The 55,124-nt window shown below is 63.8% G+C and carries 49 protein-coding genes and 1 riboswitch; of the genes, 35 read left to right on the top strand and 14 right to left on the bottom strand.

What is annotated here, in order from left to right; translation table 11 throughout:
* Window positions 1-184: 184 nt before the first annotated feature.
* From ABNU97_RS03380 to ABNU97_RS03355, 6 genes are all read left to right on the top strand, one after another.
* Window positions 185-796, top strand: coding sequence for a MotA/TolQ/ExbB proton channel family protein (locus ABNU97_RS03380; RefSeq protein WP_348765343.1), 612 nt, complete (start codon window positions 185-187; stop codon window positions 794-796).
* A complete protein-coding gene (locus ABNU97_RS03375; RefSeq protein ID WP_348765342.1) occupies window positions 793-1,203 on the top strand; it encodes a biopolymer transporter ExbD in 411 nt (136 codons plus the stop codon). The genes ABNU97_RS03380 and ABNU97_RS03375 overlap by 4 nt, the downstream gene beginning before the upstream one ends.
* 58 nt (window positions 1,204-1,261) lie before the next feature.
* Entirely contained in the window at window positions 1,262-3,025 is a 1,764-nt protein-coding gene (gene msbA, locus ABNU97_RS03370; RefSeq protein WP_348765341.1) for a lipid A export permease/ATP-binding protein MsbA, read from the top strand.
* Window positions 3,026-3,086: 61 nt separating this feature from the next.
* Window positions 3,087-4,073: a tetraacyldisaccharide 4'-kinase gene (gene lpxK / locus ABNU97_RS03365; protein ID WP_348765340.1), complete on the top strand. Its 987-nt coding sequence runs from the start codon at window positions 3,087-3,089 to the stop codon at window positions 4,071-4,073.
* A 27-nt stretch (window positions 4,074-4,100) separates the two neighbouring features.
* Window positions 4,101-4,871 carry a 3-deoxy-manno-octulosonate cytidylyltransferase gene (gene kdsB / locus ABNU97_RS03360; protein ID WP_348765339.1) on the top strand — a complete coding sequence of 257 codons (771 nt, stop codon included), beginning with the start codon at window positions 4,101-4,103 and terminating at the stop codon, window positions 4,869-4,871.
* Window positions 4,864-5,364, top strand: a complete 501-nt coding sequence (locus tag ABNU97_RS03355; RefSeq protein ID WP_348765338.1) for a low molecular weight protein-tyrosine-phosphatase — start codon at window positions 4,864-4,866, stop codon at window positions 5,362-5,364. Before kdsB ends, ABNU97_RS03355 begins: the two co-directional genes overlap by 8 nt.
* Window positions 5,365-5,482: 118 nt before the next feature.
* Here the strand turns inward: ABNU97_RS03355 and rne are convergent, their stop codons facing one another.
* Window positions 5,483-9,115: a ribonuclease E gene (gene rne / locus ABNU97_RS03350; protein WP_348765337.1), complete on the bottom strand. Its 3,633-nt coding sequence runs from the start codon at window positions 9,113-9,115 to the stop codon at window positions 5,483-5,485.
* A 373-nt stretch (window positions 9,116-9,488) separates the two neighbouring features.
* Here rne and ABNU97_RS03345 point away from each other — a divergent pair, with 373 nt between their 5' ends.
* The gene (locus tag ABNU97_RS03345) at window positions 9,489-10,376 is read left to right on the top strand and encodes an RluA family pseudouridine synthase (protein WP_348765336.1); all 888 of its coding nucleotides are present in this window, start codon (window positions 9,489-9,491) and stop codon (window positions 10,374-10,376) included.
* Entirely contained in the window at window positions 10,373-11,035 is a 663-nt protein-coding gene (locus ABNU97_RS03340; protein WP_348765335.1) for an HAD-IA family hydrolase, read from the top strand. Before ABNU97_RS03345 ends, ABNU97_RS03340 begins: the two co-directional genes overlap by 4 nt.
* Before the next feature lie 236 nt (window positions 11,036-11,271).
* Here the strand turns inward: ABNU97_RS03340 and ABNU97_RS03335 are convergent, their stop codons facing one another.
* Window positions 11,272-11,865, bottom strand: a complete 594-nt coding sequence (locus tag ABNU97_RS03335; RefSeq protein ID WP_348765334.1) for a nucleoside triphosphate pyrophosphatase — start codon at window positions 11,863-11,865, stop codon at window positions 11,272-11,274.
* A 145-nt stretch (window positions 11,866-12,010) separates the two neighbouring features.
* On the opposite strand from ABNU97_RS03335, the gene ABNU97_RS03330 reads away from it, so the two are divergent.
* From ABNU97_RS03330 to clpA, 5 genes are all read left to right on the top strand, one after another.
* Window positions 12,011-12,550: a YceD family protein gene (locus ABNU97_RS03330; RefSeq protein WP_348765333.1), complete on the top strand. Its 540-nt coding sequence runs from the start codon at window positions 12,011-12,013 to the stop codon at window positions 12,548-12,550.
* A 34-nt stretch (window positions 12,551-12,584) separates the two neighbouring features.
* Window positions 12,585-12,770 (top strand): 50S ribosomal protein L32, encoded by a 186-nt coding sequence (rpmF, locus tag ABNU97_RS03325; RefSeq protein ID WP_293625172.1) that lies wholly within the window; start codon window positions 12,585-12,587, stop codon window positions 12,768-12,770.
* A gap of 42 nt (window positions 12,771-12,812) precedes the next feature.
* Window positions 12,813-13,823 carry a phosphate acyltransferase PlsX gene (gene plsX / locus ABNU97_RS03320; protein WP_348765332.1) on the top strand — a complete coding sequence of 337 codons (1,011 nt, stop codon included), beginning with the start codon at window positions 12,813-12,815 and terminating at the stop codon, window positions 13,821-13,823.
* 178 nt (window positions 13,824-14,001) lie between these two features.
* A complete protein-coding gene (gene clpS, locus ABNU97_RS03315; RefSeq protein ID WP_348765331.1) occupies window positions 14,002-14,334 on the top strand; it encodes an ATP-dependent Clp protease adapter ClpS in 333 nt (110 codons plus the stop codon).
* 61 nt (window positions 14,335-14,395) lie between these two features.
* Complete coding sequence (gene clpA, locus ABNU97_RS03310; RefSeq protein ID WP_348765330.1) at window positions 14,396-16,657, top strand: ATP-dependent Clp protease ATP-binding subunit ClpA; 2,262 nt, start codon at window positions 14,396-14,398, stop codon at window positions 16,655-16,657.
* A 416-nt stretch (window positions 16,658-17,073) separates the two neighbouring features.
* Here the strand turns inward: clpA and ABNU97_RS03305 are convergent, their stop codons facing one another.
* The 4 genes from ABNU97_RS03305 to ABNU97_RS03290 form a co-directional block, all read right to left on the bottom strand.
* Window positions 17,074-20,172 (bottom strand): error-prone DNA polymerase, encoded by a 3,099-nt coding sequence (locus ABNU97_RS03305; protein ID WP_348765329.1) that lies wholly within the window; start codon window positions 20,170-20,172, stop codon window positions 17,074-17,076.
* Entirely contained in the window at window positions 20,169-21,599 is a 1,431-nt protein-coding gene (locus tag ABNU97_RS03300; protein ID WP_348765328.1) for a DNA polymerase Y family protein, read from the bottom strand. Before ABNU97_RS03300 ends, ABNU97_RS03305 begins: the two co-directional genes overlap by 4 nt.
* Window positions 21,559-22,353 carry a translesion DNA synthesis-associated protein ImuA gene (gene imuA, locus ABNU97_RS03295; RefSeq protein ID WP_348765327.1) on the bottom strand — a complete coding sequence of 265 codons (795 nt, stop codon included), beginning with the start codon at window positions 22,351-22,353 and terminating at the stop codon, window positions 21,559-21,561. The genes ABNU97_RS03300 and imuA overlap by 41 nt, the downstream gene beginning before the upstream one ends.
* Before the next feature lie 231 nt (window positions 22,354-22,584).
* Window positions 22,585-23,013, bottom strand: coding sequence for an META domain-containing protein (locus ABNU97_RS03290; RefSeq protein ID WP_348765326.1), 429 nt, complete (start codon window positions 23,011-23,013; stop codon window positions 22,585-22,587).
* A gap of 107 nt (window positions 23,014-23,120) precedes the next feature.
* Between ABNU97_RS03290 and ABNU97_RS03285 the strand changes: the two genes are divergently transcribed.
* From ABNU97_RS03285 to ABNU97_RS03240, 10 genes are all read left to right on the top strand, one after another.
* Complete coding sequence (locus ABNU97_RS03285) at window positions 23,121-24,497, top strand: MATE family efflux transporter (RefSeq protein ID WP_348765325.1); 1,377 nt, start codon at window positions 23,121-23,123, stop codon at window positions 24,495-24,497.
* 187 nt (window positions 24,498-24,684) lie between these two features.
* Window positions 24,685-24,972, top strand: coding sequence for a hypothetical protein (locus ABNU97_RS03280; RefSeq protein WP_348765324.1), 288 nt, complete (start codon window positions 24,685-24,687; stop codon window positions 24,970-24,972).
* A 191-nt stretch (window positions 24,973-25,163) separates the two neighbouring features.
* Window positions 25,164-25,511 (top strand): hypothetical protein, encoded by a 348-nt coding sequence (locus tag ABNU97_RS03275; protein ID WP_348765323.1) that lies wholly within the window; start codon window positions 25,164-25,166, stop codon window positions 25,509-25,511.
* A 183-nt stretch (window positions 25,512-25,694) separates the two neighbouring features.
* Window positions 25,695-26,423 (top strand): hypothetical protein, encoded by a 729-nt coding sequence (locus ABNU97_RS03270; RefSeq protein WP_348765322.1) that lies wholly within the window; start codon window positions 25,695-25,697, stop codon window positions 26,421-26,423.
* A gap of 60 nt (window positions 26,424-26,483) precedes the next feature.
* On the top strand, window positions 26,484-27,068 hold the full coding sequence (locus tag ABNU97_RS03265) for a VTT domain-containing protein (RefSeq protein WP_348765321.1): 585 nt from the start codon (window positions 26,484-26,486) through the stop codon (window positions 27,066-27,068).
* Between the two features lie 192 nt (window positions 27,069-27,260).
* A complete protein-coding gene (locus ABNU97_RS03260) occupies window positions 27,261-27,827 on the top strand; it encodes a LemA family protein (RefSeq protein WP_348765345.1) in 567 nt (188 codons plus the stop codon).
* A complete protein-coding gene (locus tag ABNU97_RS03255; RefSeq protein ID WP_348765320.1) occupies window positions 27,827-28,600 on the top strand; it encodes a TPM domain-containing protein in 774 nt (257 codons plus the stop codon). Before ABNU97_RS03260 ends, ABNU97_RS03255 begins: the two co-directional genes overlap by 1 nt.
* A 6-nt stretch (window positions 28,601-28,606) precedes the next feature.
* Window positions 28,607-29,224: a TPM domain-containing protein gene (locus tag ABNU97_RS03250; RefSeq protein ID WP_348765319.1), complete on the top strand. Its 618-nt coding sequence runs from the start codon at window positions 28,607-28,609 to the stop codon at window positions 29,222-29,224.
* A gap of 82 nt (window positions 29,225-29,306) precedes the next feature.
* Window positions 29,307-29,801 (top strand): 5-(carboxyamino)imidazole ribonucleotide mutase, encoded by a 495-nt coding sequence (gene purE / locus ABNU97_RS03245; RefSeq protein WP_348765318.1) that lies wholly within the window; start codon window positions 29,307-29,309, stop codon window positions 29,799-29,801.
* A complete protein-coding gene (locus ABNU97_RS03240; protein ID WP_348765317.1) occupies window positions 29,798-30,940 on the top strand; it encodes a 5-(carboxyamino)imidazole ribonucleotide synthase in 1,143 nt (380 codons plus the stop codon). Before purE ends, ABNU97_RS03240 begins: the two co-directional genes overlap by 4 nt.
* Before the next feature lie 49 nt (window positions 30,941-30,989).
* Here ABNU97_RS03240 and ABNU97_RS03235 read toward each other — a convergent pair whose 3' ends face one another.
* On the bottom strand, window positions 30,990-31,853 hold the full coding sequence (locus ABNU97_RS03235) for an N-acetylmuramoyl-L-alanine amidase (RefSeq protein WP_348765316.1): 864 nt from the start codon (window positions 31,851-31,853) through the stop codon (window positions 30,990-30,992).
* Window positions 31,850-32,254 carry a hotdog domain-containing protein gene (locus ABNU97_RS03230; protein WP_348765315.1) on the bottom strand — a complete coding sequence of 135 codons (405 nt, stop codon included), beginning with the start codon at window positions 32,252-32,254 and terminating at the stop codon, window positions 31,850-31,852. The genes ABNU97_RS03235 and ABNU97_RS03230 overlap by 4 nt, the downstream gene beginning before the upstream one ends.
* Window positions 32,255-32,352: 98 nt before the next feature.
* Between ABNU97_RS03230 and hrpA the strand changes: the two genes are divergently transcribed.
* On the top strand, window positions 32,353-36,273 hold the full coding sequence (hrpA, locus tag ABNU97_RS03225) for an ATP-dependent RNA helicase HrpA (protein WP_348765314.1): 3,921 nt from the start codon (window positions 32,353-32,355) through the stop codon (window positions 36,271-36,273).
* 5 nt (window positions 36,274-36,278) lie between these two features.
* On the opposite strand, the gene ABNU97_RS03220 is transcribed toward hrpA, so the two are convergent.
* Window positions 36,279-36,752 carry a YdcF family protein gene (locus tag ABNU97_RS03220; RefSeq protein ID WP_348765313.1) on the bottom strand — a complete coding sequence of 158 codons (474 nt, stop codon included), beginning with the start codon at window positions 36,750-36,752 and terminating at the stop codon, window positions 36,279-36,281.
* Between the two features lie 226 nt (window positions 36,753-36,978).
* On the opposite strand from ABNU97_RS03220, the gene ABNU97_RS03215 reads away from it, so the two are divergent.
* Window positions 36,979-37,485, top strand: coding sequence for an invasion associated locus B family protein (locus tag ABNU97_RS03215; protein ID WP_348765312.1), 507 nt, complete (start codon window positions 36,979-36,981; stop codon window positions 37,483-37,485).
* A gap of 97 nt (window positions 37,486-37,582) precedes the next feature.
* Window positions 37,583-38,185: a hypothetical protein gene (locus ABNU97_RS03210; RefSeq protein WP_348765311.1), complete on the top strand. Its 603-nt coding sequence runs from the start codon at window positions 37,583-37,585 to the stop codon at window positions 38,183-38,185.
* Between the two features lie 16 nt (window positions 38,186-38,201).
* Here the strand turns inward: ABNU97_RS03210 and ABNU97_RS03205 are convergent, their stop codons facing one another.
* Complete coding sequence (locus tag ABNU97_RS03205) at window positions 38,202-38,795, bottom strand: ACP phosphodiesterase (RefSeq protein WP_348765310.1); 594 nt, start codon at window positions 38,793-38,795, stop codon at window positions 38,202-38,204.
* A gap of 131 nt (window positions 38,796-38,926) precedes the next feature.
* Here ABNU97_RS03205 and ABNU97_RS03200 point away from each other — a divergent pair, with 131 nt between their 5' ends.
* Window positions 38,927-40,054, top strand: coding sequence for an aminotransferase class V-fold PLP-dependent enzyme (locus ABNU97_RS03200; protein ID WP_348765309.1), 1,128 nt, complete (start codon window positions 38,927-38,929; stop codon window positions 40,052-40,054).
* 91 nt (window positions 40,055-40,145) lie between these two features.
* Here the strand turns inward: ABNU97_RS03200 and ABNU97_RS03195 are convergent, their stop codons facing one another.
* On the bottom strand, window positions 40,146-40,772 hold the full coding sequence (locus ABNU97_RS03195; RefSeq protein WP_348765308.1) for a carbonic anhydrase: 627 nt from the start codon (window positions 40,770-40,772) through the stop codon (window positions 40,146-40,148).
* Window positions 40,773-41,280: 508 nt separating this feature from the next.
* Between ABNU97_RS03195 and ABNU97_RS03190 the strand changes: the two genes are divergently transcribed.
* The 7 genes from ABNU97_RS03190 (at window position 41,281) to eat (ending at window position 50,675) form a co-directional block, all read left to right on the top strand.
* Window positions 41,281-42,312 (top strand): GGDEF domain-containing protein, encoded by a 1,032-nt coding sequence (locus ABNU97_RS03190; RefSeq protein ID WP_348765307.1) that lies wholly within the window; start codon window positions 41,281-41,283, stop codon window positions 42,310-42,312.
* Between the two features lie 473 nt (window positions 42,313-42,785).
* A riboswitch (glycine riboswitch) is annotated at window positions 42,786-42,877 on the top strand.
* Window positions 42,878-43,036: 159 nt separating this feature from the next.
* Window positions 43,037-44,299: a D-amino acid dehydrogenase gene (locus ABNU97_RS03185; RefSeq protein ID WP_348765306.1), complete on the top strand. Its 1,263-nt coding sequence runs from the start codon at window positions 43,037-43,039 to the stop codon at window positions 44,297-44,299.
* A 72-nt stretch (window positions 44,300-44,371) separates the two neighbouring features.
* Complete coding sequence (locus tag ABNU97_RS03180; protein ID WP_348765305.1) at window positions 44,372-46,186, top strand: DEAD/DEAH box helicase; 1,815 nt, start codon at window positions 44,372-44,374, stop codon at window positions 46,184-46,186.
* 75 nt (window positions 46,187-46,261) lie between these two features.
* Window positions 46,262-46,549 carry a hypothetical protein gene (locus ABNU97_RS03175; RefSeq protein WP_348765304.1) on the top strand — a complete coding sequence of 96 codons (288 nt, stop codon included), beginning with the start codon at window positions 46,262-46,264 and terminating at the stop codon, window positions 46,547-46,549.
* Window positions 46,550-46,965: 416 nt separating this feature from the next.
* Window positions 46,966-48,372, top strand: coding sequence for an ethanolamine ammonia-lyase subunit EutB (locus ABNU97_RS03170; RefSeq protein ID WP_348765303.1), 1,407 nt, complete (start codon window positions 46,966-46,968; stop codon window positions 48,370-48,372).
* Window positions 48,369-49,232 carry an ethanolamine ammonia-lyase subunit EutC gene (gene eutC / locus ABNU97_RS03165; protein WP_348765302.1) on the top strand — a complete coding sequence of 288 codons (864 nt, stop codon included), beginning with the start codon at window positions 48,369-48,371 and terminating at the stop codon, window positions 49,230-49,232. The genes ABNU97_RS03170 and eutC overlap by 4 nt, the downstream gene beginning before the upstream one ends.
* Window positions 49,233-49,256: 24 nt before the next feature.
* A complete protein-coding gene (gene eat, locus ABNU97_RS03160; RefSeq protein ID WP_348765301.1) occupies window positions 49,257-50,675 on the top strand; it encodes an ethanolamine permease in 1,419 nt (472 codons plus the stop codon).
* 26 nt (window positions 50,676-50,701) lie between these two features.
* Here eat and ABNU97_RS03155 read toward each other — a convergent pair whose 3' ends face one another.
* Window positions 50,702-51,157, bottom strand: a complete 456-nt coding sequence (locus ABNU97_RS03155) for a YaiI/YqxD family protein (RefSeq protein WP_348765344.1) — start codon at window positions 51,155-51,157, stop codon at window positions 50,702-50,704.
* A 268-nt stretch (window positions 51,158-51,425) separates the two neighbouring features.
* Window positions 51,426-51,632, bottom strand: coding sequence for a cold shock domain-containing protein (locus ABNU97_RS03150; RefSeq protein ID WP_348765300.1), 207 nt, complete (start codon window positions 51,630-51,632; stop codon window positions 51,426-51,428).
* Window positions 51,633-52,034: 402 nt separating this feature from the next.
* Between ABNU97_RS03150 and ABNU97_RS03145 the strand changes: the two genes are divergently transcribed.
* Window positions 52,035-52,817 (top strand): PilZ domain-containing protein, encoded by a 783-nt coding sequence (locus ABNU97_RS03145; RefSeq protein ID WP_348765299.1) that lies wholly within the window; start codon window positions 52,035-52,037, stop codon window positions 52,815-52,817.
* Between the two features lie 190 nt (window positions 52,818-53,007).
* Here ABNU97_RS03145 and acnA read toward each other — a convergent pair.
* A partial coding sequence (acnA, locus tag ABNU97_RS03140; RefSeq protein ID WP_348765298.1) for an aconitate hydratase AcnA occupies window positions 53,008-55,124 on the bottom strand: 2,117 nt, incomplete at its 5' end.

Raw genomic sequence — 55,124 nt, 5'->3', positions numbered from 1 at the left:
CCCTGCCAATAAGGCAGGCGCTGCGCTCGGACGCCTTGCCGCACCGTCTGTGAGGAATCGACCGCGACCCGCGAGAGGGTGTGTAGAGCTTCCCTCGCGCCAGGCCCGCCCGCCGGCACATGGGTGGCCCGCAACGACTGGGGCGCTTATCATGCCGCCTTGCCTGATATCGAAGGAACAAGGCATGGCAGAAATGCTTGCGGCCGGTGGTTGGCTGATGCTGCCGATCGCGATCTGCTCGGTGCTCGGCCTCGCCATCGTGATCGAGCGGGCCTGGGCGCTGCGTACCCAGCGCGTGGCGCCGCCCCAGCTGCTCGACCAGCGGTCGCGACTGGCGCGTGCGAGCGCGTTGTCGAACGCGGAGCGGCAGTCGCTGGAGGCGAACAGTCCCCTGGGGCATGTGTGGGCCGCGGTGGTCGCAACACGCGGAGAGAGTATCGATATCCGCCGCGAGCGCATCGAGGAAGCGGGTCGTCAGGTCGGCCACGACATGGCGCGCTACCTGAACACCCTGGGCACCATCGCAGCGATCACGCCGCTGCTCGGCCTGCTCGGCACGGTCGCGGGCATGATCCAGATCTTTGCCACCATGACCGAAGCCGGCCTGGGCGACGCCCAGGCTCTGGCCGGCGGCATTGGCCAGGCGCTGGTAACCACCGCGGCCGGGCTGTGCGTGGCGATTCCCGCGCTCGTGGCCTATCGCTATTTCAACGGCCTGGTCGAGAAACGCGGGCTGTTGCTTGAACAATGGGCGGTGTGCCTGATTGAAGACCAGCGCGATGCGCCTTCGTCATGAAGTTCGTGCGCCGTGCGAGCGATCAGGAACCGTCGGTGAACCTCACGCCGCTGATCGACGTGGTGTTTCTGCTGCTGATCTTTTTCATGGTGTCGAGCCGCTTCGTCGACGAAAAGGATTTGCCCCTCGAGCTGCCGGCGGCGGCGAGCGCGCAGGCACTGGCCGCGACCGAAGCCGTGATCGTCGATATCGACGCCGAGGGCGCGTACCGCATCAACGGTCGGGACACTCAGGCCGGCGAGCTGGTCGCTTCGCTGATTGCGCTGCATGCACAATATCCGCAGCGAGCGCTGCGCGTACGTGCGGACGGCGCGGCCAGCCATGCGGCGGTCGTACGCGCCATGGACGCAGCCTCGCAGGCCGCATTCGAACGCGTCGAAATTGCGACTCGTAACGATAAACGATGACAATATGGCCCGGCGCCGGTGGCGTCGGGTTTTTCACTTTCACGTATAGGCCCTCATCTTGGCGCGACAGCAATTCGAAACAAGCATGCCGATCGGCGAGATTTACCCGCGTTTGCTGCGCTATACGTGGCGGCACAAGAAGTGGCTCGGGATCGCCGCCGTCGGCATGGCCGGTTATGCGGCCGCGGATACGGCGTTGATCTATATCCTCAAGCCGCTGCTCGACGGCAGTATCGTCGATCGCGATCCGTGGATGATCCGCTGGATTCCGGCGTTCATGCTGGTGCTGTTCCTGTTTCGCGGGGCCTTCGGCTTTTGTTCGAGCTATGGCATGTCCTGGGTGGCCAACCGCGTCATCTACAACGTGCGCAGCGATATCTTCGCGCAGTTTCTGCGCCTGCCGTCCAGCTTCTTCGACGCCAACTCGACTGGCAAGACCACCGCGAAACTGACCTTCTACACCGGCCAGATCTCGGGCGCTGCCACCAGCGCGATCACTATCATGATCCAGGACACGCTGCGGATCGTGGGCTTCACCTTCCTGATGTTCTGGATCAACTGGTCGCTGGCGCTGATTACGTTGGTCATCGGGCCGCTGATCGCCATCATCATCAGCCATGTGTCGAAGCGGTTTCGCCGCTATAGCGTCAGTATCCAGCAGTCGATGAGCGACATCACCCACGTCAGCGAAGAAGTGCTGACCGGCCAGCGCGTGGTCAAGGTCTTCGGCGGTGAAGAGCGCGAAACCCGGAGCTTCGACCGTATTAACGAGCGCAACCGCCGCATGTCGATGCGCAAGGCCACGACCAGCGCAGCCAGCGTACCGGTGATCCAGCTGATCGCGGCCTTTGCGGTGGCGTTCGTGGTATCGGTGGCGGTACGCGATACCGGTGGTGGCATCATGTCGCCGGGCGATCTGGCCGCTTTCTTCGGCGCGATGATGGCCATGATGGGCCCCATCAAACGGCTCACCAGCGTCAACGCCACCATTCAGGCCGGCATGGCGGCGGCCGGCGCCATTTTCGAGCTTATCGATGAGCCGGGCGAGAACGATCAGGGCACCCTGACGATCGAGCGGGCGAGTGGGCATATCGAAGTCAGCAACCTCTGGTTTCGCTATCCGCGTACCGAAACCGATGTGCTTCGAGAGATCAGCTTCGAGGTGAAGCCGGGGCAGACGGTCGCGTTCGTGGGTCGTTCCGGCAGCGGTAAGTCCACGCTGTTGTCGCTGCTGCCGCGCTTCTATGAATACGGCCAGGGCCATATCAAGCTGGACGGCCACGATCTGACCGAATATCGCCTGCGCGATCTGCGCCAGCAGATCAGCCTGGTCGATCAGAACGTCATTCTTTTCAACGATACCGTGGCCGGCAATATCGCCTACGGTGTGCTCGGCAATGCCGACCGCGAGGCGGTGATGGATGCCGCCCGGCGTGCCTATGCGGACGAGTTCATCCAGTCGCTGCCCAACGGCTACGACACCCTCGTGGGCCAGAACGGCATCATGCTTTCGGGCGGTCAGCGCCAGCGTATCGCCATCGCGCGGGCACTGCTCAAGGACTCGCCGATCCTGATTCTGGACGAAGCGACCTCGGCGCTGGATACCGAATCCGAAAAGGCCATCCAGAAAGGGCTGGACGTGCTCATGCGGGATCGTACGACGCTGGTCATCGCCCATCGTCTGTCGACGATCCAGGATGCCGATCTGATCGTGGTGATGCATGACGGCGCCCTGGTAGAAAAGGGCACCCATAGCGAACTGATGCAGATCGGCGGGCATTATCGCGGTCTGCACGATATCCAGTTCGCGCGGCCCGATTGAGCCTGTGCGCGGTTCGCGACACATGATTGCGTGCCCGGCACGCCGGAGCTAGCGCGATCTCATGCGCGCGGCGTTGGAACGCAGCTGGTATGGCCAAGGGCGGGGCTGGATGCTTCTGCGTCCGCTGGCCGCGTTATTCGCCGGCGTGGTCTGGATACGGCGGCGACTCTACCGCCTCGGCTGGCTGCGCAGTGAGGCCGTCGGCGTGCCGGTGCTGGTGGTCGGCAATATCACCGTCGGCGGCAGCGGCAAGACACCGCTCACGCTGGCCCTGATTGAAAAGCTGCAGCAACGCGGCCTGCGGGTGGGGGTCGTCTCGCGGGGTTACCGCGGTCAGGCTGAGGCTTATCCACTCGACGTCGGGCCCGAGAGTGACGCGCGTGAAGTCGGTGACGAACCCTTGATGATGGCGCTGCAATCCGGCGCCCGCGTGGTGGTGGACCCGCGCCGTCCGCGCGGCGCCCGACGGCTCGTGGGGCTGGGCGTGGATGTGGTGATCGCCGACGACGGCCTGCAGCACTACGCGCTGCGACGCGACGCCGAGATTGCCGTGACCGACGCACGCCGCGGCCTGGGCAACGGGGCTTTACTGCCTGCCGGCCCGCTGCGAGAGCCGCGGTCACGCTTGGACACGGTGGATCTATCACTCGTGCATGGAGCGGACGCGGATTTCTGGCTCGTACCCGGTGCGGCGATGTCGATCGACGGGCAGGGCAGAAGCCGTGAGCTGGCCCAGTTTGTCGGCATGCCCGTTCATGCCATCGCCGGCATTGGCGATCCACATCGTTTTTTCGACATGCTGCGTGGGCTAGGGCTGGACGTGATCGAACACCCGATGCCGGACCATTATCGTTATCGGGCACAGGATCTCGACTTTACGGACGACTGGCCACTGCTGATGACCGGCAAGGACGCAGTCAAGTGTCGCGGCTTTGCAAACACCGCGCGCTGCTGGCAGGTGCCGGTACGCGTGGCGTTCAGCGCGGGTTGCGACGCCCGTATCGACGCCTTGCTCGACCGCCTGCTGGGCACCTGCCGGGCCGCCTGAGCCAATCGCAACGCAAAAAGGAGCGCCATGGACTTCGTCGTTATCATCCCTGCACGGTTGGCCAGCACGCGTCTGCCCAACAAAGTGCTGCACGCCATCGCGGGCGAGCCGATGCTGGCGCATGTCTGCCGCGCGGCGCGTGCCAGCGGTGCGACAGAGGTGATCGTGGCTACCGACAGCGAGGCTGTGGCCGAAGCTGCGCGCGTGGCCGGCGTGACTGCGTGCATGACGCGTGCAGATCATAGTTGTGGCACCGACCGTATTGCCGAAGTGGCCGCCCAGCGCGGCTGGGCAGACGATACGATCGTGGTCAATGTACAGGCCGACGAGCCGCTTATGCCGCCGGCGCTGATCGACCAGGTCGCCACAGCCCTGGACAGCGATACCGAGGCCGCCATGGCCACGGCCTGCACGCCGATTCGCGATGCCGACGCCTTCAACAACCCCAATATCGTCAAGGTAGTCGCAACGCCTGCGGGGCGGGCATTGTATTTCAGCCGGGCGCCGATCCCCTTTCATCGCGACAGCAGCAATACCGAGTTCGAAGCGTGCGCATTTCGCCATCTCGGCATCTATGCCTATCACGCCGGCGCGCTGAAACGGTTTTCGGCCGCGCCGCCCGGCGCCCTGGAGCGGATCGAGTCGCTGGAGCAGCTGCGTGCCTTCGAATTGAACCTGCCGATCGCTCTGGTCGAGGCGCGTACCGTGCCGGGGCCGGGCGTCGATACGCCCGACGACATCGCGCTGGTCGAGGCGCTGATGGCGGGCGGGCATTCTGCGGAGAGAGATAATGACTGAAGCGACTGTTCGCGTGATGTTCGTGTGCCTGGGCAATATCTGTCGTTCGCCCACCGCGCATGGCTTGTTTCGGCACAGGGTGAACGAGGCCGGCCTGGCCGATCGTATCGAGATTGCTTCGTCGGGCACCGGCGACTGGCATATCGGCAAACCGCCGGATCGGCGCGCGGCCCATGCGGCACGTGGCCGCCAGATCGATATCGACGACCTGCGGGCCCAGCAGGTCACCGCCGAGGATTTGCGGTATTTCGACTATGTTCTGGCCATGGACGCGGATAACCTGGCCTCGCTGCAGGCGCTGTATCAGACCACGGAAGGCGCGCGCGCCGAGCCGTCGCTGTTCATGCGCTACAGCAGCGCCTACCGGGACCAGAGCGTGCCGGACCCGTATTTCGGCGGCGAGCGTGGCTTCGAGCTGGTGCTGGATATGATCGAAGACGCCTCGACCGGCCTGCTTGAAGATATCCGCCAACGCTGGCCAGACCTCGAGTAGCCATCCCGGCTGGTCCGTTCGCACGCGGTCCGAATACCCATACGCCGCAGGGCGCTGTACACAAAAAAGGCCCGACCCCATCACGGGGCCGGGCCTTTTTTGCGCCTGCGTCAGTCGATCAGGACGCCGACGACTTGCTTTGCGGTTTGTCCTCGTCCGAGGTTTCCGAGCTGTCCGACGTATCGGCCCGGGTCTCGACCTGATCGAGGGCTTTCTCCGATTCGGACGGGGTTTCGTCGCTGTCGGCAACCACCTCCTCGACGCTGGCCCGCGCCTGGGCGACGGGGATGTCGTCTGTCTCGGCTGAGTCCGCCGGCTCGGCTGCTTCGGAAGGTTCTGCCGATTCGGAAACGGCTTCGGCAGTCGTTTCGCTCGCCGCTACCGACGTGTCCTCGATATCGGCCTGACGCTTCGCGTCACCGGTTTGCGTCTCGACTTGCTCGAGTTTGCCGGCCGAGCTTTCGCTATCGTCGGTTTCGGTTTCGGTTTCGGCCGCAGTCTTCGTCTTGGCTTCCGGCTCGGCGTTCGCGCTTGCTTCGCCCTCGCTGGGCGCGGCTTTCTTGGCCGGTTTGCGGCTTCGTTTGCGCTTCGGCTTGGGCGCGGGTTCTTCGTTGTCGCTCGCGGTTTGAGCCGGCTTTTCGGCGTCCGCAGTCGGTGTAGCCGGGTTGCCAACGGTCTCGTCGCTGCTTTCAGCTTCGGGCTCTTTTGCGTTTGCCGGTTCTGATGAGGCGACCGGCGTTTGCGCGGCGGCGGGCTGTTCTGTCGCGTCGGACTTGTCCGTATGCGTGTCGCCCTTGGCGTCGGCCGTCGATGCTTCGTCTGCGCGATCGCTGGCAGCCTGTTCGCGGATTTCCACCGAGCTCAGTTCGGATTCGGCCTGGGCCGGCTTGTGCTGCGATGCCGCCTTGGCATTATCGCTGGCCGTTACCGCAGACCACGGCTGGTCGTCTTCCGGCGCCGGGGCCTTCAGTGGCTTCGAGGCCTCGGTCTGTTTCTCGGCGCTGGGTTCGGCAGCCGGCGCATGCGCGCGCTCGGCGTCGGTGGCCTGGCCCGATTCCGCGTCGGCCGCATTCGTGTCCGGCTGGCCGGCCTTGTCGGCGTCGCCGCTATCCGGCTTGTCGGCGTTCAGGGATGCGTCGTCCGCCGGCACGGGGGTCGCCGGCTTGTTTTCGTCTTGCGCTGCGACCGACTGCGCTTCGTTCGAGCCGGCGTCTGACTGCGCGGCGCTATCCGAATCGGCCTGGGCGTCGCCCGAGGATTCCGACTCGTTCTGGCCGTCGTTGGCCGTCTTGTTGCGATTGCGCCCGCCGCGACGCCCGCGACCGCCACGCCGCCGCCGCCGACGTGCACCGCCGCCTTCGTTATTGGCGTCGCTGTTCGAGCTGTCGCCGCTGTCGCTGCCGTTACCGTCTGTGGCCTGAGCGGCTTGCGCGGGCTTGGTCGTATCGTCGGCGTTCGACTCGTTCGACGTCTGCGCTGCCGGCGACTTGCTATCGGCGTCGTTGTCGTCCTTGTTCTGGCCGTTACTGTGGCGGTTGCTTTGGCCCTTGCTTTGTTGGCTGCTGTCCTGGGTTGACGAGGACTTGTCCTTCCTGGACGCGTCGTCGTTCTTCGTGCCGTCGTTACGGGCATTCGCATTGTCCTGCGACGCCGCCTGCTTCTTGTCCTTCGGCTTGTTGCGATCGCCGTCGCCGCGCTTGTTGTCGCTGTCGTCTTTCTTGCCGGCGTTGTTGGTTTTGGACGCGGAATTGTCCTTATCACCGCTGTCGTTGTCGCTGCGGTTGTTGCGCCGATTGCGGCCACCGCGGCGCGAGCGCTTGTTGCCGCTGCTCTGGTTGTCCTTGCCGCTGTCGCTATCGCTCTGCCCATCGTCGTTCGAGCGGTTGCCGCGACGGGGCTTGGTCTTGCGCGCGCCTTCGCTGCTGTCGTTGTTATCGCCGGAGGTATCCGCGGTTTCGCTCGTTTTTGCCTTGGCGGTGCTGGCAGCGGCGGTGGCCGCAGCCGTGGTCTGGGGGCTGGCATCGCCGGCGAATATACGTCGCAGGGCATCCCAGAGCTGCTGCCAGGGCGTCATGCTGACGGTCGGCGCGGCCGCGGGGGCCTCGGCCGGCGCGCTCTTGCGCTCGATCACTGGTGCATCCGGCCGCGCCACGCGCTTGACCGCTGGCTCTTCCCGGGTGGTGGTGGCGGCGCCATGGTTCGGCTCCACCGGTTTTTCGATCTCCACGTGGGTATCGAGGCGGTAGCTGGTCGCGTCGTTGGCGTCTTCGGAAAGCTGGTCGCCACGCACGCGCTTGATTTCGTAGTGCGGGGTTTCCAGCGTGTGGTTCGGCACCAGCGTGACCTGGGTGCTGGAGCGTTTTTCCACGCCTGCGATATCGTCGCGTTTTTCGTTGAGCAGGAAGCTGGCCACGGCGATCGGCAGCTGCACGATCACCCGCCCGGTGGAGGGTTTCATGGCTTCTTCCTCGAGCAGGCGCAGAATCGACAGCGACAGCGATTCCACGCTGCGAATCGAGCCACGGCCGAGGCAGCGCGGGCAGGCCTGGGAGGAGTATTCCGACAGTGACGGCTTGAGCCGCTGGCGCGACATTTCGAGCAGGCCAAAGCGCGAGATGCGCCCGATCTGAACCCGCGCGCGGTCAGCCTTGGCTGCCTGCTTGAGGCGGTTCTCCACCTCGCGCTGGTTCTTGTTGCTTTCCATGTCGATGAAGTCGATCACCACCAGGCCGCCCAGATCGCGGATACGCAGCTGGCGGGCCACTTCCTCGGCGGCTTCCAGGTTGGTGTTGAAGGCCGTTTCCTCGATGCCGCCGCCCTTGGTCGCACGTGCGGAGTTGATATCGACCGAGGTCATGGCTTCGGTGTGGTCGATCACGATCGAGCCGCCGGAGGGCAGGGTGACTTCCCGCTCGAAGGCGCTCTCGATCTGGGATTCGACCTGGAAACGCGAGAACAACGGCGTTTCGTCGGTGTATTGCTTGAGCTTGCCCAGCGCATGCGGCATGACCTGCTGCATGAACTCGCGGCCGGTTTCGTAGATATCCGCCTGGTCGATGAGCACTTCGCCGATATCGTCGCGCAGGTAGTCGCGCAGCGCCCGGATGATGACGTTGGATTCCTGATAGACCAGGAACGGCGCCTTGCGCGCGTCGGCGGCTTCGTTGATCGCTTTCCAGACCTGGGCGAGATAGTCCAGATCCCACTGCAGTTCTTCGGCGCATCGGCCCACGCCGGCGGTGCGCACGATCACGCCCATGCCGTTGGGTACCTGTACCTCGTTAAGGGCTTCGCGCAGCTCGTTGCGGTCTTCGCCTTCGATCCGCCGCGACACGCCGCCCGCACGGGGGTTGTTGGGCATGAGCACCAGATAGCGCCCGGCCAGGCTCACGAAGGTGGTTAGAGCAGCGCCCTTGTTGCCGCGCTCCTCCTTTTCCACCTGAACGATGATCTCCTGACCTTCGGACAGCGCGTGCTTGATGCTGTCCTTGCCGTTACCGCCGTTCTGGTTCTTGTTGAAGTAATCCTTGGCGACTTCCTTGAGCGGCAGAAAACCGTGCCGATTACCGCCGTAATCGATGAAGGCGGCTTCGAGGCTCGGCTCGACACGCGTCACGCGGCCCTTATAGACATTGGCCTTGCGCTGTTCGCGGCTGCCGACTTCGATATCTAGATCATGGAGTTTCTGGCCATCGACGATCGCCACGCGCAGCTCTTCGGGCTGCGTGGCGTTGATCAAAATGCGTTTCATTCGAATGGGTCTCGACTGGCGCTCGACTGCCCGAAAGTGCAAGCGGCGCGCGCAAACAGGCGCCGGCCGCCGGCGTAGTCGTGGTCTCGTGGCCGGTAAGGACGGCGACGATCACACGGTGCGCAGCAACAATCAGACAGGAGCACATGAATAAATAAATGACTCTTCGCGGAAGAACACGCTGTATCCGGGGCGCATGCTAGGCTTGCCCGGCATTTTTTAAGCGTGTGACAAATGACTGTCAGTCGGCGATTGCGTGCCCGCGCGGGAAAGGCGTCGGCGGACAGATTAATCAACCCGACCTTGGGAGTGTAATCTGACTACGGCACCCGCTCAAGTTCGCTATGTCCGCGTCGATAGTAACGATGCAGGCATGCGGCTCGACAATTTCCTCTTGCGCACCTTTCGGGACGTTCCGAAATCGAAGGTCTACCGGATCATCCGCAGTGGCGAGGTGCGGGTTAACCGCGGCCGCGCCAAGCCGGGCACGCGTCTGGCCGAAGCCGACGAGATCCGCCTGCCGCCGGTACGCCAGAAAGAAAAGCCCGGCCCCGGTCGCCCGCCCGACGGCCTGATCGAGAAGACCCGCAGGGCGCTGATGCATGAGCGCGACGACATGCTGGTGTTCAACAAGCCGGCGGGCCTGGCGGTGCACGCCGGCAGCGGCCTGCGCTTTGGCCTGATCGAGGTGCTGCGGGTGGCGCGGCCGGGCGAGTACGTCGAACTGGTACATCGCCTGGACCGCCAGACCAGCGGCTGTCTGCTGGTGGCCCGTTCGCGCGCGGCGCTGGACGCCCTGCGGGCCGGCCTGAACGACGCGGCCGCGACCAAGCGCTATCTGGCGCTCGTCGATGGCCATTGGAAAGAGGGGGCGATCGAAGTGGACGTGCCGCTATCGCGCGACGTCGAGCGCAGCGGCGAACGCATGGTCACGGTTGACCCCGAGCGCGGCAAGGCGAGCGTGTCGCGCTTCGAGCCGGTCGCCTTTTATGGCGATGCCACGCTCATGTCGGTCGAGATCAAGACCGGGCGCACCCACCAGATCCGTGTGCACGCCGCCCATTGCGGCCATCCCGTGGCCGGCGACGACAAATACGGCTCGAATCGGCGTGCCGCGCTATGGCAGGAGCGGGGGCTTGGCCGCATGTTCCTGCACGCCGCGCATATCGATATGCCCTACGGACAGGATACGTTACAGCTCGACGCGCCGCTGGCCGCGGATCTGGCGCAGCTACTCGACCAGTTGGATGAACAGGAATGAAGCGATACGAACTGCTGGTATTCGACTGGGACGGCACCTTGATGGACTCCGCCGGCGAAATCGTGTCGGCCATGCAGACCGCGATTCAGGATCTGGGGCTGCCCGAGCGCTCGCCGGATCGCATGCGCGAACTGATCGGCCTCGGTCTGGACGATGTGCTGGCACGGTTGTTTCCGGATCTGGACACGCAGCGCGTACGCGCGCGCCTGCACGCCTATCGCGCGCGCTATGGAATGAAACGCAGTGCCGCGAAGCTGTTCCCGCCGGTCGTGGATGCCTTGGAGGCACTCAAGGCGCAGGGCTTCGAGATGGCGGTGGCCACCGGCAAGAGCCGGCGCGGCCTGGATGCCGCGATGCGCGACACGGGCACCGAAGGTTATTTCCGCTGGACGCGCTGTGCCGACGAATGCACGCCGAAACCGGCGCCGGACATGATCGAGAACATCCTCTTGCGGTCGGCCACGCTGCCCGAGCATGCGCTGATGATCGGTGACACCGAATACGATGTCGCCATGGCCCGGGCGGCCGGAGTGGATGCGATCGGCGTGGGCTGTGGCGTTCACGACGCCGCGCGGTTGCGTCGTGCCGGCGCGCTTGAAGTGCTCGACAGCGTCGAGACGCTGCCCGATTGGCTGGCCTGCGAACGGCGCAGCGCCTGATCGCGACGGCTCGGGAATCGCTGCATGACCTTTCGTGGCTCGCGTTCGAGTCCTCGAATGCGTTGCGACAAGGCGGGCGAGCGCGGCGCCTGTCTTATGGGCAGGTCGAACTCGGCAACGCAGTGGCGGCGTATTTGAGGCCGCCCCCTCGGGGCAGCCGGCCTTTTCATGCCGGCCGCGCGCAAAGCACGCCGGCGCGACCACGACAGGTTGGCCAGAGCTTCTCTAGCGTTTCTCTAGGGAATCTCGACGCCGGCCTCGGCGAGCAGCCGGCACAGCGCAATTAGCGGCAGTCCGACCAGCGTCGACGGATCTTTCGACTCGATCGATTCGACAAGGCTGATGCCCAGGCCTTCGGACTTGATGCTGCCCGCGGTGGCGGTGACGTCCTCGAGCTCTACATACCGCGCGATGCGGGCATCGTCGAGTTCGCGAAAACGCGTGGTCACGGTTTCGACACAGGAACGCGGTGTGTCGAATACGGGCGCGCATACACACAAACCGGTATGGAAATACACGGTCTTGCCGGATTGATGGCGCAGCTGTGCCCGTGCCTTTTCCGGAGTGCCGGGCTTGCCGAGAATATCGCCCTCCACATCGGCGACCTGGTCGGAACCGATTACGATGGCTTCGGGGCGGTCATCGAATATGCGCCGTGCCTTGCCGATAGCCAGGCGCTCGGCCAGCGCCGCCGGGGCTTCGTTGGCGCGCGCGCTTTCATCGATATCCGGCGAGATCGCTTCGAACTCGAGCCCCAGGCGAGTCAAAAGCTCGCGCCGCCAGGGCGAGCTGGAGGCAAGAATGATGGGTGCGGGGGAGGTCGGGGCCATGCGGAGTCCTTTGTCGGCGAATCTCTGGCCGCCAGAGGATAAACGATCCGTACCGCCATCTGTCGGCCTCGCGTACGGTGCATGCCAAGACTGAAACGGCGAAATGCTTTGACTTGGCGGGGTTTCGGCCCTATTATCGCGCGCCATGAGCACGCCCCGAGCGCTGGTACCTCGTGTCGATTACCGTCGGCTTGCCACACAGCAGGGGCGAATCGAAGGCCGTCTCGATCTGGATCATCTGGATCGAGTCGCGGCACAGACGATCGACGCATCGGCCGGTGCAAGCCCGGTGATGGTGGATCTCGAATTTCGGGAGGATGCGCAACGGCGTGTCCATGTCGAGGGTGATATCAGCACGACGCTTCGGCTCGAATGCCAGCGTTGTCTGAACGCTTTCGATCATCCGATGAACGTGGCCGTGTCCGGCGTCGTAGTCGGCGACGACGACGCTGCTGCAAACGTGCCGCGCGAATACGAACCGGTGCTGGCCGACGGCGACATGCTGGATGTGCATGCGCTGGTGGCCGACGAACTGCTTCTGGCGCTGCCTAGCGTAGCCCGGTGCAGCCGGCCTGAATGTACGGCGCAGTATGTCGATCACGACATGCCGCGCGGTGACGAACAATACGATGAACGACGCAACAATCCGTTCGCGGTGCTGAGTCAGCTCAAACGCGACGATTGACGATTTTCGACAACGCTGGAAGACATAGAACGCCATGGCCGTCCAAAAGAACCGCAAATCCCGTTCGAAGCGCGACAAGCGTCGCAACACGCACGCCAGCATGAATCCGCCGACGCTGTCGATCGATCAGACGACGGGCGAGACGCATCTGCGTCATCACGTCACGCGCGACGGTTTCTACCGTGGTCGTCGCGTCGTCAATACCGGCGACGACGTTTAAGCACGGATGATTCCCGGGGCTAGAAGCCCCGGGCTCCGACTTATGACGCGTATTGCAGTCGACGCCATGAGCGGCGACCACGGCGCCCCTGTGGCCGTGGAAGCCGCGATCAAGAGTTTGCAGGCTCACCCCGACCTGGAAATCATTCTGGTTGGTGACGCCGAAACCCTGCATCCACAGATCGCACGCCACAAGAAGGCAGACGTCGGCGAGCGCCTCGCTGTGCGCCATGCCAGCGAAGTGGTGGGCATGTCGGAATCACCGGCACGCTCGCTGCGCCAGAAGAAAGACTCTTCGATGCGCGTGGCGATTAACGTGGTTCAGAACGGCGACGCCGCGGCCTGCGTATCGGCGGGCAATACCGGCGCGCTGATGGCAACGGCGCGGTTCGTGCTCAAGACCCTGGCCGGTATCGACCGGCCCGCGATCATATCGCCGATCCCGTCGCGTCAGGGCCATACCCTGATGCTCGACCTGGGCGCAAACGCTGAATCGACCCCCGAACAATTGTTCCAGTTCGCGGTCATGGGCGCCGTACTTGCCGAAGCCGTGCACGGCGTCGAGGAACCGCGGGTCGGGCTGCTCAATATCGGCGCCGAAGAGATCAAGGGCAATATCCAGATCCAGCAGGCCGGCAAGCTGCTAGGAGAGAGCGAGCTCAACTATATCGGCTTCGTGGAAGGCGACGATATCTATATCGGCGACGTTGACGTCGTGGTCTGCGACGGCTTTGTCGGCAACGTTGCGCTCAAGACCAGTGAAGGCCTCGGCAAGCTCATAGCCCAGTTCCTGAGAGAGGAATTTTCGCGCAATGCGCTGACGCGTAGCGCGGCATTCTTCGCCATGCCGGTGCTCAAGGCATTTCGTCGGCGCGTGGATCCGCGCCAGTACAACGGGGCGACCTTCATCGGCCTGCAGGGTACGGTTATCAAGTCGCACGGCGATGCCGATGCGGTTGCCTTTGCCAGCGCGATCAACGTGGCCCGCATGGAAGTCGAACAGAAAGTGCCGCAGCGTATTCGTTCGCTTCTAGCGCACAACCTCGGCGAATAACCCCGCCCATTCCCGCGCCGACCCGCGCGGATGCCCTGGCTACGAGGCCTGGGAGATCGATTGCGTCCGATCGATTGATTTGCTGCCCCCGTATCCTTATATCCTGCGTATAGAAAATGGATTCGATGCCGATTGAGTCTTCATGCAAGACTCGACGGCAGGCCAAGGTAGGCACGAGATGAGTCAGTCCGACAAACCCAAGCCGACGGTGGAAGACGAAGGCGAGGCCGTTGTCGAAACCAGTCGGCCGAAAACCAAGCAGCCACCGCTCTACAAAGTGGTCATGCACAATGACGACTTCACACCGATGGAGTTCGTTGTGGAAGTGCTGATGACGTTTTTCAATCTCAACCGCGAGCAGTCGGTCCAGGTCATGCTGACCGTTCATACGCGGGGTAAGGCGGTGGCTGGTACGTTTACGGCTCAGATAGCCGAAACCAAGGTGGCCATGGTCAACGACCATGCACGCGCCCATCAGCACCCGCTGTTGTGTACTATGGAAAAAGCCTGATTTTCGCAATCTTCGAGGACAGAATCAGGCCTCAATCGAACATTAGGTTCGGGGACGCAAAATGCTGAGCCAGGAACTTCAAACCGCTCTGGATGCCGCCTTCATGGTGGCGCGACGTCAGCACCACGAGATGCTGACTGTCGAGCACCTGCTGATGTCACTGCTGGATAATCCCGGCGTGGCCGAGGTGCTGGAAGCGGTAAGCGCGGATATTCCGAGTCTGGAACGCGAACTCAAAAGCTATATCGATACGCATGTGCCGGTCGTGCCGGCCGGTGAAGATCATGAAGTCCAGCCCACGCTGGGCTTCCAGCGCGTGCTGCAGCGCGCGGTCTACCATGTCCAGTCGTCGGGCAAGAAAGAGGTGACCGCGGTCAACGTACTGATCGCGATCTTTTCCGAGCAGGAATCGCATGCGGTCTATCTGCTCGGCGAGCAGGGTGTAAGCCGACTCGACGTGGTCAACTACGTATCGCACGGTGTATCCAAGTCGGGTAGCGAAGGCGAACAGCCCGGCTCGACCTCGGAGAAAGGCGCCGAGGAGGGCGGCGAGGCCGGCAAGTCACCGCTCGAACAGTATGCGACCAACCTCAATCGCAAGGCGGCCGAAGGTGACGTAGATCCGTTGATCGGCCGTGATCACGAGATCGAGCGCGTGGTGCAAACGCTGTGCCGCCGGCGCAAGAACAACCCGCTGCTGGTGGGCGAGGCCGGCGTTGGCAAGACCGCGATCGCCGAAGGCCTGGCTCGCATGATCGTCGACGGCGAGGTGCCGGAGGTTCTCGGCAAGAGCGTGATTTATGCGCTCGATCTGGGCGCGCTGATTGCCGGTACAAAATATCGCGGCGATTTCGAAAAGCGTCTCAAGGGCGTACTGGCCGAACTGGAAAAGCAGGACGGCGCGGTGCTGTTCATCGACGAAATTCATACCATCATCGGCGCCGGTGCGGCCTCGGGTGGTGTGATGGACGCCTCGAACCTGCTCAAGCCGAAGCTCGCTTCCGGCGAGCTGCGCTGCATGGGTGCGACCACCTATCAAGAATTCCGCGGCGTATTCGAAAAGGATCGGGCGTTGGCGCGCCGTTTCCAGAAAATCGATGTGCCGGAGCCGAGCGTGGCCGATACCGTGCAGATCCTGCGCGGTCTCAAGGACCGTTTCGAGGAGCATCATCAGGTGCGCTACACGCAGCCGGCGCTGGAGGCGGCTGCGGAGCTGTCGGCCCGGCATATCAACGACCGGCACCTGCCGGACAAGGCCATCGACGTGATCGACGAGGCGGGTGCGCGTCTGCGTCTGCGGCCGTCCAGTAAGAAGCGCAAGACCGTCCAGGTGCGGGATATCGAGGATATGGTGTCGCGTATTGCGCGGATTCCGTCCAAGACGGTGTCCCGTGACGACCGCGACGTGCTCAAGACGCTCGAGCGTGATCTCAAGCTGGTGATTTTCGGCCAGGACGAAGCGGTCACCTCGCTGGCGAGCGCCATCAAGATGTCGCGCTCGGGGCTGGACAACCGGGACAAGCCGATCGGCTCGTTCCTGTTCGCCGGGCCGACCGGCGTCGGCAAGACCGAGGTCACCCGCCAGCTGGCGCTGCATCTGGGCGTGGAGCTGGTTCGCTTCGATATGTCCGAATACATGGAGCGGCATACGGTGTCGCGCCTGATTGGCGCACCGCCGGGGTATGTCGGCTATGACCAGGGCGGGCTGCTGACCGAAGCGGTCAACAAGCAGCCCCACTCGGTGGTACTGCTGGACGAAATCGAGAAAGCCCATCCGGATATCTTCAACCTGCTCTTGCAGGTGATGGACCACGGCAAGCTCACCGACAACAACGGCCGGGAAGCAGATTTCCGCAACGTCATCCTGGTGATGACGACCAACGCCGGGGCCGAAGCAATGGCCAGCCGCGGGATTGGCTTCAATCCCAGCGACAGCAGCTCGGACGGCATGGAAGCCATTCGTCGTGGCTTCACGCCGGAGTTCCGCAATCGTCTGGACTCGATCATACAGTTCCAGCCGTTGCAGGGCGAAGTCATCGAGCGGGTGGTGGACAAGTTCATCCTCCAGCTCGAAGCACAGCTGGAAGCACGCGGCGTCGGGCTCACGGTCGAAGCCGAGGCGCGCAGCTGGCTGGCCGAGCGCGGCTACGATGTGAAGATGGGCGCACGGCCGATGGCCCGTGTGATCCAGGATCACATCAAGAAACCGCTGGCCGAAGAGCTTTTGTTCGGCCGACTGGCCAACGGTGGCCAGGTGGTCGTGCGCGTGGACGACGATGCGATCGAGCTCGATATCACGTCCCGAGAAATCGCCGAAGCCTGATTCGGTCGACGATAAGCTTCAACACATGCATTCAAGGCCCGGTTTTACCGGGCCTTTTTTTTGGCAGCCACTTCGCGACGTGGCGTCCGGAATGCGTGGTCGTCCGCAAATGAACGCGAATGGAGGCAAGTAGCAGGTCAATCGCAGGGTCTTGGTTGGGAGGACTGTGCGGTGGTGGTCGACCCGCCGTGCAAGACTTTGTCCTTACCAATGCACGCCCATCAGGGACCGATTGTTTAACTTAAAACACTCGACGGGTTTGGGATGAGTTTTAAAAAACAAGTATCCTCAGTGAGTTATTGTTAATTATTAAAGTTGATACGAGTTCGAGTTTTTGCGTCAATCTGCGGAATCTGTATAACCCGCGGAGAGGGTTTTTCTGCTGTTTCGCGATAAGTCGTATAACACACGGCTGTTCAATGGAAATCTCGGGAGCGCGTGGTCAGTTTCCCGAGCCGGGCGCTGTCGTCGACGATATGTCGCGCCACGCAGTGGGTAACGGGGCCCTGGCGTTGCATGATGCCGTTGACCCGTAGCAGCCGGGCGCTGGTGACGGCCACGCGATAGCGGGCGAGCAGGTCGCGATGGATGACCACGTTCACGCAGCCGGTTTCGTCTTCGAGGGTGACGAAGGTCGTACCCTTGGCGCTGCCCGGGCGTTGGCGGATGGTGACCAGGCCGGCGACGTGCGCAGCGCGACGATCGGCCAGGGCATCGAAATCGCGGGCACAGAGCACGCCCTGGCGAGCCAGCTGCGGGCGTAACAGCGCCAACGGATGTCTGCGCAGGGTCAGGGCGGTACTGGCATAGTCGGCCACGATATCGTTGCCTTCGCGCGGCGCGGGCAGGGCCACTTCGGGTTCAGGCGCCTCGAGCCCGGCAAACAGATCGGCATGCACATGGGCGGCCGCGATCTGCCACTGCGCCTGGTGGCGATGTCCGGCCAGCCCGCGCAGGGCATCGGCCCGGGCCAGAGCGTCGCGGCAGCGCTGGCCCAGCCGGGCACGAGTGACCAGATCTGCCACCTGGGTGAACACAGCGTCGTTGCGTGCAGCGACGATGCGTTCGCCGGCTTCTTGCGACAGCCCCTTGATCAGCCTTAGACCCAGGCGCAGTGCAAAGGCTTGGGTATCGGTGCGTTCGAGCGTGCAGTCCCAGTCGGAGTGACACACATCGGCCGGGTGTACTGTCACCCCGTGACGTTTGACGTCGGCCACGATCTGGGCCGGTGCATAGAAGCCCATCGGTTGGCTGTTGATCAGGGCGGCCGCGAAGGCGGCCGGATAGTGGCATTTGATATACGACGACACATAGACGAGCAGGGCAAAACTCACGGCATGGGATTCAGGAAAGCCGTAGCTGCCGAAACCCTTGATCTGTTCGAAGATCCGATCGGCGAATTCTTCGGCATAGCCGTTGGCCCGCATGCCGCTCTTCAAGCGGTCGCGCCAGGGTTCGAGTCCGCCTTTCTTTTTCCAGGCGGCCATTGAACGACGTAGCCCGTCGGCTTCGCCGGCGCTGAAATTGGCCGCCACCATGGCGATTTTCATCACCTGTTCCTGAAAGATCGGCACACCGTGGGTGCGTTCGAGCACCCCGCGCAGGGCGTCGCTGGGGTATTCGATCTCTTCGCGCTTCTTTTCGCGGTTGAGCAGGTAGGGGTGGACCATGCCGCCCTGGATCGGGCCGGGGCGTACGATCGCCACTTCGACCACGAGATCGAAAAACCGCTGCGGGCGCAGCCGTGGCAGCATGGTCATCTGGGCCCGCGATTCGATCTGGAAAACGCCGACCGTATCGGCGGCCGAAATCATGTCGTAGGTGGGCCTGTCCTTGCCGGGAATGGTGGCCATGGTCAGCTGGCGGCCGTGATGGCGTTCGATGAGCGCGAAGCAGCGGCGCAGGCAGCTGAGCATGCCCAGTGCGAGCACGTCGATCTTCATCAGGCCGACCGCTTCCAGATCGTCCTTGTCCCATTGGATGATGGTGCGATTGGGCATGGCTGCCTTTTCCACCGGCACCAGCTCTTCCAGCGGTACTTCGGAGAGCACGAAACCGCCGACATGCTGGGATAGATGACGTGGAAACCCGATGAGCGTATCCACCAGCATGAGAATACGATCGAGATCGCCGGCATCGATATCGATACCGCGTTCGTCGAGCTGGGCGGCCAGGCTGCCGTCATCGCTGCGCCGCGACAGCGCGCCGGCCAGGGTGTCGATCTGGTCGACGCTCAGGCCCATGGCCCGGCCGACGTCGCGCATCGCGCTGCGCGGTCGGTAATGGATGACGGTGGCCGCGAGCGCGGCGCGCTGACGGCCGTAGCGGGCATAGATGTACTGAATGATCTCTTCGCGGCGTTCGTGTTCGAAGTCGACGTCGATATCCGGCGGTTCGTTGCGATCGCGCGAGATGAAGCGCTCGAAGAGCATGTCGTGGCGCAGCGGATCCACTTCGGTGATGCCCAGACAGAAACACACCACCGAATTGGCCGCCGAGCCGCGCCCCTGACAGAGAATGCCGCGTCGGTTCGCCTCTTCGACGATATCGTGGACGGTCAGAAAATAATGCGGATAGTTCTTTTCCTCGATCAGCGCTAGTTCGTGCTCGATCTGGCGACGTATCGCGGCATTCGTGCCGTCGGGCCAACGCCGCCGACAGCCGCGCTCCACCAGTGAGCGCAGATGCTCGAGCGCGGTCTGGCCCTGGGGCACCACTTCGGAGGGATAGTCGTAGCGGATTTCGCGCAGCGAAAAGCTGCAATCGGCGGCGATACGCAGGGTCGCGGCCAGCATGTTGTCGGGATAGAGAGCTGCCAGCGTCGAGCGCGGTCGCAGATAGCGTTCGCCGTTGGCGAACAATGCCCGCCCGGCGTTGTGGACGGTCGTGCCCAGGCGCAGGGCAGTGAACACGTCCTGCAGGGCACGCCGCGCCCGCCGATGCATATGGACATCGCCCACCGCGACCAGCGGCAGACCGTATCGGGCCCGCAGTTCATCGAGCCGGCGTCGGTGGGACATATCGGCGGCACGCCGATGCAGGGCCAGTGCGATATGACTCTGGCGCGGGTAGGTGGTGGCCAGCCAGGCCAGCAGATGATGCAGCGCCGGTATGGGTGGGCAGTCGTAATCGGGCAGGACCAGAATGCGGCAGTCGGCCAGGGTATCGGCCTGCAGGTCGGCCAGGCCGATACGGTAGTCGCCCTTGGCCACGCGTTGCCGGGCGTCGGTAATCAGCCGGCACAGGCGGGTATAGCCGTTGCGGTTGCGTACCAGCAGAATGACGGTCACGCCCTCGTCGAGGGTGAAACGGCTGCCCAGAATGAGATCGATAGCGCAGGCTTCGGCGGTTTGCAGGGCCCGTACCGCGCCGGCCAGGCTGCATTCGTCGGTCAGTGCGATCGCCTGATAGCCGAGTTCGGCCGCGCGGGCGACCAGTTCTTCCGGCGTGGAGGCGCCGCGCTGGAAGGAAAACCCGCTCACACAGCACAGCTCGGCATAGCCGAGCGCGCTCATCCGAACAGGCCGTGCATGTAATAGACCGGCGTGTCGCCGCTGGGGGCATGGGCCAGATCGCGATAGACCCAGAGCAGGCGTCCCTGGCCGTCGCGGGCGCGAAAATAATCGCGTCGGATGCTGTGTTCCCACCAGCCGGTTTCGATGCGCTCGGGGCCGGCGATCAGGGTCAGTTCTGCCGGCGCGCGTTCGGGCACGTCGAGCAGCCACATCGGGCGTGGGGCCGGGGTGGCGGTATGACGCGTTGCCGGCCGGTCGTGCCGGGCACTGGCCTGCTCCGGGCGGTGGTCGTCCACGTCGTGCAGCCAGCCGACTGCCTCGTGGCCCAGCCGCGCGCGCAGGCGATCGAGCACCGCCGGCCATTGTTCGATACCGGCGTGGTCGGGGTCGCGCCAGAGGCTGTCCTGGTCCTGTTCGAAACGACGCAGGCGATCGCTGGCCAGCGCGATTTCGAGCACTGGCGCGGCCAGGGTGACCCGGGCCAGTCGTTCGTTGGCGACGCGCTCCAGATGGTCTGCATCACGTGAGGGCGACGCCAGACGCAGCAGCAGGCGGGTGGGCGGCAAATCGTCGTGAATGAGCTTGAGCTGCAGCGTCTGGATGGTGGCATCCGCCCCCTGCAGAAACGCGGCCAACTCGGCGAACACGCGCCGCAGCAAGAATACCAGCCCCTGGGTCGTTTCGACCGCGCCGGTGAGTTCGTGACGGGTACCGTAGCGCTGCGGCAGGGTATAGAAGTCCAGCCCATGCGGGCGGCGCCCGCGTAGACATTCCAGCGCGTCCAGGGTCGGCTTGCCGTAGCGGCGTACCAGCGTGGAAGGCGGCAGGGCCAGCAGTTCGCCGGCAAGGCGCAGCCCGCTGGCCTTGAGCGACAGCGTGGTCTGGGCGTCGAGGTCCAGACAGGCCAGCGGCAGGCGGGCCAGACCTTGGGCACGGTGTTTGGGCGAAGGCGCACGCGCAAACGCCAGGGCGGCATGCGGGCTGTCGCCCACGCCCAGGGTATAGCGATAGCCCATGCGGTCGAGATCGGCACGTACGCGTTCGAGCAGGCGCTGGCGACCACCGAACAGGCGCAGGCTGGCGCCGATTTCGAACACCACGCGTGCGCATTCGACGCGGTCGCTGGCGCGTGCGATATGGACCTGGCTGCTGTAATGCCAGGCCCAGCCGCCCAGACGTTCGAGCGCGGCCCCTTCGCCGGCGATATGGCGTGCTAGCACGACGGCCTCGGGCACATGCATGCGTGCATCGGCCAGCAGCATGCCGCGGCGTACGCCTTGTTCGAGCGCGCAGGCGTCGGCGGCCACGACATGACGCCGGCCGCGCTGTTCGGCCACCACCAGCGTCGGGTTCGTAACCGGCGGCCGGTCGCGGGCGTCTGCGCGGCTATCGAGCGCCCAGTGGGGAAGACGAAGAGCGAGCCACATGGGGAACACGATCGGGTTGAGGAATATCGTTGCTGGCGCCTGCACGCAGCGCCGCCAGCTCGGCACGAGGGGTCTCGAATTGCCAGACGCGTTCGACGCCGGGCCGTAGTCCGGCAATACGGGCGCCGGCAGGGCCGCGGCATTTGAGTATCTCGATACGCTGGCCGCCGCCGCTGGCAGTGATCGCCAGGCGCAGGGCCGCCGGCGAGCGTTCGGCGGCAGCCCGGATATGGCGATAGACAAACACCGGACAGGCTGCCTTCTCGGCGGCCAGCTGCAGACGACGCAGGGCGGTTGTATCAAGACGGTCGGCCCAGACGACGAAACCGGCAAACGCATTCGCCCGTGCCATCTGTTCGACACACCACACTTTTTCGCTCTCGTTGCGACAGGCCACGAGCGGCACCCGGGCACAATCGATGCCGGCCTGGGTGAGCGCCGGGGCCTGCAGGGTCGGCGGCGGGGCGATGAAGGCGAGCTGGCGCTTGGGCTGTTCGCGCATGCGCCGGGCCAGGCCGTGCAACAGCAGGCTCAGCTCGCCCAGCCCTGCGTTGTTGCACAGCAGTTCGGTGACGGCGCCGATCGGATAGCCGCCGCCGGGCAGCTGGCGATCCAGCGTCGGCGAGCCCGTGGCCATGGCCGGCAGTTCGGCCTGCCGCGTGGCCCGGTGCACGCCAAAGCGTTGCCAGAAGGTTTCATGGGCGGCCAGCCGCTGGCCGTGCGGATCTACGTTGTCGATAGGCTGCTTGTTCATAACTGTATTTATATACAGTTAATACAGCAGTGACTACCCCCAGCAACGATTCATCGACGCCAACGCCCGTCAGACCGGCGCTTGGCTACCCTGGCTGCGGGTAGCGTATGCCGGCCTGACGGTGCGAGCGCGCTTTTCAGATCGCCATGGGTGCGGGTGTTTCAAGCCCGGAATCGGGCCGACGGCGCAGGTCCGTGCAGTCGATTCGATAGACAGCGTGTTCGAGACGGCTCAACGGCCGGCGCCGTCCCGTGCCAGACGGGCGACGATATGGCCCTGGGCGTCGATCAGCGCCAGGCTGTCGCCGTCGATTTCGGCGCGCTGGGTGCGTTCAAGCGCATGCGTGAAGGCCTCTTCAATGTCCATGCCCTGATTGCAGTAGCGACGGGTACTGGCCAGGGAATCAAAGCGCAGGCTGTCGTCGCTGCCGCTATAGCGGCCGTTGACCCGGTTGCAGCCGGTAAAGCCTTCGAGACGCTGATCGGCATGCAGCAACAGATAGGGCGTGCGCCGCATGGATTCGGTATCGACCGGCTGGCCGTCGAGTTGTGTCAGCTGCCATTTGGTATCGGCCAGCTGCATGAATGTCGGCGTGCCCGCACAGCCCACGAGTGCAACGACAATGAGCAGGGCCAGAACAGAAAAACGGATAGCGCGCATAAGACCTCGTGATGCAGTGTGGTATCCCGATGGTGCCTAGCCTACATCGCATGACGGCGGCATGGCGTAGAATCGCGCGGCATTCTCGCATTCGCGGATTCTTTAAGTTGAGCGATTCATCCTCCACTCGTGCCAGCAGCGGCACGCTGCGACGCCAGCTGTTCGCCCAGACCTGGCCGATGGCGATCGGCGTGATGTCGTTGTTGGGCTTTCAACTGGTCGACTCGGCGTTCGTCGCGCGTCTGGGCACCGTCCCGCTGGCCGCGCAATCATTCACGTTTCCGATCACCTTTTTGATGATCGGCGTCCAGGTCGGGCTGGGCATTGCCATCGCCGCGCTCATTTCGCGGGCGCTGGGCGCAGGCGAGCTCGAGCGTGCCCGGCGCCTGGGCAGTCTGGTGCTGTTCGGCGGGGCAGTGGTGATCGGCTTTCTTGCGATTGCGCTATGGATTTTTCACGTACCGCTGTTTCGCCAGCTCGGTGCCCAGGACGACGCACTCGAGCTCATCGGCGAGTACTGGCCGGTCCAGCTGCTGGCCAACTGGTTCGCGGCCCTGTTGTACTTCGGCTATACGCTGTTTCGCGCGCATAACAACACGCGCCTGCCGGGCCTGCTGATGGTGGCCACAAGCGGCCTGAACCTGGTGTTCGATCCGATCCTCATCTTCGGTGTTGGCGGCTGGTCGGGCCTGGGGCTGCCCGGAGCGGCCTGGGCGACCACTGCTTCGTTCACGATCGGCCTGTTGCTGCTGGGCTGGCGTCTGGCCCAGCGCGACTGGCTGAGCCTGGCCGACCTGGCGGGGGAGATGCGCCGCTCGACCGGCCCGTTTGCGGTGATCGCCGGCCCGGCCATGCTCAGTCAGCTGATGCCGGCCTTGTCGGCAATGGCGGCCACGGCGCTGATCGCTTCCCTGGGCGAGCAGGCGGTAGCGGCCTGGGGGCTGGCCAGCCGGCTGGAAACCGTATCGCTGATGCTGGTGCTGGGGCTGACCATGTCGCTGCCACCCTGGCTGGGGCATTGCTACGGGGCCGGCAACTGGCCGCGTATCCGCGCGCTGATGTCGATTGCCTTTCAGACCGTGCTGGTCTGGCAGCTGATTCTGGGCACGCTCATGGCGCTGGCCGCTCCCTGGGTGGCCGATGCGTTGTCCAGCGACGCGGGCGTACGCGACGGACTGACCTGGCTGATTCGTGCCATGCTTCCCAGCTATGCGCTGCTGGGGCTGTGCATGCTCGTAGTTTCGGCCTCCAATGCCCTGGGCTGGCCGCTGCGCGCGATGATGATCTCCTTTGCACGGCTGTTCGTTTGCTATCTGCCCTGTATTGCCCTGGGCGTATGGCTGGGCGAAAAAATGCCTTATGTCGGCCTGGGTGCGGCGCTGGGTAACGTGTTGGCGGGCAGCATGGCCTGGCTTGTCTTCCGGCAGAGCATGCGCGCGATGCCCGAACAGGCCCGGGCCCACGCAGCCGCATCGTCCTCATAGACGGCCTCGACGGCCGTATAGGCATCCGTAATCAAGATGACGTGAAAAAGGGGCGGAGAAGCTTCAAAGCGCCCTGATTTGCGGCGATCGGAAAAATGTTGCACTGCAACGATTGAAAACAGCCGAACCGGGGCAATCTTCTTCCTCAACCAATTTTTAGTTTTTCATTCATCTTTGAGGAAGACCCATGTCCACCACCCGTCGCAATCAACGCCGTAACGCATTCGTTGCCGGTATTCTGACGCTGGCCGGTTTTGCCGTGCCGGCGGTCGCCGCCGAGCAGCAGCCGAGCAGCTATCAGGACAACGTCACGCCGATGTCGGCATCGCAGAATGCGATGCTGCGCCACGGCGAAGTCGCCGATGAAGCCACGGCTTCGCCTTCGCACCAGAGCGTGCCGGCCAGCCGTAGCCAGATCGAAGTACTCGGTCTCAACCGCGTCCATCACGCGCCTGTGCGGGTGGCCAGTCACTAGACGAGAAAGAGAAAGCCCGGCCAAGGCCGGGCTTTTTTAGTTGTATCGTTTTCGTGGTCATGAAAGCCCAGCATGCTTGAAGCGGCCGATCGATTGCGCGACATTGAATAGCCCCGAGCGGTTGGGGCGAACCGGCTCGCCGAGCGGCGATACGGCATCACAACAAACCGCGCTATCCAGTAGGAGGAGAGATGTCTAACCCGATTCATACGCTGGCTCGTGTCGGCCTGGGTGTTGTACTGATGGGCTGTGCCTTCGCTCTGCCGGCGTTGGCGGCAGAACAAAGCACGACGCAGGACACAACCATGCCGGCAACCGAACACCAGGCCGAGAGCATGCGCGGCGTACCGGACGGCGCCGCCGGTACACGCACCGGCGAACAGATGCCCCAGGCCGGTGGAATGCCGGCGACCAAGGCACAGAAGGAAGAGCTCAAGGAAAACGACCACATGTCGCATGACGGGGCCGGCAAGCACAGCACGCCGGATAGGGGCGAGGGTGCCACCCAAAGCGATATGTCTGAGGGCTCGACCGATTGATCAGCCGGTTATGATCGATGTATGGATGCCCGACTCCGGTCGGGCATTTTCGTATGTGGCACTATCCGCGGCGCCCGCGGCCGCATGTTTAACGGCGTTCGGCTTTGGCGCATGCGCCCGCTCGATATCTCGTCCTGCGGGCAACCGGCGCTTTCACGATCGACTCGCCCATCCGAAAAGGCTATGAGCGCAAGCGCCCAACGTCCTGCCACCATGCACGAGCGACCCAGCGCGTTGCCGCGTCGGCACGGTACGCGCCTGCGCCACTACTGGCGTAGCCATGGCTGGGCCTGTCACGACAATATCGATATCGATCTGCTGCGCTGGGGACTGATCGAAGAGGCCGCGGACAGCGCGCTGGCCAGCTGTTTTCGGCTTACCGATGCCGGGCGCGCGGCGCTGGGCGATACGGTGGTGCACAACCGTGGTGCGCGCAGCCGCCATGCGCAGGTGGTCGACGGGGTCGCCCGCCATCTGGCCGGGCTGGGGCGGCTGGTGTTCACCGAACTGTCGGTGCATACCGTGGATTCGACCACCGACAAGGCACGCTGGGCGCCGTGCAAGCCGGACGTTTTTTCGCTCACCCGCAGCCTGCGTCCGGATCATCTGGCCCCGCAGGTGCATGAAGTCAAGGTGAAGCGCAGCGATCTGCTCGGCGAGCTGCGCTCGGCCAAGATCGAGCGCTATCGCGAACTGGCTGCCGAGGTTTACTTCGTCATCGTCGAAGGCATTGCCACGCTCGAGGAAATACCCGCCGAATACGGCGTTATCCTCTGGCGTGCCGAGCACGGTTACACCATCGCACGGGCCGCACAGCGCCATGACTACCAGCTGGAAACCCGGCACTGGATGGCGATGGCCCGGGCGCGCCCCTTCAGCGTGGACGAGGATTCGCTGCAGCTGTCTTTCTGAGCGAAAACGCATGACAAACACCTTCCCCAAGGCCGGTCGCATCACGGCGAACGACGGGCCATGAGCAGGGCACGCGCATGGGCCGATCGGCTCCTCGATTCGCCTTATGGACTGCTCTGGCTCGGGCTGTTGTCGGCCGCCGAAACCACGCTGATGCCGGTGCCCATCGAGTTGATCATGGTGCCGTACATGCTCGCCCGGCCGCAGCGGCTGTGGTCGGTGGCTGCGGTGGCGCTGGCCGGGAATATCGTCGGCTCGCTGATCGGCTATGCGGTCGGCTTTTTCCTGTTCGATACGCTCGGCCAGACCCTGCTGACATGGCTTGATGCGCAACAGGCCTACGCGCAGTTCCAGCAGACTTTTTCCGACAACGGCTTTCTGGCGATTGTAAGCATTGGCATTACGCCGGTGCCGTTTCAGGTCGCACTGCTGGCGGCCGGCATCGCCGGCTATTCGCTGCCGCTGTTCGTGGCCGCGGTGGGCCTGGCGCGCGGCCTGCGCTATTTCGGGCTGGCGCTGCTCGTGTGGCTGCTCGGCGAGCGCGCGCTGCGGCTCTGGCAACGCCATGCCCTGGCCACCGGTACGGCCCTGCTTTTGGTGATCGCGGCGTGCCTTGTCGGCATGCATCTGCTCGGCGGCGAGTGAAGCCTGACCCCCGCATGGTTGGGGATAGCGCATGCGCAATATGTCGGGCGGCCGATATTACCGCGTGCCAGAAGCGTGTCGTCCGCGCGGCGTTTGTCGTACAGTGCGCACCATAGCTGTATTGCGTTCACGGAGACCCTGTTCATGCTGGCGCTGCCCGTCATTTCCTACAAACGTTTGCCCGGTGTTCTCATGCTCGTCGCGCTGCTGGTGTCGTTGACCGGCTGCGGCGTGAACAACATTCCGACCTACGATGAACAGGTCAAGGCAGCCTGGGCGCAGGTAGAAAACCAGTACCAGCGACGCGCGGATCTCGTGCCGAACCTCGTGGAAACGGTGAAGGGCTTCGCCCAGCAGGAACGGGAAACGCTGACTGCCGTTATCGAAGCCCGTTCGAAGGCCACGTCGATCCAGGTCGACGAAGACATCCTCAACAATCCGCAGAAGCTGCAGCAGTTCCAGCAGGCCCAGGGCGAGCTCAGCAGTGCCCTGAGCCGGTTGATGGCGGTGTCCGAGCGTTATCCCGATCTGAAATCGAACCAGAACTTCCTGGCCCTGCAGTCGCAGCTGGAGGGCACGGAAAACCGTATTGCCGTGGCCCGGCGCGATTTCATTCAAGCGGTGCAGCGCTACAACACCGAGCTGCGCACCTTCCCGGGCCGGATCTGGCATTCGCTGCTGTATAGCGACATGCAGCCGCATGCCAATTTCGAGGCCACGGCCGAAAACGCGGACCAGGCGCCCCAGGTTCAGTTCTGATGCGACGCCTGCCTGCTGTCGATACGCGCGCCCGGCTGCTGCTGGCGCTTGGCCTGTGGCTATGGGTCGCGGTGGCCTGGGCGGCGCCGTCGTTTCCCGAGCTGACCGGGCGGGTGGTCGACAACGCCGACATGATCGATGCCGCTGCCGAGCAGCAGCTCACCGACATGTTGGCGGCCCACGAACAGGCCAGCGGCGAGCAGCTCGTGGTGGTGACCCTGCCGGATCTCGGCGGCGAGACGATCGACGACTACGGCTATCAGCTCGGCCGCCACTGGGGCATTGGTCAGGCCGGTGAGGACAACGGCGCGCTGTTGCTGGTCGCGAAAGACGAACGCAAGATCCGTATCGATGCGGGCTACGGCCTGGAAGGCCGGCTCACCGATGCCCAGTCGTCGGTGATCATCAACAACATCATCACCCCGGCCTTTAAACAGGGCGATTTCAGCCAGGGCATCGTCGGCGGTGCCAAGGCCATCATCCAGGTGCTGGGCGGCGATCCGCTGGCCGAGCCGGAGCGCCGCTCGCGGGGCGAATCCGGCGAGCCGTCGCTGCTGCACAGCATCGGCTTCTTCGTATTGCTGGTGGTCATTATCGCCCTGTTCGGCAGCGGCGGCGGCGGTGGCCGCGGCGGAAAACGTCGGCGCGGCATGGGCATGCCGATCCTCATGGGCGGCGGCTTTGGTGGCGGCAGCAGCGGCGGTTTCGGCGGCGGTGGTTTTTCCGGGGGCGGCGGCAGCTTCGGCGGCGGCGGCGCCTCTGGCGGTTGGTAGCGAGCAATGACCTTACTTAGTGACGACGAACGCAGGCAGGTAGCCGACGCCATTACCGCAGTCGAGCGCAATACCGACGCGGAGCTTGTGACCGTGCTCGCCGAGCGCGCCGACGATTATGCCTATATCCCACTGCTGTGGGCCGGGCTGGCGGCGCTGATTTTGCCGGGGGCACTTTTGTTCTTCACCCTGGCCCTGGATGCGCGCCTGCTGTTGTTGCTGCAATGGGGCGTATTCGTGGCGCTGGCCTTGCTGTTTCGCCTGCCGGGCGTGACCACGCGCCTGATCCCGCGCCCGATCCGGTACTGGCGGGCCGCCAACCTGGCCCGGCGTCAGTTTCTCGAACAGAATCTGCACCATACGGCGGGCGCCACCGGCATGCTGATCTTTGTCTCGGAGGCCGAGCGCTATGTCGAGATCATCGTTGATCGCGGCATTTCCGAACAGGTGCCGGACGAGCAATGGCAGGCGATTGTCGAGGCCTTCACCGCGCGCGTGCGCATCGGCGAGACGCTGACCGGGTTTACGGAATGCATCGCTGCCTGCGGCGAAAAGCTGGCCCTTGCCGTGCCGGCCACCCACGAGCGCAACGAGTTGCCCAATCATCTCGTCGTGCTCGAGTAATACTCAGGATTACGCATACGAGCCGTTTACGGCCCGAGTTGGTAGACTAGACCGCTTTTCTGCGACTCGGGCAGGGGGCGAAATGAATAACGACAAGCCGTGTGTCGGCGTGATCATGGGCAGTACGTCGGATTGGGACACCATGAAGGCGGCCCACGAGGTACTTGACGAGTTCGGCGTGGCCCATGAATGCAAGGTGGTTTCGGCGCATCGCACGCCCGACGTCATGCGCGACTACGCGCACACGGCAGAACAGCGCGGCCTGGAAGTGATCATCGCGGGCGCGGGCGGGGCCGCCCATCTGCCCGGCATGGTCGCGGCACAGACGCTGTTGCCGGTACTCGGCGTGCCGGTGAAAAGCCGTGCTCTCAACGGCCTGGATTCGCTGTTGTCGATCGTGCAGATGCCGGGCGGCGTGCCGACCGCGACCTTTGCCATCGGCACCTCCGGCGCGCGCAACGCGGCGCTGTTTGCCGTGGCCATGCTTGCCAACAGCCGCCCCGAGCTGCGCAGCGCGCTCGCAGAATTTCGCCAGAAACAGGCCGACAAGGTCGAAAACGACGAGTTGCCGCTATGAGCCGACCAATTCTTCCGGGTGCCACGGTAGGTGTGCTGGGCAGTGGCCAGCTGGGCCGCATGTTCGCGCTGGCCGCGCGCCGCATGGGCTATCGCGTGCATACCTTTTCGCCCGGCGACGACACGCCCATGGGCCAGGTGGCCGATCGCGAAGCGGTGGGCGACTACGAGGATCTGGACGCAGTCGCCGAATTCGCCAGCCGGGTCGATGTGGTGACCTTCGAGTTCGAGAACGTGCCTTTTGATGCCGCGCGCACGGCCAGCGAACACGTGCCCGTGCGCCCGCGCGGCGAAGTGCTGCATACCGCCCAGCATCGCCAGCGCGAGAAGGATTTTCTGCACGGCGCCGGCTTTCCTACCGCGCCGTTCGAACACGTGCCCGATCGCGCAACGCTGGACGCGGCGCTCGAGCGGCTGGGCACGCCGGCCGTGCTCAAGACGGCCGGTTTTGGCTATGACGGCAAGGGCCAGGCGGTGATTCATGCCCCGGAAGAGGCCGAGGCCGCCTGGCAGAGCATCGGTGCGGGCGAAGCCGTGCTGGAAGGGTTCGTCGATTTCGAACGCGAGATTTCGGTGGTGGCGGCGCGCGGCTGCGACGGCGACTTCGCCCATTACGGGGTGACCGAGAACCGCCATCGCGATCATATCCTCGATGTCTCGATTCCCGACCCGGATATCGACCCGAAGATCACCGCCAACGCGATCGAGATCGCCCACGGCGTGCTCGAAGCCCTCGACGTCGTGGGCGTGCTGTGCGTGGAGTTCTTTCTAAAACACGACGGCGAACTGGTGGTCAACGAACTTGCGCCGCGGCCGCACAACTCCGGTCATTTCAGTTTCGATGCCTGTGTAACCAGCCAGTTCGAGCAGCAGCTACGCGCGGTCTGTGCGCTGCCGCTGGGCGATACCCGGCGCCTGCGTCCCTCGGCCATGGTCAATCTGTTGGGTGATCTGTGGGACCACGGCATGCCGGACTGGCGCGCCGCGCTGGCCGATCCCGCACTCAAGCTGCATCTCTACGGCAAGTCCGAAGCACGGCCGGGGCGCAAGATGGGGCATATGACCGCCTTCGGCGACGACGGCGAAGACGCGGCCCGGCGCGTCATTGCCGCGCGCGACGCGCTGCTGGCCTCGCGCTAGGGGCGGGACGAATGGCCCAACCGCCCGGCGCGCTGCAACAGGCCGCCGATTAGCGGTATTTGTCGTTGAGCGCCCATAGCCGGGCGACGGTTTCCAGATCGGGGATACCGTCGTAGCGGTCGGGGCGAAAATGCATTTGAAACGACACCACGACCGAATGGGTGCGCTGATCGAGCACGCCGGTGGGGTCGATATCGTAGCCGTAGCGGGCCAGCGCCGACTGAATCGTGGCCATGTCGGGCATGGCATAGCGAAACCGTTCGCGATAGGCGTTGACCGTGGCCGCATCCGGCCAGGCACCGATACCGTGACGATAGAGTTGTTCCCAGGGAAAGGCCGGGCCGGGGTCGATCTTGCGCCCCGGCGAAATATCGGCATGGGCGACGACGTTTTCCGGCGCGATGTCGTAGCGGGCGATGATATCGCGGGCCAGCCGGCTCACGGCATCGATCTGGTCGCCGTCGAATCCGCGCCAGACCTTGCCACTGGGGGTATCGACCGGACCGGGATTGACGATCTCGATACCGATCGAGCTGTCGTTGAGATGGCGACGCCCGCCCCAGGCGCTGGTGCCGGCATGCCAGGCGCGCGCTGTTTCGTCGACCAGCTGATAGACCACCGGATCGCCGCCGCGCCGGGGCGGGTGGTCGCCGACCACGTAATGCGAACTCACCGAGGGCCCGGTCAGCACCTGAAGCGCCCGGGTCTCGTCGCCACCGGTATAGTGCATGACCAGAAAGCGCACGCGCTGGTTGTAGGCCTGTGCCGGCTGCGCCTGGTCGGCCCAGTAACCGTTACGCTGCTTGAGCGTGGCGGGGGTACAGCCGGCAATCGCGACCGCCAGGCCGAACAACAGCAGCAGCCGGCCCGAGGCGCGCCCGGGCCGGCAGGAATCGAGTACGGGAGCTATCATTCGTCTTCTTCGCCCTCGGCAAAGCGATCCTTGATATAGGTCACTTCGGTCTTGCCATGCGGTTTCGGGCGGCCGTCGTCGCCCATGCTCACGAACACGATTTCGTCGATACGCAGGATGCTGCGGCGGGTGATCTTGTTGCGCACTTCGCAGCGCATGGTTAGCGACGTGGTACCAAAACGGGTGGCCGCGATGCCCAGTTCGATGATGTCGCCCTGGCGTGCGCTGGACACGAAATTGATTTCGGACATGTACTTGGTGACGATATGGTGATGATCGAGCTGAATGATCGCGTAGATCGCGGCTTCTTCATCGATCCAGCGCAGCAGGCTGCCGCCGAACAGGGTGCCGTTGGGATTGAGGTCTTCGGGCTTGATCCATTTGCGCGTATGGAAATTCATGTCTTGCCGGCCGGTGCGTTGAAAAGCGCAGGCTAACCGATGCATCAGTTCGCGGCTATCCATGGTTCGCGTGGTTACCGTCGAATCGAGGAGCAACATTGACCGTAAACGCTCACACCGAGGCCGTGCTGGCCGACGTGCAAACACGCGATCGACACCGGCTCACCCGGGGCTGGCATCAGGCGCGCGATGCCGAGGCCAGAGCGCGTATGGCAGAGCGGATCGAAACGAGCGCGGCCGTGACCCATGCACGCACGCAGGCCCGTGGCGAGGTGGAACTGGCCGAGGGGCTGCCGGTGACCGCCCGCGCCGACGAAATACGCGCCGCGCTCGAACGGCATCAGGTCGTGGTGGTCTGCGGTGAAACCGGCTCCGGCAAGACCACGCAGCTGCCCAAGATTCTCATGCAGGCCGGTTTTGGCGCCCGTGGTCTGATCGGCCATACCCAGCCGCGGCGGCTGGCCGCACGCAGCGTGGGCCAGCGTATCGCCGAAGAGTTGGCCACGCCGTTTGGCGAGCTGGTCGGGTTTCAGACCCGCTTCGAGAAGAAACTCTCGGAGGCCACCCAGATCAAGCTGATGACGGACGGCATTCTGCTGGCCGAGACTGCGCGTGATCGCTTTCTCAACGCCTACGAGGCCATCGTCATCGACGAGGCCCACGAGCGCACGCTCAACGTCGATTTTCTGCTCGGCTATCTCAAGCAGCTGCTGCCAAAACGGCCCGATCTGAAGGTGGTGGTGACCTCGGCCACGATCGACCCGGACCGGTTTGCCCGTTTCTTCGACGACGCGCCGGTGATCAACGTGGAAGGGCGTGGCTATCCGGTCACCGTGCGCTATCGCCCGCCCGAGGAAAACGACGACGATCTGCCCCAGGCGGTAGAGGCCGGCATACGCGAGTTGTGGCGGCCAGGCGAGGGGACCGGCGCGGGCGATATTCTGGTCTTCCTGCCCGGCGAGCGCGATATCCGCGACTGCGAGCGCCATCTGTCCAAGGCCTTCGCAGGCGACAAGTTCAACGCCGAAATCGTGCCGCTCTATGCGCGGCTGACGCGCAGCGCCCAGAACCGTATCTTCTCGGCGAGCAACGGCCGCCGGGTGGTGTTGTCGACCAACGTCGCCGAAACCTCGTTGACCGTGCCCGGTATTCGCTACGTGATCGACAGCGGACTGGCACGTATCAGCCGTTATTCCACCTCGGCCAAGGTACAACGCCTGCCTATCGAGCCGGTGTCCCAGGCCAGCTGCAACCAGCGCGCCGGGCGCTGTGGTCGTGTCGCGCCGGGTATCTGTATCCGCCTGTTCGACGAAGACGATTACGCAAACCGGCCCGCCTTCACCGACCCGGAAATCCGGCGTACCAATCTGGCCAGCGTGCTGCTGACCATGGCCGACCTCAAGCTCGGCGAGATTGAGGACTTTCCCTTCATCGACCCGCCCGAGCGGCGCTATATCAACGACGGGCGCAACCTGCTCACCCAGCTCCAGGCGATGGACAACAAGCGCATCACCGCCCTCGGGCGCCAACTCGCGCGCCTGCCGCTGGATCCACGTATCGGGCGTATGCTCATCGCCGGCCAGGCCATGGGCGTGGCCACCGCCATGCGCATGCTGGCGGCCGGGCTGACCATTCAGGACCCGCGTGAACGCCCGCCGGCCATGCGCGAGGCCGCCGACCAGGCCCAGCGGGAATTCGCGGACGTACGCTCGGACTTCGTCAGCCTGTTGAAGCTCTGGGACGCGTTTGCCCAGGCACGGCGCGAACACAGCGGCAATCAGCTGCGAAAGTGGTGTCGCGAGCGCTTCATCAACTTCATGCGCATGCGCGAATGGGAGGATCTGGCTCGCCAGCTGCGGCGTATCGGTGCCGATCTGGGCATCAGCAACGACCCGGCCCAGGGCCGCCTCGCGGAGGTGGATTTCGTCGGGCTGCACCAGGCGCTGCTACCGGGGCTGCTCGATCACGTCGGCCAGCTCGAGGAAAAAGGCGAGTACCAGGGCACGCGCGGACGCAAGTTCCGGATATTTCCGGGCTCGGGGCTGGCCAAGAAGAACCCGAAATGGATGGTGGCCGGCGAGCTCATCGAAACCAGTCGTCTGTTCGCGCATACCGTGGCCGGCGTCGATCCGAAATGGATCGAAAAGGCCGCAGACCATCTCGTGACGCGGGAACACTACGAGCCGCACTGGGAAAAACGCCGCGGCCAGGTGGCTGCCCGCGAGCGGGTGAAGCTGTTCGGGCTCACGCTCGCCGACGGGCGCAAGGTGGATTTCGGCCGCATGGACCCGGTCGTGGCCCGCGAGATCTTCATCCGCGATGGCCTGGTGGCCTTTGCCGTGGTCGATTCGCGCGGCCGGGTGCCGGAGTTTCTGCAATACAACCAGCTCATCGTCGAGGATATCGCGGCCCAGGAAGCCCGTTTTAGACGGCGCGATCTGCTCGTTGACGAAACCACCCAGGCGCGCTTCTACGACGAACGCCTGCCCGCCGACGTGCGCGACCAGAAAACGCTGCAGAAATGGCTCAAGCAGAACGACGACAGCGTGCTGCGCTTCGATGAGGACCAGCTGCTGCGCCATGCCGGGGTCGACCTGCCGGCCGATGCCTATCCCGAAAGCATGCGCCTGGGCGATCTGCCGGTGGCCCTCGACTATGCCTTCGAGCCGGGGACCGAAAAAGACGGCGTGACCGCGCGCGTGCCGCTGGCCGCGCTCAAGCAGATGCCGCCCGAGCGTGCGGAGTGGCTTGTACCGGGTCTGCTGGAAGAGAAATACCGCGAATACCTCAAGGCCTTGCCCAAACGCCTGCGTCGGGCGGTGGTGCCGGTGCCGGACTTCGCCCGCGCCGCCGCCGAGCGCGCCGAGTTCGGCCAGGGCGATCCGCTGGATGCGCTGCGTGAGGCCATTCATGCGATGACCGGGCTGCACATCCCGGCCGACGCCTGGGACGACTTCACCCCGAGTCCGCATCTCAAGCTGCGCTTCGAGATCGTCGACGACGACGGCGAGGTCGTGGCCACCGGTCGCGATCTGGAAAAACTCAGCCGTGACTTGGGCGATCGCGCCCGCGCCGCGGTGGCCCAGGCCAGCGATGACGCACTGCGTGAAACCGGCCTGACCGCCTGGCCCGAACAGGATCTGGCCGACAGCGTCGAACTCAAACACGCCGGCGTGCGCGTACAGGCCATGCCGACGCTGGTTGATCGCGGTGATTCGGTGGACCTCGAACTGCTCGACGACCCCCAGGCCGCGGCCGTCCAGCATCGCCACGGTGTGATTCGGCTCGCGCGTTTGGCCGTGGCCAAGCAGTGCCGGCTGATCAAGCGCGACCTACCCCAGTTCAAGAGCTTTGCGGTCATGCGCTTCGTCGACGCGCCGACGAGCGCGCTGGCCGATCGCGAACGCCAGCGCGTGCTCGCCCTCGATAGCGAACCGCTGCTGCTGGCCGACCTGGTGAACGCGCTGATCGATACGCATATCGATACGCCGGTTCGCGACGCGGAGACGTTCGAGGCCTGTGTCGCCACGCTGCGCGCGAACCTGATGGCCGATGCGGTGACGCTGTGGGACGATCTCAAACCGGCGCTGACCCGCCTGGCGGCCGTCAACAAACGGCTGTCCAAGAATATCGGCCTCGACTGGATGGCCGCTATCGACGACATCCGCGACCAGCTCGCGCACCTGGTCTATGCCGGTTTTATCGGCGAGCACGGCTATTCGCATAGCCTGGCGCGCAATCTGGATCGCTACCTAGCCGCCATCGAACAACGCCTGGACAAGCTCGCCCGAGACGGCGCGGCGGCGGACAAGCAGCGCATGCGCGAAATCCTGCCGTACTGGCAGGCCTACAAGCAGCGTGCGGAACGCGCGCGCGCCAAGTCGCAGGACGTCCAGCCGCTGCGCGACTTGCGCTGGATGATCGAAGAGTACCGGGTACAGGTGTTCGCCCAGCCCCTGGGCACGGCCATGAAGGTGTCGGCCAAACGCTTGGACGCGGCGCTGGCCGAATTGCGCTAGCGGGTTTACCACCAGGCGGCGCGGCCGAGCAGCTGGTAGGCGAACAGCTTCATCGCTTCGCTGCGTCGGCGCTGGGCGGTCAGCGGCACCGGTGCGGGCGCGGAGCAGATCTCGGGCTGGCGACATTGGGCACGGGCGGTAAGATAGGCACGGTAGCTGTGATGCTGGTCGGTGACGATTACCAGTCGCGCGGCCTCGCGCACGCCCGGCAGCGCGCAGCTGTTGGCCAGGTTTTCATAGGTCGAGCGCGCCGCGCGTTCCACGATCACATCCTTCTGTGCCACGCCCAGGCGCACCGCCTCCCGGGCGAGCCGTACCGCCGAGTCGCCGCCGTGGCCGGCGCCGGAGAACACGATCCGGTCGACCTGCTTGGCCTCGTAGAGGCCGACCGCGCGTTTGGTGCGGCGATAGTCGGGCCCGCCGCTGAGCACGATCGCGGTCGTGTCCCCGTGTTGGGTCGCGGCACAGGGGGCCGGCACCGTGCCGATCCAGACATAGTCCAGCGTCGCCCGGGCGACGAGTGTTAGCAGCAGCGCCGCGATCAGGGTCAGGCCGATTTGTCCGGCACGGGGAATGGCGATAGCGGGTCCTCCTGTTCAAATATCGCCACGCTTGCGGCTCGATTGGCGCCGAACGTGTAGGTATGCCACGGCTGTCGTATTGTCTAGTAAAGTATGGGTAAATACATACTTCGGGCCACTCGTTATGTCTTCACGTCTTGCTCTGCCGTTGCGCGCTGTCCTGCTGATGGTTGCGATGCTTTGTGTATCCACCGCTGCCTTTGCCCAGGATGGCGGCAAGGTCGAAAGCTTCCAGGATTGGGAGGTGCGCTGTCCGGAGCAGGGCGACGGGGCCTGTGAGATGACCCAGCTGGTCAACAGCCCGGATAACGGCAAGCCGATCCTGCGCGTAGTCATGGGTTATCCGCCGGAAGTCGATAGCGCGGCCATGGTATTCATCCTGCCGCTGGGTACGCGGCTGGCGCCGGGCGTGCAGTTCCAGGTCGATGGCGATCAGCCGCGCCGGTTTCCCTTTCAGATCTGCCTGGAACAGGGCTGTCGTGCCGATTTTCCGGTGGACGATGCGCTGCGCAACAAGCTGCGTAGCGGTAGCCGGGCCACGGTCAGCCTGATCGGCCCGCGTGGCGATCGCATCGATCTGAAGGTGTCGCTGCAGGGCTTTACCAACGCGGACAACCGTATTCGCAAGTAGCGCGCGCCGGCGCACGCGATGTATGCGCCATCGGCCGGGCACGTCGCCGGGCCGACGGTGAGCAGGGCTGGCAGGAAAAAACAACAAAGGTAACGATATGGCCGAGGCACCCAAACCCAGCCCCGAGTTGCGAACGGAATATTCCTACGAGGATTTCGGCCGCGATTTCTTCGAACACGCGGTCACCGTCGAACGGGTCGAACAGGCGTTGGCCAATCTCACCGGCAATGCCGTGGACTTCGGCCCGCGCCAGGTCGGGCCGGCAGGGTTGGCGACCATCCAGGCCGAGGGCAGTATCCGCGAGCCGTCGGTTCTGCGCCGCGAGGGCGAGTTGATCGAGTTCGACCTGACGATTCCAATCGACCTCGACCTGACCGTGCGCCTGGCCGCCCACGACCATCGCTTCGAAACCCGGCTGCGCGCGCAGCTGAAGCTCACGGCGCGGGCGAAGCAGCCGCTGCATATCTTCATCGACATACCGGCGCCGACCGAGAACGATATCGATGTGGAGGTGAATGCCCAGGGGCTGCGGGCTTCGGTACTCGACGTGGTGGCCGATATCGAAGGCGAGCTCAAGCGCCATGTCGCGAAGTACGTCGGCAAACAGATCGAGAAACCCGAGATTCGGCGCATGCGCGATATCGACGTACGGCGACGCCTGGAAAACGACGCGCCGGACCAGTCGACCGAGGGCGGGTAAGCCGCGAATATCCGGATCATTGCCCCGGAGGGTGGGCCGCCCGGTCGAAACGCCCGACCACGGCAGCCAGGTCCTCGATGAGCTGGGTGAGCTCGTCGGCAAAGGCCTGTTGTTCTGCCTGAATGGCCGGCAGTGCGTCCGCCACCGGGTTGTCGCGCCGGAGGCGGCCCGATACCGAGTCGAGCGCGCGCTGTATGCCCTTCGGATGACGATAGCCCGCCAGAACGCTCCCTAGCCCGCGCAGGCGCATCCGGCTGAAGGGCGCGTTGGAGGGCCACTCAGCCATGACGCGCTGCTGTGCCCGGCGGGCAAAGCTCTCGAGCGAGTCGGGATGGAAATCGCCCCAGTGCCGCGCCAGGGCGTAGTCGAGGCCGATATCAACGAGAATACCTGCATAACGCCGCTGCGGTGGGTGGAAGCGATTACGCAGGCGTCGGTGCCCGTCGTGGGCGTCGCTGTGGCCGTCGATCGCGCGGTGCAGGCGAATGCCATGGCGTACGCGGGGCAGGAAACGATCGTCCAGGCGACCCTTGATCTCGTCGCCGAGAATCTGGCCGGCGAACGACGTATCGCTGCGTTCTGCAAGCAGTAGGTGGGCCAGCAGGTTCATGACCAATATCCGTTTCGCATGGACCACAGCATAAGCCCCCTAAGCGTTCCGGTTTCAAGCGCCTGCTTGTCGGGGGTGGTTTTATGCCAAAGTAGCGGGCTCAAGGCCGAAACAACAACAGGATGTGCGCCATGACGCAGGCAGAAACAGCCGTGGATCCCGATGGTTTGTTGGAATATTCGGTGGTCTATACCGACCGCGCGCTCAATCATATGTCGGCGCGCTTCAAGCATGTGCTGACCGAGGTTTCGGGCGTGCTCAAGCAGGTCTACAACGCCCACTCGGCGGTGGTCGTGCCGGGTAGCGGCACCTTTGGCATGGAAGCCGTGGCCCGCCAGTTCGCCGGCGATGCGCATTGCCTGGTCATCCGCAACGGCTGGTTCAGCTATCGCTGGACACAGATCATGGACATGGGCGACATCCCGGCTTCGACCACCGTGCTGTGTGCACGGCGACAGCACGAAGGGGCCCAGGCACCGTTTGTGCCGGCACCTATCGCCGAGGTGGTAGAACGCATCGAGACAGAGCGTCCGGCGGTGGTGTTCGCACCCCATGTGGAGACGTCGGCCGGCATGCTGCTGCCCGACGACTATCTAAGCGCGGTGGCCGCGGCGGTACATGCCGTCGACGGTCTGTTCGTGCTCGACTGTATTGCATCGGGCACGCACTGGGTGGATATGCAGGCCTGCGGTATCGATGTGCTCATCAGCGCGCCGCAAAAAGGCTGGAGTGCCTCGCCGTGCTGCGCGATGGTGATGCTCAGCGAACGCGCGCGCCAGCGTATCGAGGCCACCACGAGCAGCAGCTATGCCTGCGACCTGCGCAAGTGGCTGCAGATCATGGAAACCTACGAAGACGGGGGCCATGCCTATCATGCCACCATGCCCACCGACGGTTTGACCCGGCTGCTGGCGATGATGGGCGAAACCCGTACGCTGGGTTTCGAGCACGCCCGTGAACGCCAGCTCGAGCTGGGCGGCAAGATACGCGAAGCACTCGAAGCCCGTGGTTTCGCCAGTGTGGCCGCACCCGGCTTCCAGGCTTCGGGTGTGGTGGTCAGCTATACGCAAGACGCAGATATCCAATCCGGCAAGCGCTTCGTCGAAGCCGGCGTACAAATCGCTGCGGGCGTGCCGCTGATGTGCGGCGAGGGCGACGATTTCCGGTCGTTTCGTGTCGGCCTGTTCGGTCTGGACAAGCTCTACGACGTAAACGCCTGTGCCGGGCGTTTCGTGGCCGCGCTCGATCAGCTGGGCTGACGCGCCACCGCGGCGAAAGCCGCAAATGGGCATGAACGCGTGATCGAGGCCCCGGGCGTTTTACTATCGCCCGGGGCCGGGCGATACCGGGCTATCCGTCGACCACGTCGTCGAGGAACGTCACCTTGCCGGTTTCGATCGCGTATTCGGCGCCGACGATCTTGAGCTGACCTTGTGTTAGCAGCTGCTCCAGGATGTCCGAACCGTGCCGCAGGCGTTTGACCGAGCGGGCAACGTTGGCGCGTACGGCCGCGTGGATGAGCGCATGGCGATCTCCGGCGAGATCCCCCTTGAGCAGTTTTTCCACGGACGGGCGCACGCGATCCACGATCGAACGCAGGTTGCGCGACTGGTTTTCGTTCGGCTGCTGGAGTTCGTCGAGCGTGGCCGTGACCGCACCGCATTGCGTGTGCCCGAGCACAACGACCAGCGGGGTGCCGAACTGCGCGGCCGCGAATTCGATGCTACCAATCTGGGACGGCGCAACGACGTTACCCGCCACGCGAATCACGAACAGATCGCCCAGGCCCTGGTTGAACACGATTTCCGCAGGCACGCGTGCATCGGAACACCCCAGGATTATCGCGAGCGGTTTTTGTTCGGCAACCAGTTCAGCCGGGCGGGCATGCTTGCTCAAGGTTTCGGCAGTCTCGATGTTATCGACGAACTGGCGGTTACCGAGCTTCAAACGTTCCAGTGCTTCATCAGCGGTAATCATGGGTTCGCGTCGTCCTTTGTAGTCGATGGCGCGGGCTAGAGCTGCCAAAGTTACACGATGCGTAAGAGCGTGGCACGAATGTTATCAGTGCGCGAAGGCAACAACACCGACACAGCGCAGGATGCGCGATGCGCATACCTTCAATCGCCAGGGGTCACGGGCGCTACAACAGGCAGGTGTCGGAAAACGCGGGGTTTTCGCCGGGTCGCGCCGCGCGCCCTTTGATACTGCGGTGCGCATTGCGGATATGCTCCGGCTTGGGGGAGGCTCGGCGCCCGGCCTGGGTCATCGACATAGCCTGGTTTTCGATTTATAACGAGAACGCTGAAGCGGTCCGGATGCGTCGTAAAAAAATCAGTGCGAGGGATAAGGTGCGGCGTCTTGCGTAAAGCCTGGCAGGCGCGGCGCGGGCGATCCCTCCACGACAAGACATGAGAGACGGGGTCTAAATGGGGGTGGTTTTCGCGGTTGCGGCGTGCGGGTACATTCGGCTGCCGCAGCACCGCCAATGAAAAACCTTTTTCTCAAACGCGATCGGCCCGCAGAGGTACGCCCCTACCAGCGCACCGTATTCACCGCGCTGCTGTGGTTTACCTGCTCGGCCGTGCTCGGCTATGCCGGCCTTCATTTCTACCTCGGCTACCGCTGGCTTGCGGTGGCCGAACTGTGCCTGGTCGCGTACGCCGCGCTCCTGCTTTATGTGGTGCATGAAACAGAGCGGGCACCCGTCACCAACGTTCTGTTCGTGGTCCCGTTCTTTATCGTCATGATGCTGTCGTTATGGACAGGGGCAACCGGCGTTACCGTGTTCATATGGGTCTTTCTCGTGCCTTTGCTGTCGCATCTTCTGTTGGGACGATGGCAGGGGTTGTGGGTAGCACTACTGTTCATAGGCTGTGCGGGCGCGATCTTTGTGTACAAGCACGGTATCTGGGGCGGCTGGATCGGGTATCTGAGTGTCGTCAACGTGGTGCTTTGCACGGGCTCCATTCTCGGCTTTTCGTATATCTACGAAGCCAGCCGGGAAAAGACCGAGCACGAACTGCGTGCGCTCGCGCTTGCCGACCCGCTGACGGGGCTCGCCAACCGGTCGCGTTTTCGCGAAGTCTTCGCGCGCGAACGCCAGCGCTATCTGCGCCAGAAAATTCCGCTCGCGATGCTGGTCGTCGATCTCGATCATTTCAAACGCGTGAACGACGACTATGGTCACGATGCCGGCGACATGGCGCTGTGCTTCGTTGCTGAACTGCTGGCCTCGCGCATTCGCCAGACCGACGTCGCCGGCCGGCTGGGCGGCGAGGAGTTCGGGATTCTCTTGTCCGATGTGGATCTGGAACATGCGCGCCGGATCGCCGTCGACCTGCGCGATCTCGTTCGCGACCGGCCGTTCCGCTACCGCGGTAAGGATATTCCGATGTCGGTAAGCATCGGTATCGCCGAACTGGGGCGCGACGGCATGGATTTCAGAACGCTTTTCTCCAAAGCCGATCGTCGTCTGTACCAGGCCAAGGCCGAAGGGCGTAATCGCGTTGTCGGTTGATGTCGATACTTCGCACGGCCCCCATGACGCTTCGGCCTGTTCGTAACCGTCCGGCTGATAACAGGCATACGTGAAACCAGGCACGCCGCGTCCAACGCCTGCGAAGTCATGGAAAATGAAAGACGGGCAGCTGCCTAAGAAGATACGTGCCGACGGCTACGACGCCCTGACCCTTTAACGACGAGATGAGGCCTGCCGGGGTTTTCCAGTCGATGCCCGGCGCTGGTCGTGCCTGGCCCGGCGCCGTCACGGACACCAGACAGGCCAGGGTCGTGCGTACGGATGGATATATCCTGTATGGCGCATCGTCACTCGGTACAGAGCGCGGCGCGATGCCTTGCGCGGTGGCGTTCGGGGAGTGTTGGCATGGGGATTGCTCGTGGTATCTTGCCAAGTAAGCACGCCCGATCTTGAACATCGTCGCGGGCGACGTCATGTCCAGGCCAAAAGCCAACCGACAGGTCTAGAACATCAACGCGATAGCGGGAGAGATCGGCGCACGGCGCCGGCGCCGAAGGAGCAACCGCCCCGGAAACTCTCAGGCACCAAGGACCGTTATCGCGGCCATATCCGAAGAGTCGCGCGGCCGCTGGGCCGGCGTGCACCGAAGGAGCAAGCACACGGTGACAATGCCGTGGGTGAATCTCTCAGGTCCAAGTGACGGAAGGGGCGGCACCTGCACGAGTGCAGGGCATCCACGCACGACACCACCGGATAAAGGCATATGAACCATATAGCAATCATCGGCGGCGGAATCACCGGGGTCACCACGGCCTACGCTCTGGTCCGCCGCGGCTATACCGTGACCCTTTTCGACCGCAATCGCTATGCGGCGATGGAAACCTCGTTCGCCAACGGCGGCCAGCTGTCGGCCTCGAACGCCGAGGTCTGGAATCACTGGCCAATGGTCTTCAAGGGCATGAAATGGATGTTTCGCAGCGACGCACCCTTGTTGGTCAACCCGAAACCTTCCTGGCACAAGCTCTCATGGTTTCTGGAATTCATTGGCGCCATTCCACAGTACGGGCGCAATACCACCGAAACCGCACGAATGGCGATCGAGGCGCGTGAGTTTCTATTCTCCTGGGCGGAGCGTGAAAACATCGATTTCGACGTCAAGCGAAAAGGCATCCTGCATATCTATCGTAATCGGGCCGGCTATCGGCACGCCGAGAAAGTCTCGAAGCTGCTGGCGGCAGGCGGGCTCGAGCGGCAGCCGGTCACACCCGACGAGATGCGTGCAATCGAGCCCGCGCTGGCCGGCGAGTATTACGGCGGCTTCTTCACGGAAAGCGATTCCAGCGGCGATATTCACAAGTTCACCCAGGGGCTGGCCCGGGCCGCGCAGGCGCAGGGCGTGCAGTTTCGTTACAACAACACCGTAGAAAGCCTCAAGACCGACGGTCGCAGGGTGACGATAGCGGCCTGTGACAACGACACGCCCGAAGACCGGGTGACGCTCGATTTCGACGGGGTGGTGGTCTGTGCCGGCACCGGCAGCCGCGAGATCGCCTCGCAGCTGGGCGACCGGGTCAACGTTTATCCGGTGAAGGGTTATTCGATTACCGTGAATCTGGAAGACGAGGCATCGAAACAGGGCGCGCCCGAGGTGAGCCTGCTCGATGACGAAACCAAGCTCGTTTGTGCGCGTCTGGGCGACGACCGCTTTCGTGTGGCCGGCACCGCCGAGTTCAACGGATTCAACCGCGATATTCGCGCCGACCGTATTGCGCCACTGGTCGAGTGGGTGAAACAGTGCTTTCCCGACGTCAAGACCCGTCAGGTGGTGCCCTGGGCCGGGCTACGCCCGATGATGCCGAACATGATGCCGCGGGTCGGGGCCGGGCGCGCACCGAACGTGTTCTACAACACCGGGCACGGCCACCTGGGCTGGACGCTGTCAGCGCTCACCGCCGATTCGATTGCGGCGATCGTCGATGACGCGGCAACCGAAAAACAGGGACCGACGACGGTGAATAACGGGTAGAATAGTTGCCCGCGCCGTTCTGGCGCAGTGTTTCTTCGGGCGCGCGTCCGCGCCCGTGCCTTCAGGCTATGCATGTCCGTCCCTACCGAAAATGAATCCCCGCAGATCGCCTTCAGCGATCTGGCTTTATCCGATGCCGTGATGGCAGCGCTGGCCGATGTCGGCTACGAAACGCCGTCGCCGATCCAGGCCGCGACCATTCCGCCCTTGCTCGAAGGCAAGGACGTGCTGGGCCAGGCCCAGACGGGTACCGGCAAGACCGCGGCCTTTGCGCTGCCCATTCTTTCCGGCCTGCCGGAACGTGGCAAAGGTGGCAAGGGACCACAGGCGCTGGTGCTTACACCCACGCGCGAACTCACGATCCAGGTCGCGGAAGCGTTTCAGCGTTATGCCGCGCATATGCCGGGCTTTCACGTGTTGCCTATCTACGGCGGACAGGGCTATGGCCCGCAGCTTGCAGCGCTCAAGCGCGGCGTGAACGTGGTCGTGGGCACGCCGGGCCGGGTGATGGATCATCTCAAGCGCGGCACGCTCAAGCTCGACGGGCTCGACTGGATGGTGCTCGACGAAGCCGACGAGATGCTGCGCATGGGCTTCATCGAAGACGTGGAATGGATCTTCGAGCACACGCCGGCGCAACGTCAGGTCGCACTGTTTTCGGCCACCATGCCGAGCGCGATCCGCCGTATCGCCAAGACCCACCTGCGCGAGCCGCAGGAAATCACCATCCAGACGAAGACCACCACGGCGGTCAATATCCGCCAGCGCTACTGGATCGTCGGCGGCGGCACGAGCAAGCTCGATGCGCTCACGCGGTTGCTCGAAGCCGAGCCTTTCGATGCGATGATCGTGTTCGCACGCACCAAGAAATCGACCGACGAACTCGCCGAGCGCCTGTCGGCGCGTGGCTATGCCTGTGCCGCGCTCAACGGCGATATTGCCCAGAATCAGCGCGAGCGTACGGTAGCCAAGCTCAAGAACGGGCAGCTCGACATCATTGTTGCCACCGACGTGGCCGCGCGCGGGCTCGACGTGGAACGCATCAGCCACGTGATCAATTTCGATATCCCCCACGATACCGAGGCCTATGTGCATCGTATCGGACGCACCGGGCGGGCCGGTCGCGAGGGCGATGCGATCCTGTTCGTGACCATGCGCGAAAAGCATCTGTTCAAGGCGATCGAACGTGCCACCCGTCAGGCCATCGAGCCGATGGATCTGCCGAGCATCGCCGAGGTCAACGAGCAGCGCGTAGCCCGTTTCAAGCAGCGCATTTCGGTCACGCTGGCCGAAGGCAAGCTCAAGCCGTTTCGCGAACTGCTCGAAGAGTATCGCGCCGAACACAACGTCGAGCCCGAAGAACTGGCCGCAGCGCTTGCCTACTTGGCCCAGGGCGACGAGCCGCTGATGCTGGCGCCGAGCAGCAAGGCCGATCGCGGTGCAGGCCCGCGCGACATGGGCGCACAAACGCCCAAGAGCTCGAACAAGGGTGCCGCCCGCCAGCAGTCCTTCGGCGAGGGTGATCTGGAAACGTTCCGTATCGAGGTCGGCCGTAGCCATGGCGTAGAGCCGCGCAATATCGTGGGCGCGATCGCCAACGAGGCGGGCGTCGACAGCGCGCATATCGGCCGGATCGATATCCGCGACGATTTCAGTCTCGTCGATTTGCCCAAGGGCATGCCCGAAGATATCTTCGCCCATCTCAAGACTGTTTGGGTGGCCGGTCGTCAGCTAGCGATCAGTCGTGAGCACGGCGCGCCGCCGCCACCGCCCGCCGGGCGACGTAAACCAAAGCCCAAACCCGGGCCGAAGAAGCCGGGCAAGGCCAAAGCAAAGGCAGGCAAGGCCAAACCCGGCAAGCGTCGGGCCAAGCCGAAAAGCGACTGAGGCGCCCGCCCGCTTGAAACGTTCGACATAGGCCGCAGGGTGGTTCGCAGTTGCGGCCACCCGAGGGCACACACCATGAACTCGACGACCCCCACCCATATCGATATCGGCGGCATCGCGCTGCCCCGAGAGGAGCTGGCACAGGTTCTGCCCGATATCGAACGCTTCGAACAGCATTTGCCCGATGCGCTCGCGGTCGACCGTGATATGAAAGCCAGTGGTGGTGCCGTACCGGATTACGTGCGCCAGTGGCCGCAGGCACGTATCGATGCCGTGGTCCGTACGCTCAAGGAAGTCGGCAGCCTGCGCGAGCAGGCCAGCGAGCAGATGCAAAGCGCCGGCGCCGGTCGTAGCCGCCACTGACGACAGACGGTCGCCGTCCCGCAGTCATCGCGCGATTACGGTGCGGTGATTAAAGGCGATGTTCGCTTGAGGGAGCTCTGCATAACCTCTCGCGTATCGCGTTCGAGGCCGAACCGCTGAGCGGCCGGTGCTTTGCGCGCGATTGGACAGGCAAGTTAGCGCGTGGCGTGCTCAAGCCAATAGCCAAGTTGCACGGTCGCGAACGCTGACGCCGATCAATCGCGCGCACAGCGCACGGCGCGACCGTGACGGGTCGTGCAGAGTTTCCCTCGCACCTGGAACGCATCTTGCTGTGCATGGGCCATGGCCTGTGTCATATTCAGATTGAGCGCCCGCGCCCCGTACGGGCTGATACCTGCTGTGCGCAGTCGGCAACCGCATGACGTCGCTTACGCGACGACGGAGGTGCAAGCGAGATGAGTGGCCGCTATCGCTATACTCTGGGCGAACGAAGCTATCGCTTCGAGAGCCTGGCCGAGCTCATGGCCAAGGCCACGCCGGCGCGATCGGGGGATCGTCTGGCGGGCGTCATCGCCGAATCGGCCGAACAACGCGTCGTCGCCCAGATGGCGTTGGCCGACCTGCCCTTGGCGACCTTCCTCGAAGACCTGTTGGTACCCTACGAGGAAGATGAAATCACCCGCCTGATTGTCGATCGCCACGATCGCCAGGCGTTCGAAACGATTTCGAGCTTCACCGTCGGCGATTTTCGTAACTGGCTGCTCAGCGACGATGCCACGCCCGAAGTGCTCGAAGCCTTACGGCCCGGTATCACCCCGGAGATGGCGGCGGCCGTGTGCAAGATCATGCGCAATCAGGACTTGATCCTGGTGGCGCGCAAGTGCCGGGTGCGCAGTGCGTTTCGCAATACCATCGGCCTGGCGGGCCATTTGTCGACGCGTCTGCAGCCGAATCACCCCACCGACGATCTGACCGGCATCGCGGCGAGTATTTTCGATGGGCTGCTCTATGGCAACGGCGATGCCGTGATCGGTATCAACCCGGCCACGGATAACGTCGCCCAGTCGGTCAAGCTGTTGCATATGCTCGACGCGGTGATCCGCAAATACGAAATCCCCACCCAGTCCTGCGTGCTCACCCATGTCACGAACACGCTGGAAGCGATCGAGCAGGGCGCACCGGTGGATCTGGTGTTCCAGTCGATCGGCGGCACCGAAGCGACCAATCGCGGATTCGGGTTCGGCCTGGCCGAACTCGCCGAAGCCCGCGACGCGGCGTTGTCGCTCAAGCGCGGCAGCGTGGGCGATAACGTCATGTATTTCGAAACCGGGCAGGGCAGTTCGCTGTCGGCGGATGCCCACCACGGCCTGGACCAGCAGACCTGCGAGGCGCGCGCCTATGCGGTGGCGCGCGAGTTCAAGCCGTTGCTGGTTAACACCGTGGTCGGCTTCATCGGCCCGGAATATCTGTTCGACGGCAAGGAAATCACCCGCGCGGGCCTGGAAGATCATTTCTGCGGCAAGCTGCTGGGTGTGCCGATGGGCTGCGACGTGTGCTACACCAACCATGCCGAAGCCGACCAGAACGATATGGACAACCTGCTTACGCTGCTGGGCGTGGCCGGCTGTAATTTCGTGATGGGTATTCCGGGCTCCGACGACATCATGCTCAATTACCAGACCACCTCGTTTCACGATGCGCTCTATGTACGCCGTGCGCTCGGGCTCAAGCCCGCGCCCGAGTTCGAGGCCTGGCTCGAACATATGGAGATCGTGCGCGACGGCGATTCGCAGCGCCTGTCCGAGCGCTTGCCGCAGGCATTCGCGCGCTCGCTGGAGCGGCTGCCCGAGACCGGCTCATGAGCGATCGCAAGCCGTCGACACCGGCCGACACGCCAGCCGCGGCTGGCGACGACATTGGCGTGGTAGACAACCCCTGGCAGGGGCTACGTGCATTCACCGATGCGCGTATCGGCCTCGGGCGTGCCGGCATCAGCCTGCCGACCCAGCGCATGCTCGAATTCCAGCTCGCCCATGCGCAGGCGAAGGACGCTGTTCATTGGCCGCTGGATGTAGCCGCGCTTAGCGAGCAGGTCACCGATACGCTCGATATCGACGCGCCGCTTCGGCTACACAGCCGGGCCAGCGATCGCACCGAGTATCTGCAACGTCCGGATCTGGGCCGGCGGCTGGACGAGGACTCGCGAAGAAGCCTCGACGAGACGGCCGATGCCGATGGGTCACCCTTCGACCTCGCGTTGGTGATCGTCGATGGCCTGTCGGCGCGTGCGATCGAGGCCCATGCCGTGAATTTCGTCGCCGCGCTCACCCGTGAACTCGAGGCCGATGAAAACGACTGGCGGTGTGCGCCGCTGACCGTGGTCGAGCAGGGCCGGGTCGCCATCGGCGACGAAGTGGGCGAAGCGCTCAACGCCCGCGCGGTGCTGGTATTGATCGGCGAGCGTCCCGGCCTGAGTTCGCCGGACAGTCTGGGCTTGTATCTGACCTGGGCGCCCAAGCGCGGTATCTCCGATGCCCAGCGCAACTGTATTTCCAACGTGCGTCCCGAGGGGCTGAAGATCGACGCCGCTGCGGCGCGCGCGCGTTATCTGCTGAATGAGGCCCGGCGGCTCGAGCTTTCCGGCGTGAAGCTCAAGGATCGCAGCGAAGACGATGTCATCGATCACGACAACGACGATACAGGCAATTTCCTGACTTACTGATTTTTCTCATCCGGGGGTGGCGTGATGGCGGGTTCGACAGTCGACGACGATTATCTGGCCAAGCGCCAGCTCAAACGGGGTACGGCCGGCTGGCTGTTGTTGGCCGGTCTGGGGGTCTCCTACGTCATTTCCGGAGATTTCGCGGGCTGGAACTTCGGCATTGCAGAGGCCGGCTGGGGTGGATTCGCCATCGCCGCGATAGTGATGGCGATCATGTATTTTACGTTGGTGCTCGCCCTCGCCGAGATGTCGGCCGCGATTCCGGCTGCCGGCGGCGGCTATAGCTTCGCGCGCCAGGCCATGGGGCCAGCCGGCGGCTATCTCACCGGTCTGGCGGTACTCATCGAGTACGCGCTGGCGCCAGCCGCGATCGTGATATTCATTGGCGCGGCCGTCGAAGAGCTGATCGGCGTCAACGGGCCGGTTGTCTATGCCGTTTTTTATGCCCTGTTCATCGGCATCCATCTGGCCGGGGTCGGCGAAGCGCTGAAGGTGATGATGGTGATCAGCGGCTTGGCGGTGTTTGCCATCCTGGCGACCGCCGTCGCGTTGATTGGGGATTTCGAAATCGCCAACCTGTTCGATATCGAGCCAACGGGCGCGCTCGGCGCATCCACGTTCCTGCCGTTTGGGTTCTACGGTATCTGGGCCGCGTTGCCGTTCGGAATGTGGCTGTTTCTAGCCGTTGAAGGCGTGCCGCTGGCGGCCGAGGAAGCCAAGAACCCGGCGCGCGACGTGCCCAAGGGCATTATTGGGGCCATGATCTTTCTGCTGGGCACGGCCGTGCTGGTGGTGGTTCTGCTCGCTGGCGCGGCCGGCGCGAAAGCGATCGGCGATAGCGGTGTGCCGCTGGTGACCGCGCTCAAGGATACAGACAGTCAGACGCTGGCCACCGTGGTCAACGTGCTGGGTCTGGCCGGGCTGATTGCGTCGTTCTTTTCGATCATCTACGGCTATAGCCGGCTCGTCTTTGCGCTCTCGCGCGCGGGTTATCTGCCCAAGTTCATGTCGTTGACCAGCCGTCGCAAGGCACCGACCTGGGCGCTCGTGGTGCCGGGCGTGCTTGGCTTCATCGTCTCTTTGAGTGGCGCGGGTGATCTGATCCTCGGCATGGCGGTGGTAGGCGCGACGCTGTCGTACGCCCTCATGGCGCTTAGCCATATACTATTGCGCCTCAAGCAGCCGGATCTCGAGCGTCCTTACCGTACGCCGGGTGGCATGGTGACCTCGGGGATTGCATTGCTGCTGTCGTTGATTGCGCTGAGCGGAGTCTATGCCTTCGATCCGCGGGCTTTCGGCTACACGATCGTACTGTTCGTGCTCGGCGCGGCGTACTTCTTCGTGTTCAGCCGGCACCATCTGGTCGCACAGACCGCCAAAGAGGAGTTCGCGTTACTGGCCCAAGCCGAGTCCGATCTGGACGCGCACGAGCAAGGCGGCTGAGCCATACGCGTCGTTCTAGCGTCGTTCTAGTAGCGTTTGCGCTCGCGCGAGAGCAGGCGATCGAGCTGCTTGGCGAACGCGTGGCGGTCGTTCGGGTTCAGCGGCGGCGGCCCGCCCGTGTTGACCCCGGCGCCGCGAAGGCCTTCCATGAAGTCGCGAACGCTCAAGCGTGCACGAATGTTGTCGCGGGTATAAAGCTCGCCGCGCGGGTTGAGGGCGTTGGCCTTCTTATCGATCACTTCGGCAGCAAGCGGGATGTCGGCGGTGACCACCAGATCCCCCGGCGCAACGTGCTTGACGATTTCGTTATCGGCGACATCGAAACCGGCGCCGACTTGTATGAAGGAGATGTTCGGCGAACGCGGCACGTGTACGGGCTGGTTCGCGACCAGCACCAGCTGAACTCCCGTGCGCCGGCTTGCGCGGAACAGTATGTCCTTGATTACCGTCGGGCAGGCATCGGCATCGACCCAAATGGTCATCGACATAGGCAATCGATCGGTCGTGGGTGGATCAGCTTCGATCGGGGCAGTTCATTGCCGGGAAATTAGTACAGATAGCCCCAAACGACAAATCGGACAGCCTCCACGCAAAACCGGTAATCCGGTATCGACGTGACGACTATCCGATATGACGGTTTCGGCCCCGAAGGGCCGATCCGGCGCTGTGCTGGGTCAGTTTGCCTTCAACTGCGATATGTCGTCGACATATCGAGCAAAGGTAAATCGATCCGCACAGCCTGCCGTATTTTTAGACCGCGACGACCTTGTTGGCGCACGGTCCTTTTTTGCCTTCACCGATTTCGAATTCGACCGCCTGGCCGTCTTCGAGGGTGGCAAAACCGCCGCCGTTCTTGATCTCGGAGTGGTGTACGAAAAGGTCCTTGCTGCCATCTTCAGGGGCGATGAAGCCGTAGCCCTTTTCGGAACTGAACCACTTAACGGTGCCTTTGGCCATAATTTTCTCTTACTTAATCGGAACTGATTGTATGCAGCCTTGCTGCAGGTGCAGTGTAACCGTTCGTGCTCGAAATGATACGTCTAGCCGCAAATATTTTTGTCCGACGCTGCCGCTATCGCGTTGAAATATCGATAGTCGCTAAAATACGGTTAACTTTGAATCGTTATAAGTGCGTCTTTTTGAAAAGATCGTGGCAGATACGCAAATGATGTTGCCGGCGACTGTCGGCGACGGCTGTGCGTCGGCAAATCAACTGTCGCACAGGCGAATCAAAGCGATACCATGGCAGTTTGCGCCGGTCACGGCCGCTAGCCGAGGCGGCGAACCCGGCTCAAGTATGCCGGCTTGTCGCCGATAGTCCGGCCAGGGCACGGCCCCGCAACCCAGGAACAGCGATTCATGACGAACAGGCCCCGCTATGCGGAAATCGACAGTCCCCAGGCGGTGGCGGACGCGTTCATCGAACTCACCTGGAATACCCACGAGGTGACCATTCGCTTCGATGGGGCGATGATCCAGTATCCGGTGAGCGTGATATCCGTGGATCGTAGCCTTGGGCGCTGTGTGGTGGATATGACCAGCACGGCCGATATCGAACAGCTGCTCAAGGCGCGAGAGAGCTTTATTCTGCATGCGCGCCAGCACTCTGCTGCATTGCAGAGCAGCCGCATGCATTGTCTTGGCGTATCGCAAAGCGGCGCCCGCCTGAGTGTTTCTGCCTCGCTTCCGGATAGCGTGGCCCTGCTCAAGCGACGCGGCCAGTTCCGAGCAGCACTGAGCAACAGCATGTCGGTTGCGGTGCTGTTGTCGAATGGAAAGAGCCGGGAATGGCATGCCACGCTGCGCGATCTTTCTGCCGGCGGCTGTCTGGTCAGTCTGCCGGCGGATGCGCGGGAAGGTATCGAGGTCGGCGTCGACGGCTACCGTATCCAGGCCCTGTTTCCCAACGGCGAAACGTTCGAGGTACGAGGGCAGATCAGTCATCGCTACGTGAACGAGGACGAAGGCCTGTGCTACCTGGGCATTGCCTTCGATATCCGCGCGGATAAGACCGCACGCGAGGTCTGGCGCTATGTACGAGAGGTTGAGCGCGAAGTAGCGCGCCTGGGTTCGCTGCGTTCCGAGATGCGCCCGCTCGCACCATCCCCCTTGTTCAACGACGCGCAAAAGAACGTCAAGTAGTCGGCCAGCGGCGCACCGGGTCGGTTTCGATCCGGTCGTTGGCGTGGCCGCTATGTAATCCGGCGCGGAGCGCTTCCAGGCATGACGGCCCGGGTTCGGCTTGCCGCTCGCTCGATCCGGTCGATGAGTAAAAAAAGCCCCGCCGAAGCGGGGCTTTTTTACGACCGCGAAGGTCGGTTTGTGGCCGCGTTTAGGCCGCTTTTGCGAGCTGGCGCAGCACGTAGTGCAGGATGCCGCCGTTCTGGTAGTAATCCCATTCCTTGGGCGTATCGATACGCACCTTGGCGGTGAACTCGCTGGTGTCGCCGCTTTCCTTGGTCGCCTTCACGGTGACTTCGGTCGCGCCCGACTCGAGCCCTTCGATATCGAAGGTTTCGGTACCGTCGAGACCCAGGGATTCGGCGTTTTCGCCTTCCTTGAACTGCAGCGGCAACACGCCCATGCCGACTAGGTTCGAACGATGGATACGTTCGAAGGACTGGGCGATCACGGTCTTGACGCCGAGCAGCAGGGTGCCCTTGGCAGCCCAGTCACGCGACGAGCCGGTGCCGTATTCCTTGCCGGCGAGCACCACCAGCGGCGTCTTGTCCTCGGCGTACTTCATGGCGGCGTCGTAGATGAACATCTCGTCGCCCGAGGGCTGATGACGGGTCCAGCCGCCTTCGGTACCGGGCGCGAGCAGGTTGCGCAGTCGTACGTTGGCGAAGGTGCCGCGCATCATCACTTCATGGTTGCCACGACGCGAGCCGTAGCTGTTGAAGTCCGAGGGCGAGACGCCTTTTTCCTGCAGATACTGGCCCGCGGGCGAATCCTTGGTGATCGCACCGGCCGGCGAGATGTGGTCGGTGGTGATCGAATCGCCCAGCAGCGCCAGACAACGCGCGCCCTGGATGGTCGGGATATCGTCCACGTCGACCGACATGCCTTCGAAGTAGGGCGGGTTCTGCACGTAGGTGCTGGTTTCGTCCCATTCGAAGATTTCGCCCTCGGGCACATCGAGGCCCTTCCAGCGAGAGTCGCCGGCGAACACGTCGCCGTAGCTGTCCTTGAACATCTCGGAGTTCAGCGAGGTGCCGATGGTGTCGTAGATTTCCTTCTGCGACGGCCAGATATCACGCAGGAACACGTCGTTGCCGTCGGCGTCCCGGCCGATCGGGTCGTTGTTCATGTCGATATCGATGGTGCCGGCCAACGCATAGGCCACCACCAGCGGCGGGCTGGCCAGGAAGTTCATGCGCACATCGCCGTGGACACGACCTTCGAAGTTGCGGTTGCCGGAAAGCACGGACGCCACGTTCAGGCTGTTCTCGCGCACGGCGTTGCCGATCGGTTCCGGCAGCGGGCCGGAGTTGCCGATGCAGGTGGTGCAGCCGTAGCCCACGAGCTGGAAGCCGAGGCCGTCGAGATCGTCGTCGAGGCCGGCTTTCTCCAGATACTCGGTCACCACCTTGGAGCCGGGCGCCAGCGAGGTCTTCACCCAGGGCTTGACCTGCAGGCCCTTCTGGATCGCATTACGCGCCAGCAGGCCGGCGCCGATCATCACCGCCGGGTTCGAGGTGTTGGTGCAGGAGGTAATGGCCGCAATGACGACCGAACCGTCGTGCAGATCGAAGTCCTGCTCCTTGTAGTTGACCGGAGCATGGATCGAACCCTCGACCGAATCCGAGGCCAGACCCGCTTCGCTTTGCTGCTTGGCTTCGGCCATGCTCTTGTCTTCGGGATCGGCTTTTTCCGCGCGGGCCTTGATGAAAGGCTCGACTTCGCGGCGGTAGGTCTTCTGCATGTCGGCCAGCAGCACGCGGTCCTGCGGGCGTTTCGGGCCGGCCAGCGACGGCTGCACCGTGGACATGTCGAGTTCGAGCACGTCGGTATAGTCGGCGTCGGGTTCGCCTTCTTCCCGCCACAGGCCCTGGGCCTTGGCATAGGCTTCGACCAGCTCCAGCTGTTCGGCCGGGCGGCCGGTGAGCTCCATGTAGCGAATGGTTTCGCCGTCGACGGGAAAAATGCCGCAGGTTGCGCCGTATTCCGGCGCCATGTTGGCGATCGTCGCACGATCGGCCAGCGGCAGATCGGCCAGGCCGTCGCCGAAGAATTCCACGAACTTGCCGACCACGCCCTTGGCGCGCAGCATTTCGGTGACCGTGAGCACGAGGTCGGTAGCGGTGCAGCCTTCGGCGAGCTTGCCGGTGAGCTTGAAGCCCACGACCTGCGGAATGAGCATGGTGATCGGCTGGCCGAGCATGGCGGCCTCGGCTTCGATGCCGCCCACGCCCCAGCCGAGCACGCCCACGCCGTTGATCATGGTGG

It is taken from the genome of uncultured Salinisphaera sp. (assembly GCF_964012375.1).
GTDB lineage: Bacteria > Pseudomonadota > Gammaproteobacteria > Nevskiales > Salinisphaeraceae > Salinisphaera.
The sequence above is the reverse complement of the archived record's forward strand: the minus strand, read 5'-3'. Positions and strand labels throughout refer to the sequence as shown.

What these genes read in the sequence shown, in the direction of transcription:
- ABNU97_RS03380 (WP_348765343.1), top strand. Translation starts at nt 185, where the DNA reads ATGGCAGAAATGCTTGCGGCCGGTGGTTGGCTGATGCTGCCGATCGCG.
- ABNU97_RS03375 (WP_348765342.1), top strand. Translation starts at nt 793, where the DNA reads ATGAAGTTCGTGCGCCGTGCGAGCGATCAGGAACCGTCGGTGAACCTC.
- lpxK (WP_348765340.1), top strand. Translation starts at nt 3,087, where the DNA reads ATGCGCGCGGCGTTGGAACGCAGCTGGTATGGCCAAGGGCGGGGCTGG.
- kdsB (WP_348765339.1), top strand. Translation starts at nt 4,101, where the DNA reads ATGGACTTCGTCGTTATCATCCCTGCACGGTTGGCCAGCACGCGTCTG.
- ABNU97_RS03355 (WP_348765338.1), top strand. Translation starts at nt 4,864, where the DNA reads ATGACTGAAGCGACTGTTCGCGTGATGTTCGTGTGCCTGGGCAATATC.
- rne (WP_348765337.1), bottom strand. Translation starts at nt 9,115, where the DNA reads ATGAAACGCATTTTGATCAACGCCACGCAGCCCGAAGAGCTGCGCGTG.
- ABNU97_RS03345 (WP_348765336.1), top strand. Translation starts at nt 9,489, where the DNA reads ATGCGGCTCGACAATTTCCTCTTGCGCACCTTTCGGGACGTTCCGAAA.
- ABNU97_RS03340 (WP_348765335.1), top strand. Translation starts at nt 10,373, where the DNA reads ATGAAGCGATACGAACTGCTGGTATTCGACTGGGACGGCACCTTGATG.
- ABNU97_RS03335 (WP_348765334.1), bottom strand. Translation starts at nt 11,865, where the DNA reads ATGGCCCCGACCTCCCCCGCACCCATCATTCTTGCCTCCAGCTCGCCC.
- ABNU97_RS03330 (WP_348765333.1), top strand. Translation starts at nt 12,011, where the DNA reads ATGAGCACGCCCCGAGCGCTGGTACCTCGTGTCGATTACCGTCGGCTT.
- rpmF (WP_293625172.1), top strand. Translation starts at nt 12,585, where the DNA reads ATGGCCGTCCAAAAGAACCGCAAATCCCGTTCGAAGCGCGACAAGCGT.
- plsX (WP_348765332.1), top strand. Translation starts at nt 12,813, where the DNA reads ATGACGCGTATTGCAGTCGACGCCATGAGCGGCGACCACGGCGCCCCT.
- clpS (WP_348765331.1), top strand. Translation starts at nt 14,002, where the DNA reads ATGAGTCAGTCCGACAAACCCAAGCCGACGGTGGAAGACGAAGGCGAG.
- clpA (WP_348765330.1), top strand. Translation starts at nt 14,396, where the DNA reads ATGCTGAGCCAGGAACTTCAAACCGCTCTGGATGCCGCCTTCATGGTG.
- ABNU97_RS03305 (WP_348765329.1), bottom strand. Translation starts at nt 20,172, where the DNA reads ATGAGCGCGCTCGGCTATGCCGAGCTGTGCTGTGTGAGCGGGTTTTCC.
- ABNU97_RS03300 (WP_348765328.1), bottom strand. Translation starts at nt 21,599, where the DNA reads ATGTGGCTCGCTCTTCGTCTTCCCCACTGGGCGCTCGATAGCCGCGCA.
- imuA (WP_348765327.1), bottom strand. Translation starts at nt 22,353, where the DNA reads ATGAACAAGCAGCCTATCGACAACGTAGATCCGCACGGCCAGCGGCTG.
- ABNU97_RS03290 (WP_348765326.1), bottom strand. Translation starts at nt 23,013, where the DNA reads ATGCGCGCTATCCGTTTTTCTGTTCTGGCCCTGCTCATTGTCGTTGCA.
- ABNU97_RS03280 (WP_348765324.1), top strand. Translation starts at nt 24,685, where the DNA reads ATGTCCACCACCCGTCGCAATCAACGCCGTAACGCATTCGTTGCCGGT.
- ABNU97_RS03275 (WP_348765323.1), top strand. Translation starts at nt 25,164, where the DNA reads ATGTCTAACCCGATTCATACGCTGGCTCGTGTCGGCCTGGGTGTTGTA.
- ABNU97_RS03270 (WP_348765322.1), top strand. Translation starts at nt 25,695, where the DNA reads ATGAGCGCAAGCGCCCAACGTCCTGCCACCATGCACGAGCGACCCAGC.
- ABNU97_RS03265 (WP_348765321.1), top strand. Translation starts at nt 26,484, where the DNA reads ATGAGCAGGGCACGCGCATGGGCCGATCGGCTCCTCGATTCGCCTTAT.
- ABNU97_RS03260 (WP_348765345.1), top strand. Translation starts at nt 27,261, where the DNA reads ATGCTCGTCGCGCTGCTGGTGTCGTTGACCGGCTGCGGCGTGAACAAC.
- ABNU97_RS03255 (WP_348765320.1), top strand. Translation starts at nt 27,827, where the DNA reads ATGCGACGCCTGCCTGCTGTCGATACGCGCGCCCGGCTGCTGCTGGCG.
- ABNU97_RS03250 (WP_348765319.1), top strand. Translation starts at nt 28,607, where the DNA reads ATGACCTTACTTAGTGACGACGAACGCAGGCAGGTAGCCGACGCCATT.
- purE (WP_348765318.1), top strand. Translation starts at nt 29,307, where the DNA reads ATGAATAACGACAAGCCGTGTGTCGGCGTGATCATGGGCAGTACGTCG.
- ABNU97_RS03240 (WP_348765317.1), top strand. Translation starts at nt 29,798, where the DNA reads ATGAGCCGACCAATTCTTCCGGGTGCCACGGTAGGTGTGCTGGGCAGT.
- ABNU97_RS03235 (WP_348765316.1), bottom strand. Translation starts at nt 31,853, where the DNA reads ATGATAGCTCCCGTACTCGATTCCTGCCGGCCCGGGCGCGCCTCGGGC.
- ABNU97_RS03230 (WP_348765315.1), bottom strand. Translation starts at nt 32,254, where the DNA reads ATGAATTTCCATACGCGCAAATGGATCAAGCCCGAAGACCTCAATCCC.
- ABNU97_RS03215 (WP_348765312.1), top strand. Translation starts at nt 36,979, where the DNA reads ATGTCTTCACGTCTTGCTCTGCCGTTGCGCGCTGTCCTGCTGATGGTT.
- ABNU97_RS03210 (WP_348765311.1), top strand. Translation starts at nt 37,583, where the DNA reads ATGGCCGAGGCACCCAAACCCAGCCCCGAGTTGCGAACGGAATATTCC.
- ABNU97_RS03205 (WP_348765310.1), bottom strand. Translation starts at nt 38,795, where the DNA reads ATGAACCTGCTGGCCCACCTACTGCTTGCAGAACGCAGCGATACGTCG.
- ABNU97_RS03200 (WP_348765309.1), top strand. Translation starts at nt 38,927, where the DNA reads ATGACGCAGGCAGAAACAGCCGTGGATCCCGATGGTTTGTTGGAATAT.
- ABNU97_RS03195 (WP_348765308.1), bottom strand. Translation starts at nt 40,772, where the DNA reads ATGATTACCGCTGATGAAGCACTGGAACGTTTGAAGCTCGGTAACCGC.
- ABNU97_RS03190 (WP_348765307.1), top strand. Translation starts at nt 41,281, where the DNA reads ATGAAAAACCTTTTTCTCAAACGCGATCGGCCCGCAGAGGTACGCCCC.
- ABNU97_RS03185 (WP_348765306.1), top strand. Translation starts at nt 43,037, where the DNA reads ATGAACCATATAGCAATCATCGGCGGCGGAATCACCGGGGTCACCACG.
- ABNU97_RS03180 (WP_348765305.1), top strand. Translation starts at nt 44,372, where the DNA reads ATGTCCGTCCCTACCGAAAATGAATCCCCGCAGATCGCCTTCAGCGAT.
- ABNU97_RS03175 (WP_348765304.1), top strand. Translation starts at nt 46,262, where the DNA reads ATGAACTCGACGACCCCCACCCATATCGATATCGGCGGCATCGCGCTG.
- ABNU97_RS03170 (WP_348765303.1), top strand. Translation starts at nt 46,966, where the DNA reads ATGAGTGGCCGCTATCGCTATACTCTGGGCGAACGAAGCTATCGCTTC.
- eutC (WP_348765302.1), top strand. Translation starts at nt 48,369, where the DNA reads ATGAGCGATCGCAAGCCGTCGACACCGGCCGACACGCCAGCCGCGGCT.
- eat (WP_348765301.1), top strand. Translation starts at nt 49,257, where the DNA reads ATGGCGGGTTCGACAGTCGACGACGATTATCTGGCCAAGCGCCAGCTC.
- ABNU97_RS03155 (WP_348765344.1), bottom strand. Translation starts at nt 51,157, where the DNA reads ATGACCATTTGGGTCGATGCCGATGCCTGCCCGACGGTAATCAAGGAC.
- ABNU97_RS03150 (WP_348765300.1), bottom strand. Translation starts at nt 51,632, where the DNA reads ATGGCCAAAGGCACCGTTAAGTGGTTCAGTTCCGAAAAGGGCTACGGC.
- ABNU97_RS03145 (WP_348765299.1), top strand. Translation starts at nt 52,035, where the DNA reads ATGACGAACAGGCCCCGCTATGCGGAAATCGACAGTCCCCAGGCGGTG.